This window comes from Palaeococcus ferrophilus DSM 13482, from assembly GCF_000966265.1.
GTDB lineage: Archaea > Methanobacteriota_B > Thermococci > Thermococcales > Thermococcaceae > Palaeococcus > Palaeococcus ferrophilus.
Genome location: NZ_LANF01000011.1, coordinates 52,382 through 106,106, shown reverse-complemented (window position 1 = coordinate 106,106; position 53,725 = coordinate 52,382). Strand labels below are relative to the sequence as shown.

General features: G+C 56.3%; 60 protein-coding genes, 3 tRNA genes and 1 rRNA gene (1 of these 64 only partly in view). 18 read left to right on the top strand and 46 right to left on the bottom strand.

Annotated features, from left to right (window positions below; all coding sequences use genetic code 11):
- The 3 genes in view from PFER_RS05680 to PFER_RS05670 are tightly spaced (each overlapping or abutting the next) and all read right to left on the bottom strand, a layout consistent with a single transcriptional unit that may run on beyond the window.
- On the bottom strand, positions 1 to 101 hold the 5' end (the start) of the coding sequence (locus PFER_RS05680) for an OB-fold nucleic acid binding domain-containing protein (RefSeq protein ID WP_048149721.1). Its footprint begins 709 nt before the window's first position; only the first 101 of its 810 coding nucleotides appear in the window; it begins with the start codon at positions 99 to 101; its stop codon lies beyond the left edge, outside the window.
- Positions 98 to 463 carry a hypothetical protein gene (locus PFER_RS05675; protein ID WP_048149718.1) on the bottom strand — a complete coding sequence of 122 codons (366 nt, stop codon included), beginning with the start codon at positions 461 to 463 and terminating at the stop codon, positions 98 to 100. Before PFER_RS05675 ends, PFER_RS05680 begins: the two co-directional genes overlap by 4 nt.
- Positions 463 to 1,524, bottom strand: coding sequence for an OB-fold nucleic acid binding domain-containing protein (locus PFER_RS05670; RefSeq protein ID WP_048149716.1), 1,062 nt, complete (start codon positions 1,522 to 1,524; stop codon positions 463 to 465). Before PFER_RS05670 ends, PFER_RS05675 begins: the two co-directional genes overlap by 1 nt.
- Positions 1,525 to 1,681: 157 nt before the next feature.
- Here PFER_RS05670 and PFER_RS11830 point away from each other — a divergent pair, with 157 nt between their 5' ends.
- A complete protein-coding gene (locus PFER_RS11830; RefSeq protein ID WP_052696183.1) occupies positions 1,682 to 2,608 on the top strand; it encodes a hypothetical protein in 927 nt (308 codons plus the stop codon).
- Position 2,609: 1 nt separating this feature from the next.
- Here the strand turns inward: PFER_RS11830 and scpB are convergent, their stop codons facing one another.
- The 3 genes from scpB to rrf form a co-directional block, all read right to left on the bottom strand.
- A complete protein-coding gene (gene scpB, locus PFER_RS05660) occupies positions 2,610 to 3,182 on the bottom strand; it encodes an SMC-Scp complex subunit ScpB (RefSeq protein ID WP_048149715.1) in 573 nt (190 codons plus the stop codon).
- Between the two features lie 70 nt (positions 3,183 to 3,252).
- A tRNA-Asp gene (locus PFER_RS05655) sits at positions 3,253 to 3,330 on the bottom strand.
- An 8-nt stretch (positions 3,331 to 3,338) separates the two neighbouring features.
- Positions 3,339 to 3,460, bottom strand: a 5S ribosomal RNA gene (rrf, locus tag PFER_RS05650).
- 88 nt (positions 3,461 to 3,548) lie between these two features.
- Between rrf and PFER_RS05645 the strand changes: the two genes are divergently transcribed.
- Together PFER_RS05645 and PFER_RS05640 are read left to right on the top strand one after the other, a co-directional pair.
- Positions 3,549 to 3,626 (top strand) — tRNA-Lys (locus tag PFER_RS05645).
- A gap of 130 nt (positions 3,627 to 3,756) precedes the next feature.
- Positions 3,757 to 3,832, top strand: a tRNA-Gln gene (locus PFER_RS05640).
- 183 nt (positions 3,833 to 4,015) lie between these two features.
- Here the strand turns inward: PFER_RS05640 and PFER_RS05635 are convergent.
- Genes PFER_RS05635 through PFER_RS05570 form a run of 14 tightly spaced genes read right to left on the bottom strand, consistent with a single transcriptional unit; the run spans position 4,016 to position 12,069 of the window.
- A complete protein-coding gene (locus tag PFER_RS05635; RefSeq protein WP_048150265.1) occupies positions 4,016 to 4,486 on the bottom strand; it encodes a 4Fe-4S dicluster domain-containing protein in 471 nt (156 codons plus the stop codon).
- 3 nt (positions 4,487 to 4,489) lie between these two features.
- Positions 4,490 to 5,455, bottom strand: coding sequence for a respiratory chain complex I subunit 1 family protein (locus PFER_RS05630; RefSeq protein ID WP_048149693.1), 966 nt, complete (start codon positions 5,453 to 5,455; stop codon positions 4,490 to 4,492).
- Positions 5,452 to 6,696, bottom strand: coding sequence for a hydrogenase large subunit (locus PFER_RS05625; protein ID WP_048149689.1), 1,245 nt, complete (start codon positions 6,694 to 6,696; stop codon positions 5,452 to 5,454). The genes PFER_RS05630 and PFER_RS05625 overlap by 4 nt, the downstream gene beginning before the upstream one ends.
- On the bottom strand, positions 6,689 to 7,237 hold the full coding sequence (locus tag PFER_RS05620; protein WP_048150264.1) for an NADH-quinone oxidoreductase subunit C: 549 nt from the start codon (positions 7,235 to 7,237) through the stop codon (positions 6,689 to 6,691). Before PFER_RS05620 ends, PFER_RS05625 begins: the two co-directional genes overlap by 8 nt.
- Before the next feature lie 2 nt (positions 7,238 to 7,239).
- Positions 7,240 to 7,698 carry an NADH-quinone oxidoreductase subunit B family protein gene (locus tag PFER_RS05615; RefSeq protein WP_048149687.1) on the bottom strand — a complete coding sequence of 153 codons (459 nt, stop codon included), beginning with the start codon at positions 7,696 to 7,698 and terminating at the stop codon, positions 7,240 to 7,242.
- Positions 7,699 to 8,037 (bottom strand): hypothetical protein, encoded by a 339-nt coding sequence (locus PFER_RS05610; RefSeq protein ID WP_048149686.1) that lies wholly within the window; start codon positions 8,035 to 8,037, stop codon positions 7,699 to 7,701. It abuts the gene before it with no gap.
- Complete coding sequence (locus PFER_RS05605) at positions 8,034 to 9,581, bottom strand: proton-conducting transporter transmembrane domain-containing protein (protein ID WP_048149684.1); 1,548 nt, start codon at positions 9,579 to 9,581, stop codon at positions 8,034 to 8,036. Before PFER_RS05605 ends, PFER_RS05610 begins: the two co-directional genes overlap by 4 nt.
- Positions 9,578 to 9,940, bottom strand: a complete 363-nt coding sequence (locus PFER_RS05600) for a sodium:proton antiporter (RefSeq protein ID WP_048149680.1) — start codon at positions 9,938 to 9,940, stop codon at positions 9,578 to 9,580. Before PFER_RS05600 ends, PFER_RS05605 begins: the two co-directional genes overlap by 4 nt.
- On the bottom strand, positions 9,937 to 10,401 hold the full coding sequence (locus PFER_RS05595) for an MnhB domain-containing protein (RefSeq protein WP_048149678.1): 465 nt from the start codon (positions 10,399 to 10,401) through the stop codon (positions 9,937 to 9,939). The genes PFER_RS05600 and PFER_RS05595 overlap by 4 nt, the downstream gene beginning before the upstream one ends.
- A complete protein-coding gene (mbhE, locus tag PFER_RS05590) occupies positions 10,398 to 10,670 on the bottom strand; it encodes a hydrogen gas-evolving membrane-bound hydrogenase subunit E (RefSeq protein WP_052696182.1) in 273 nt (90 codons plus the stop codon). The genes PFER_RS05595 and mbhE (PFER_RS05590) overlap by 4 nt, the downstream gene beginning before the upstream one ends.
- Positions 10,667 to 10,930: a hydrogenase subunit MbhD domain-containing protein gene (locus PFER_RS05585; protein WP_048149676.1), complete on the bottom strand. Its 264-nt coding sequence runs from the start codon at positions 10,928 to 10,930 to the stop codon at positions 10,667 to 10,669. Before PFER_RS05585 ends, mbhE (PFER_RS05590) begins: the two co-directional genes overlap by 4 nt.
- Positions 10,920 to 11,276 (bottom strand): monovalent cation/H(+) antiporter subunit G, encoded by a 357-nt coding sequence (gene mnhG, locus PFER_RS05580; RefSeq protein WP_048149673.1) that lies wholly within the window; start codon positions 11,274 to 11,276, stop codon positions 10,920 to 10,922. Before mnhG (PFER_RS05580) ends, PFER_RS05585 begins: the two co-directional genes overlap by 11 nt.
- Positions 11,273 to 11,557 carry a cation:proton antiporter gene (locus PFER_RS05575; protein ID WP_245612459.1) on the bottom strand — a complete coding sequence of 95 codons (285 nt, stop codon included), beginning with the start codon at positions 11,555 to 11,557 and terminating at the stop codon, positions 11,273 to 11,275. Before PFER_RS05575 ends, mnhG (PFER_RS05580) begins: the two co-directional genes overlap by 4 nt.
- A gap of 8 nt (positions 11,558 to 11,565) precedes the next feature.
- Positions 11,566 to 12,069 carry a Na+/H+ antiporter subunit E gene (locus PFER_RS05570; protein ID WP_048149667.1) on the bottom strand — a complete coding sequence of 168 codons (504 nt, stop codon included), beginning with the start codon at positions 12,067 to 12,069 and terminating at the stop codon, positions 11,566 to 11,568.
- A 291-nt stretch (positions 12,070 to 12,360) separates the two neighbouring features.
- On the opposite strand from PFER_RS05570, the gene PFER_RS05565 reads away from it, so the two are divergent.
- Positions 12,361 to 12,864 carry a ferritin-like domain-containing protein gene (locus PFER_RS05565; RefSeq protein ID WP_342666381.1) on the top strand — a complete coding sequence of 168 codons (504 nt, stop codon included), beginning with the start codon at positions 12,361 to 12,363 and terminating at the stop codon, positions 12,862 to 12,864.
- A gap of 23 nt (positions 12,865 to 12,887) precedes the next feature.
- On the opposite strand, the gene PFER_RS05560 is transcribed toward PFER_RS05565, so the two are convergent.
- The 19 genes from PFER_RS05560 to PFER_RS05470 all read right to left on the bottom strand — a co-directional run bounded on the left by PFER_RS05560 (position 12,888) and on the right by PFER_RS05470 (position 28,706).
- The gene (locus PFER_RS05560; RefSeq protein WP_048149661.1) at positions 12,888 to 13,304 is read right to left on the bottom strand and encodes a 4Fe-4S binding protein; all 417 of its coding nucleotides are present in this window, start codon (positions 13,302 to 13,304) and stop codon (positions 12,888 to 12,890) included.
- Positions 13,301 to 14,290, bottom strand: a complete 990-nt coding sequence (locus PFER_RS05555) for a respiratory chain complex I subunit 1 family protein (protein ID WP_048149659.1) — start codon at positions 14,288 to 14,290, stop codon at positions 13,301 to 13,303. Before PFER_RS05555 ends, PFER_RS05560 begins: the two co-directional genes overlap by 4 nt.
- A complete protein-coding gene (locus tag PFER_RS05550; RefSeq protein ID WP_048149654.1) occupies positions 14,287 to 15,582 on the bottom strand; it encodes a hydrogenase large subunit in 1,296 nt (431 codons plus the stop codon). Before PFER_RS05550 ends, PFER_RS05555 begins: the two co-directional genes overlap by 4 nt.
- On the bottom strand, positions 15,579 to 16,106 hold the full coding sequence (locus PFER_RS05545) for an NADH-quinone oxidoreductase subunit C (RefSeq protein WP_048149652.1): 528 nt from the start codon (positions 16,104 to 16,106) through the stop codon (positions 15,579 to 15,581). The genes PFER_RS05550 and PFER_RS05545 overlap by 4 nt, the downstream gene beginning before the upstream one ends.
- Positions 16,103 to 16,621: an NADH-quinone oxidoreductase subunit B family protein gene (locus PFER_RS05540; RefSeq protein WP_048149649.1), complete on the bottom strand. Its 519-nt coding sequence runs from the start codon at positions 16,619 to 16,621 to the stop codon at positions 16,103 to 16,105. Before PFER_RS05540 ends, PFER_RS05545 begins: the two co-directional genes overlap by 4 nt.
- Before the next feature lie 6 nt (positions 16,622 to 16,627).
- On the bottom strand, positions 16,628 to 16,975 hold the full coding sequence (locus tag PFER_RS05535; protein WP_048149647.1) for a hypothetical protein: 348 nt from the start codon (positions 16,973 to 16,975) through the stop codon (positions 16,628 to 16,630).
- Position 16,976: 1 nt separating this feature from the next.
- Positions 16,977 to 18,512, bottom strand: coding sequence for a proton-conducting transporter transmembrane domain-containing protein (locus PFER_RS05530; protein WP_048149645.1), 1,536 nt, complete (start codon positions 18,510 to 18,512; stop codon positions 16,977 to 16,979).
- Complete coding sequence (locus PFER_RS05525) at positions 18,509 to 18,862, bottom strand: NADH-quinone oxidoreductase subunit K (protein ID WP_048149642.1); 354 nt, start codon at positions 18,860 to 18,862, stop codon at positions 18,509 to 18,511. The genes PFER_RS05530 and PFER_RS05525 overlap by 4 nt, the downstream gene beginning before the upstream one ends.
- Positions 18,859 to 19,317 (bottom strand): Na(+)/H(+) antiporter subunit B, encoded by a 459-nt coding sequence (locus PFER_RS05520; protein WP_245612457.1) that lies wholly within the window; start codon positions 19,315 to 19,317, stop codon positions 18,859 to 18,861. Before PFER_RS05520 ends, PFER_RS05525 begins: the two co-directional genes overlap by 4 nt.
- A complete protein-coding gene (mbhE, locus tag PFER_RS05515; RefSeq protein ID WP_048149636.1) occupies positions 19,314 to 19,610 on the bottom strand; it encodes a hydrogen gas-evolving membrane-bound hydrogenase subunit E in 297 nt (98 codons plus the stop codon). Before mbhE (PFER_RS05515) ends, PFER_RS05520 begins: the two co-directional genes overlap by 4 nt.
- Positions 19,607 to 19,873, bottom strand: coding sequence for a DUF4040 domain-containing protein (locus PFER_RS05510; RefSeq protein WP_048149633.1), 267 nt, complete (start codon positions 19,871 to 19,873; stop codon positions 19,607 to 19,609). The genes mbhE (PFER_RS05515) and PFER_RS05510 overlap by 4 nt, the downstream gene beginning before the upstream one ends.
- A complete protein-coding gene (gene mnhG, locus PFER_RS05505) occupies positions 19,870 to 20,232 on the bottom strand; it encodes a monovalent cation/H(+) antiporter subunit G (protein WP_048149631.1) in 363 nt (120 codons plus the stop codon). Before mnhG (PFER_RS05505) ends, PFER_RS05510 begins: the two co-directional genes overlap by 4 nt.
- A complete protein-coding gene (locus PFER_RS05500) occupies positions 20,229 to 20,492 on the bottom strand; it encodes a cation:proton antiporter (RefSeq protein WP_048149629.1) in 264 nt (87 codons plus the stop codon). The genes mnhG (PFER_RS05505) and PFER_RS05500 overlap by 4 nt, the downstream gene beginning before the upstream one ends.
- Complete coding sequence (locus PFER_RS05495; RefSeq protein ID WP_048149627.1) at positions 20,489 to 20,986, bottom strand: monovalent cation/H+ antiporter subunit E; 498 nt, start codon at positions 20,984 to 20,986, stop codon at positions 20,489 to 20,491. Before PFER_RS05495 ends, PFER_RS05500 begins: the two co-directional genes overlap by 4 nt.
- A 157-nt stretch (positions 20,987 to 21,143) precedes the next feature.
- Positions 21,144 to 22,073 (bottom strand): hypothetical protein, encoded by a 930-nt coding sequence (locus PFER_RS05490; RefSeq protein ID WP_048149625.1) that lies wholly within the window; start codon positions 22,071 to 22,073, stop codon positions 21,144 to 21,146.
- Entirely contained in the window at positions 22,070 to 23,326 is a 1,257-nt protein-coding gene (locus PFER_RS05485) for a DUF58 domain-containing protein (RefSeq protein WP_048149623.1), read from the bottom strand. Before PFER_RS05485 ends, PFER_RS05490 begins: the two co-directional genes overlap by 4 nt.
- The gene (locus tag PFER_RS05480) at positions 23,323 to 24,303 is read right to left on the bottom strand and encodes an AAA family ATPase (protein ID WP_048149620.1); all 981 of its coding nucleotides are present in this window, start codon (positions 24,301 to 24,303) and stop codon (positions 23,323 to 23,325) included. Before PFER_RS05480 ends, PFER_RS05485 begins: the two co-directional genes overlap by 4 nt.
- Position 24,304: 1 nt before the next feature.
- Entirely contained in the window at positions 24,305 to 25,306 is a 1,002-nt protein-coding gene (locus PFER_RS05475) for a hypothetical protein (RefSeq protein ID WP_048149617.1), read from the bottom strand.
- Positions 25,290 to 28,706, bottom strand: a complete 3,417-nt coding sequence (locus PFER_RS05470; RefSeq protein WP_048149615.1) for a transglutaminase domain-containing protein — start codon at positions 28,704 to 28,706, stop codon at positions 25,290 to 25,292. Before PFER_RS05470 ends, PFER_RS05475 begins: the two co-directional genes overlap by 17 nt.
- 64 nt (positions 28,707 to 28,770) lie before the next feature.
- Between PFER_RS05470 and PFER_RS05465 the strand changes: the two genes are divergently transcribed.
- From PFER_RS05465 to PFER_RS05455, 3 genes are all read left to right on the top strand, one after another.
- On the top strand, positions 28,771 to 30,138 hold the full coding sequence (locus PFER_RS05465; protein WP_048149612.1) for a TldD/PmbA family protein: 1,368 nt from the start codon (positions 28,771 to 28,773) through the stop codon (positions 30,136 to 30,138).
- Positions 30,135 to 31,433: a TldD/PmbA family protein gene (locus tag PFER_RS05460; RefSeq protein WP_048149609.1), complete on the top strand. Its 1,299-nt coding sequence runs from the start codon at positions 30,135 to 30,137 to the stop codon at positions 31,431 to 31,433. Before PFER_RS05465 ends, PFER_RS05460 begins: the two co-directional genes overlap by 4 nt.
- Before the next feature lie 138 nt (positions 31,434 to 31,571).
- Positions 31,572 to 33,638: an alpha-amylase family glycosyl hydrolase gene (locus PFER_RS05455; RefSeq protein ID WP_048149607.1), complete on the top strand. Its 2,067-nt coding sequence runs from the start codon at positions 31,572 to 31,574 to the stop codon at positions 33,636 to 33,638.
- Here the strand turns inward: PFER_RS05455 and PFER_RS05450 are convergent.
- The 5 genes from PFER_RS05450 to shyB all read right to left on the bottom strand — a co-directional run bounded on the left by PFER_RS05450 (position 33,622) and on the right by shyB (position 38,337).
- On the bottom strand, positions 33,622 to 34,287 hold the full coding sequence (locus tag PFER_RS05450; RefSeq protein WP_048149605.1) for a DUF257 family protein: 666 nt from the start codon (positions 34,285 to 34,287) through the stop codon (positions 33,622 to 33,624). The two genes, PFER_RS05455 and PFER_RS05450, sit on opposite strands and share 17 nt — an antisense overlap.
- Before the next feature lie 192 nt (positions 34,288 to 34,479).
- Entirely contained in the window at positions 34,480 to 35,727 is a 1,248-nt protein-coding gene (shyA, locus tag PFER_RS05445; protein WP_048149604.1) for an NAD(P)-dependent hydrogenase/sulfhydrogenase 2 subunit alpha, read from the bottom strand.
- On the bottom strand, positions 35,724 to 36,464 hold the full coding sequence (shyD, locus tag PFER_RS05440) for an NAD(P)-dependent hydrogenase/sulfhydrogenase 2 subunit delta (protein ID WP_048149602.1): 741 nt from the start codon (positions 36,462 to 36,464) through the stop codon (positions 35,724 to 35,726). Before shyD ends, shyA begins: the two co-directional genes overlap by 4 nt.
- Positions 36,461 to 37,336 (bottom strand): NAD(P)-dependent hydrogenase/sulfhydrogenase 2 subunit gamma, encoded by an 876-nt coding sequence (shyC, locus tag PFER_RS05435; RefSeq protein ID WP_048149600.1) that lies wholly within the window; start codon positions 37,334 to 37,336, stop codon positions 36,461 to 36,463. Before shyC ends, shyD begins: the two co-directional genes overlap by 4 nt.
- Positions 37,333 to 38,337: an NAD(P)-dependent hydrogenase/sulfhydrogenase 2 subunit beta gene (shyB, locus tag PFER_RS05430; RefSeq protein ID WP_048149597.1), complete on the bottom strand. Its 1,005-nt coding sequence runs from the start codon at positions 38,335 to 38,337 to the stop codon at positions 37,333 to 37,335. The genes shyC and shyB overlap by 4 nt, the downstream gene beginning before the upstream one ends.
- A gap of 165 nt (positions 38,338 to 38,502) precedes the next feature.
- On the opposite strand from shyB, the gene nuoE reads away from it, so the two are divergent.
- Genes nuoE through PFER_RS05415 form a run of 3 tightly spaced genes read left to right on the top strand, consistent with a single transcriptional unit; the run spans position 38,503 to position 43,623 of the window.
- On the top strand, positions 38,503 to 38,967 hold the full coding sequence (nuoE, locus tag PFER_RS05425; protein ID WP_048149595.1) for an NADH-quinone oxidoreductase subunit NuoE: 465 nt from the start codon (positions 38,503 to 38,505) through the stop codon (positions 38,965 to 38,967).
- Positions 38,960 to 40,762, top strand: a complete 1,803-nt coding sequence (nuoF, locus tag PFER_RS05420) for an NADH-quinone oxidoreductase subunit NuoF (protein ID WP_048149592.1) — start codon at positions 38,960 to 38,962, stop codon at positions 40,760 to 40,762. The genes nuoE and nuoF overlap by 8 nt, the downstream gene beginning before the upstream one ends.
- Entirely contained in the window at positions 40,762 to 43,623 is a 2,862-nt protein-coding gene (locus PFER_RS05415; protein WP_048149590.1) for an NAD(P)-binding protein, read from the top strand. Before nuoF ends, PFER_RS05415 begins: the two co-directional genes overlap by 1 nt.
- A 37-nt stretch (positions 43,624 to 43,660) precedes the next feature.
- Here the strand turns inward: PFER_RS05415 and PFER_RS05410 are convergent, their stop codons facing one another.
- A complete protein-coding gene (locus PFER_RS05410; RefSeq protein WP_048149589.1) occupies positions 43,661 to 44,839 on the bottom strand; it encodes an aminotransferase class V-fold PLP-dependent enzyme in 1,179 nt (392 codons plus the stop codon).
- A gap of 94 nt (positions 44,840 to 44,933) precedes the next feature.
- On the opposite strand from PFER_RS05410, the gene PFER_RS05405 reads away from it, so the two are divergent.
- The 4 genes from PFER_RS05405 to PFER_RS05390 all read left to right on the top strand — a co-directional run bounded on the left by PFER_RS05405 (position 44,934) and on the right by PFER_RS05390 (position 48,199).
- Complete coding sequence (locus tag PFER_RS05405; RefSeq protein ID WP_048149588.1) at positions 44,934 to 46,118, top strand: MFS transporter; 1,185 nt, start codon at positions 44,934 to 44,936, stop codon at positions 46,116 to 46,118.
- A 76-nt stretch (positions 46,119 to 46,194) separates the two neighbouring features.
- On the top strand, positions 46,195 to 46,737 hold the full coding sequence (locus PFER_RS05400) for a 50S ribosomal protein L16 (protein ID WP_048149587.1): 543 nt from the start codon (positions 46,195 to 46,197) through the stop codon (positions 46,735 to 46,737).
- 65 nt (positions 46,738 to 46,802) lie between these two features.
- On the top strand, positions 46,803 to 47,702 hold the full coding sequence (locus PFER_RS05395) for a 2-phosphoglycerate kinase (RefSeq protein ID WP_048149586.1): 900 nt from the start codon (positions 46,803 to 46,805) through the stop codon (positions 47,700 to 47,702).
- The gene (locus PFER_RS05390; RefSeq protein ID WP_048149583.1) at positions 47,699 to 48,199 is read left to right on the top strand and encodes an HIT family protein; all 501 of its coding nucleotides are present in this window, start codon (positions 47,699 to 47,701) and stop codon (positions 48,197 to 48,199) included. Before PFER_RS05395 ends, PFER_RS05390 begins: the two co-directional genes overlap by 4 nt.
- An 11-nt stretch (positions 48,200 to 48,210) precedes the next feature.
- Here the strand turns inward: PFER_RS05390 and thyX are convergent, their stop codons facing one another.
- Positions 48,211 to 48,942 carry an FAD-dependent thymidylate synthase gene (thyX, locus tag PFER_RS05385; RefSeq protein ID WP_048149581.1) on the bottom strand — a complete coding sequence of 244 codons (732 nt, stop codon included), beginning with the start codon at positions 48,940 to 48,942 and terminating at the stop codon, positions 48,211 to 48,213.
- Between the two features lie 180 nt (positions 48,943 to 49,122).
- Between thyX and argF the strand changes: the two genes are divergently transcribed.
- From argF to PFER_RS05365, 4 genes are all read left to right on the top strand, one after another.
- Positions 49,123 to 50,070, top strand: a complete 948-nt coding sequence (gene argF, locus PFER_RS05380) for an ornithine carbamoyltransferase (RefSeq protein WP_048149579.1) — start codon at positions 49,123 to 49,125, stop codon at positions 50,068 to 50,070.
- A 118-nt stretch (positions 50,071 to 50,188) separates the two neighbouring features.
- On the top strand, positions 50,189 to 50,818 hold the full coding sequence (locus PFER_RS05375; RefSeq protein WP_048149578.1) for an IS607 family transposase: 630 nt from the start codon (positions 50,189 to 50,191) through the stop codon (positions 50,816 to 50,818).
- Positions 50,811 to 52,064 carry an RNA-guided endonuclease TnpB family protein gene (locus PFER_RS05370; protein ID WP_048149577.1) on the top strand — a complete coding sequence of 418 codons (1,254 nt, stop codon included), beginning with the start codon at positions 50,811 to 50,813 and terminating at the stop codon, positions 52,062 to 52,064. The genes PFER_RS05375 and PFER_RS05370 overlap by 8 nt, the downstream gene beginning before the upstream one ends.
- A gap of 79 nt (positions 52,065 to 52,143) precedes the next feature.
- On the top strand, positions 52,144 to 53,487 hold the full coding sequence (locus PFER_RS05365) for an ATP-binding protein (RefSeq protein WP_048149576.1): 1,344 nt from the start codon (positions 52,144 to 52,146) through the stop codon (positions 53,485 to 53,487).
- The last annotated feature ends 238 nt before the right edge of the window (positions 53,488 to 53,725 follow it).

Genomic DNA, 53,725 nt, shown 5'->3' with positions numbered 1-53,725 from the left:
GTTATGAGGTAGTTGGGCTCGAAGTCGCCCTCCCCTTTGATGTAGTATCCCTCGAGCACGTCCTTAATGTAGAGCCGGGTAGCGGGTAAGCGCTTCTTCATTCTGACCACCACACGAGAGCGTTTTCAAGCCTGGGGAGGAGCTCGCGTTCAAGCTCCTGAACCTCCTCGAGGTACTCGAGGTGGGCGTCGCTGAAGTCCTGAACCGCCTCCGCGTAGATGTGTGTCTCCTCGTTCCTGATGATCCTCCCTATCACCCTCACTATCTGGCCTGGCCTTGGAAGAACGTTCTCCTCGCTCTCAATTATGGCCACCCCGGTTCCATCGTCTATCGTGAAGATGTAGTCCAGCTTGTCAACCTTCACGACCTTACCGATGAGGGCCACCCTCGTGTCCTCCTCCGTGATCTCCCCGATTTTCCTCTCGACCGCGGGTCTTCTCCTTCTCACGGTTACGGTCTCCATCACAATCCCTCCATTGATTCGCGGAGGGCCTTCCTCGCCCTCTCAATCTCCCTCACGTAGTCAACCTCGTCCCATGATGAAGCTTTGAGGAGCAGCCCTAGGAAGCGGTCCTCTATGACGTTGCCCCTCAGGATTATCTCCTTGCCTATTACGGGGTAGACCTCCTCCTCGGCCACCTTCTTGCCGGCTTCCCTCGCTGTTAGTCCGGAGTTTATTGCCTCGCGAACCCTCTCCTTGATGGTCTCGGCGTCAATGCCTATGAGCTCCACAGCCTGGTCTCCAAAGAGCGTTGAGCGGATGTAGCCGGTTCCATCATCTATGCCGAAGTCGAGGATTACCATGGTCTTCGGCTCCACCACACCGTGCTCGGGGCATATCCACGTATCGGTGGATGAGTCGTAGTCCACCTTCCTCCTGCACTGGGGGCACGCGTCGTACACCGCCACGCGGTAGAGCTTTGCAATAGTCCCCCTGACCTCGACGAACCTGTCGCCGTCCATGAGCTCCCCTATCGGCTTCCTCGTGTAGGAGTAGCTCCTAACGCTCGAGAGCTCCGGAAGCTCCGCCACCCTCGGGTCGTCGGGGTTCACTATGAGCCTGCTCCTGAAGTTTACGTGCAGTTCAATGCCGTTGGGGCCTTCTCTCACCTGGGGGTCGATTATCTTGACCGCGTCCCCCACGCTGACCTCGTTTATGTACTTGTCAACCTGTGCATCCCAGAGAACCACCCTCGCCTTTCCCGTGCCGTCGTGGATTATGAGGCTCGCGACCTTCCCCTGGCTTCCGTCCCTCTTCGTGTAAACCCTCGGAGAGAACTTTCTCGTAACGCGTCCAACGATGTTGACATCCCTCATACCGGGGGCAAGCTCCCCTATGCTCATGAGCGCTCCGCCCTCACCCATAGAAATCCCGAGCTCCTCGGCAAGCATCAAAGCGGCCGCGTGGTCAGAAATGCCGTGTTCCTCCATGAGTTCGCGGATTTTAGCATTTATTTCCCGTGGGCTGAGCTTTTTGCTCCGCCGGATTCTTTCGAGGATCTCATCTTTTGTAAGCACACCCATAACCACTCACCTTAATAGTAATAGCCCCGGGAGGTATTTTAAGGTTTTGGCGTGGACTCGGAGAACGGATGGCGAATGATGATGAGTCTCCCGGGGAGAATCGGGAGCGATGAACATAAATAGCATGTGTTGGCGGATATGTTTTAGAGGGGTTCGGATGAGAAAGGGAGTACCCTTTGCCATACTCTTCGTGATTTTTTTCGCACTCGTTTTTTACAGCGTTCATGATGCCAGAAACACTCGGGACTGCCCCTTCATCGAGTCCGCTGGAGAGGTGAACGGGAGCGCTGTTGCGGTCTTCGGCAACGTGACCATCATAAAACCGCCCCACGAGGAGGGCTTTGTGGTGAGGAACGACAACGTTTCCTATTTCGTGGATGCATCCCAAGCATACTTCTTCCCGTGGGGGTTTGTCGTTTCCGAGGTTGGGCAGGGTATGAAGGTTCCGAAGTACGTGCTGAAGTACGGAGATGACCCGATAATAGGCCAGGCTCTCAAGAATGTCTCCGTCGAGAGCGCCCTTCACCGGGGTGAGGTGCAGCGTATCGTGGCCTGCGACTACTCCGGAAGACTGCTGTGGGAGAGCCTCCAGCCCCTATCGTACCTCTGGGAGATGAGAAGGGAAGGGAAAATCCTTCCTTTCGAACGTGGCGAGGGTTCCTTCGATGTTCTGATGGATGAGGGTGGAGGTTACCTCTTCGTGGCCCGCTTTTTTGGGAAACCGCGGTACCGTTTTGGCACCGATTTCCTCCACATCTACGGAAGGGAGGGGCTTGTTAGGGAGGTAGAACTCGGCGATTTCGCTGAACCGCCGGCGCACGTGTTTTTCGCCTCAAACGGGAGCTATTCTCTCTTCGGCTTTGAGATCCTTGAGGGGGATGGAACTCCCGCTGGTGGAAGGGTCTTCGTCTTCAGGGGCGCGGATGTAGTTTTCAACAGAACGTTCCTAAGGCCCGAGGAGTGCATGTGCCACGTCATCCACGGCTGGGGAGAGGTTACCGCGGAGGGCTGTGCAACCTTTGGGCTCCTTGAAGGGGTAGGGGAATACTGCAACGGGACGTTCAGGTACTCGGAGGGAGGTTAGCTCACTCTTCCGGTTCCCTCTTCTTCTCCTTCTCGAGCTTCTCGATTAAGTCCTCGTACTCGGCGTGTATAACCTTTTTGAAGGCCTCCTTTATCAGTATCGGGTCGTTCTCGGGGAAGCCGTAGAGCTCCGCGAACTTCGGAGTTGTCCCGAGGATTTTGGTCCTCTCGTAGGGCTCCGCGTAGATTAGACCCATTCCAAGGAGGTGCTTCACGTGCTCGTAGGCCTGGCTCCCGCGGAGCTTTATGATTTTGCTCTGCTCTACCGGCTGGAGGTAGGCTATGAGTGCTAGCGTCTTCAACTCACCCGTCCTGAGGTCGGGTCTCGGCATCAGGTGCATTACCCTCTGGGAATACTCCTGCTTGAGCTGGAGAACGTATTTATCTCCAAGAACGCGTACTATTTCGATGGCGCTCTTCCTCTCCGCGTATTCAGCGGCAACAAGTTCTATGAGCTTCTCAAGGTAATCCAGGGATTTTATTCCAAGCGCCTTAGAAAGCTCCTTGACGCTTAACGGCCTTCCTGCAACGAAAAGAGCCGCCTCAACAAGTGCTTTGTCCTCGATGAGTCCCATTACAACCACCACAATGAATTTGTAATGCCCTTTTTATATGGTTTGCCCCGAGAAGAGGTTTTAGAAATTCTGGCGCCCGGGTCGGGATTTGAACCCGAGTCACGGGAGTGACAGTCCCGTATGATGGGCCTGGCTACACCACCCGGGCATGTGAGTGGCCGGCGGCGTCCCCGGGTTCCCGCCCCCTCTCGGAGGGCAGTACAACCGGGATCGCTGGCGGGCTTAACTTCCGGGGTCGAAACGAGTCCGGGTGTGACCCCGCCGCTATGACCGCCGTGCCAACCACTACTCACCATCAACCATTTATAAACTTTACGGTCGGGGACCCAGTAAAGCTTATAAAACCCACCCGGTATCCCTAAACGGGGGCCGGTAGCTCAGCCTGGTTAGAGCACCGGGCTTTTAACCCGGTGGTCCCGGGTTCGAATCCCGGCCGGCCCGCCACAAAACTCCGCCTTCTCGGGTTTTCATCGAAGGGGTATGTCCCTTGAGGGGCATGATGTGCTAAACCCCTGCCTGGGCTCCCTTGAGGGTAAAATTTATAAACCCCCGGCGGTATCAAATCATCGGGCACAGCCCCGTGGTGTAGCGGCCAAGCATCGGGGACTCTGGATCCCTGGACCGGGGTTCGAATCCCCGCGGGGCTACCATATTCCCTGGGCTCCAGAACGCGAAACGGCCGCTCTCAACTCCTTTCTCGACTTTTAAGGCGCCATAACTATAAGCCGGTGTGGGTTTCTCGAAAAAAACTCGGAGATATTTTCAAACTCGGGAAAATGCATGTACGCCCCGTATCTAGGAAAAAGCGACGTCAATAAATTAGAGAGGGAACACTAGGTCCCCTTCGCTTTGCGGGCCTCCCTTGCCTCGGGCGGCTCCTCTATAAGGCTGTCGTCGTACTTGTCGTAGTTCGCTAAAAGGAACTCGTCGCTTAGTGTGAGTGCCTTAACGGCCTTCTCCTCGCCCGGAAACTTCTTTCCGGGGCAGACATCAACGCAGAGAGCGCAGTACATGCAGCGCGAGGCGTAGTAGCGCACCTTTTTGAGTTCCGGAAGCCATTCTATTGCATCTGCCGGGCAGACGGTTATGCACAGCCTGCAGCCTATGCACCTCTCGGAGTCGTACTTTATCTTGCCCCTGAAGTTCTCAGGAATCGGCACGGGCGGGTTTATCTTAGCCTCGCCCTTTTGCACCTTCTCTATGAGCGAGGTCACGTTTGATGGGGCGTGCTTGACCGGGAAGGGGTTGGTGAACGGCTTCTCAAGGAGCTGTTTTATCATGAGGAACATAGCTTTGGTCGGCATCATTCACACCCCCATCCACACGAGTATCAGTCCCACGAGGGCCACTATGTTGACGTAGACCCAGAATATCTTGGAGGCCTGCTCTATTCTGAAACGTCCGAAGGAAGTCCTGACGAGGGTAACCACCGCGAGGTATATCACGAGCACCTTGAAGAGGAACCAGAGGGCCTCGACGGTGTAGTACGCCGCTCCGCTAAGCCCGAGATTTACGATACTTGAGAGAGTGAACGGGAAGAACAGCACCACCTCCAGAGATGCCATCGCGAAGCCCCTGACGGCATCCGAGAGGTAGAACAGGGCCAGGTTCCTGCCGCTGTATTCTGCCAGCATGCCTTCTGCTATCTCCGTCTCAGCCTCTGCTATGTCGAAGGGGAGCTTGGCAAGTTCCGCTGGAGTCACGACGAGGAGCGCTATGAATAGGAGGAGCACCCCGAGGGCCGCGAGCGGGCCCACCGTCGTCCAGACCGGCGTTGAGGCTATCGCTCCAAGGGAGAAGCTCTTGTAAATCATGGCGAAGCCCACTATCACCGCCGCCAGCGGCATCTCGTAGCTCATCATGAGCACCATTTCCCTCTGTGCCCCCACGGAGGAGAAGGGGCTGCCGGAGGCGAAACCTCCCACCGCCATTGAGAGTCCCTGGAGCGTCAGGAGGTAGAGGATTATTATGAGGTCCCCGTAGCCCTCGAGCGGTGCATTTAAGACTCCAAAGGGGATGTATAGGAGTAGCGTAAGTGAGGAGGCGAACGCTATCAGCGGCATGGCGTTGTATATCCAGCCAACGGCGTTCTCTGGCTGTACTGTCTCCTTGAGGAGCAGCTTGCCCACGTCCCAGAAGGGCTGCCTTATCGGAGGCCCTATCCTCGATGTCATTCTCGCTGAAACGCGCCTGTCTATACCCTTGTACACTAATCCGAGGAAGAGGCCGATGAGTGGGAGTGCTATACCCGATACGATAGGCTCGTAGCTCATTCTTTCACCCCCAAATCGCGCTTAATCCTCTCCGTTTTTTCAACCGCCTTTCTGTGGAGTTCCGAGGGGTCTATGACCGTTCCATCTTCCCTCCTCACGAGTGCGAGCCTGTCGTTGCAGCACATGCACGGGTCTATGTAGGCAACCACAACCGGTATGTCCGCCACCTCCGCACCGAGGAGGAGCGGTCCCCAGCTGTTGATGTTGTTGTAGCTCGGCGCGATGACCTTCCAGACGAGGGGGCCGTCCCTCTTCTCCCCGAACTTGATGTAGTGGATGACCTCACCGCGCGGTGCCTCGTGCGCCCCTATCACCTCCCCCTCGCTCCTTCTTATCTTTGAGAGAAGCGCCACGTAGTTCGGTATGGCCAGGAGCTTGCCCTCCGGCATTTCCTTGAGGCAGTACTCGATTATGTCGAGGCTCTGGTCTATCTCGTAGAGCCTCACCATGGTAATGTCGTATGCATCTCCCCTCGCCTCTCCAGCTATGTCCTGAGGAACGACAGCCCTCACCCCTATGTCCGCGTATGCATCGTAGGGCATGTCCTGCCTCACGTCCATTCTTATGCCTGCTGCCCTTGCTACGGGGCCGCACACGTTGAGCTTGAGCGCGAGCTCCTTCGAGAGCTGGGCAACGCCGCGCGTCCTCGCTTTGTAGGCCGGGTCCGAGAGGAAGACCTCCTTCATGTGCTCGTTGAACTTGCGGTAGTAGTCTATCATATCCAGGAGCGCCTTCTTGTGGCTCTCCTTTATGTCCCTTCTCACCCCTCCTATCATGTACATGGCGTAGTTTACCCTGTTACCCGTTATGAGCTCGAGGACGTCGAGGACTTTCTCCCTCCCCTTCCACGTCCAGAAGAGGAGCGGGTCGAAGCCTATCTCGTGGGCGACGACACCCAGCCAGAGTATGTGGGAGTGTATCCTCTCGAGCTCGGCTATTATCGTCCTGATGTACTGGGCCCTCGGCGGGGCCTCCATTCCGAGCGCCTTCTCGGCAGTTATCACAAAGGCGTAGGGGTGCGAAATCGAGCAGATCCCGCATATCCTCTCCGAGAGGTAGAGGGTCTGGATGGCGTTCCTCTTCATGCCCATGTACTCTATTCCCCTGTGGGCGAAGCCCCTCTTGACGTCAACCTCGACTATCTTCTCGCCCTGAACCTTCGCCTCCACCCTTATTGGCTCCTTTAGAGCTGGATGGATTGGCCCAACTGGGACGTAGTAATAGTTTTTGCCCTCACTCATCTTTACCACCCCTGACCTCGTCAACGCTCCTGTGGGTGTATTTCACCATGTCCTCAACGCCGTGCTCGTCCCTCCTCCAGGGGTACTTGCCCTCGGGCCAGTCGTCCGGCAGGAAGAGGTGCCTCTTGTTCTTCAGTCCCTCGAACTCCACTCCCAGCATCTCCCGGATTTCGCGCTCGTTCGTCTCCGCCCCCATCATGAGGTCCGTTATCGTCGGGAGGACGAGGTTATCCTTGGGCAGATCGAACTTGAGAACAACGCTGATTTCTCCCCACGGGTGGGCGTGGAAGACCCCGAAGGAGTATATCATCTTCACAACGTCTCCTCCCCTGTCCTCACCGGTTATGAAGTGCAGGTGCGGGTAGTCTATGGCGAATACCTCCTCAACGGCCTTCCTGAAAGCTTCGGGCTTTATCGTGAGCCAAACCTCCCGGTAGGAGCGCTTCTTCTTCACACCCATCGTGTACTCCCTTATCTCGTGCTCCAATATCGCCTCACCGAGGGCCTCCTGAAGCTTTCCGAGGACTTCCTCCGCGCTCATCGTCACTCCTCCCCACCCCCGTGCTTCTTTTCGAGTTCTTTCTCCAGCTTCTCAAGCTTGAGCCACGCCTTCACAACGCCGTCTATTATCGCCTCTGGCCTCGGCGGGCAGCCCGGGATGTAAACGTCCACGGGGATTATCTCGTCTATGGGCCCGGCTATGTTGTAGGAGTCGTAGAACGTTCCCCCGCTAGTTCCGCAGCTCCCAACAACGACCACCGCCTTTGGATCAGGCATCTGCTCGTATATCCTCCTCAGTTTGTCCGCGAAGTCCCTCGGAATGGCCCCAGTAACGAGGAGCACATCCGCGTGCCTCGGAGAACCGACGAGCTTGATTCCAAAGCGTTCTGCATCGTACCTGGGCGTGAGCACGGCGACTATCTCAATGTCGCAGGCGTTGCAGCTCCCACCGGATGCATGGAAAACCCAAAGGGAGCGCTTAAAGCTGTTTAATTTTCCCATTCACAATCCCCCCAGGAATATGAGGATTATAACCGCTCCAACCCCTATGTACCAGTAGATGTAGTCCCTCAGGTCGCCGGTGTGCATCCTCATGAGCACCGCGTAGTAGCCTTTCAGAGCCTCTAGGAAGCCCCAGTAGATGTCACTCGCCCTGACCCTGATCTCCTCCACGTCCGGTTCTTCGTTTCCGCTGAGGTAGGGCTTTGCCTGCTCGCCCCTCTTGTGAGCTGGGTTCCCGCGTCCGTAGATTACGTACCCCACGAGGGCGAATAGCACGAGGAAGGCCACCCACAGCAGTGGGTTCCAGTAGCCCGAGGGTGTGTTGAGTGTGAAGTTCATGGTAACCACCCCGTGTAGGCGGTAAAGCGATAGAGCGCATCCACCGCCGGATAGACCAGCTTATCGAGAACCACGTTCGGGAACAGACCGAAGAGGAGACACAGCGCCGCCAGGATTAACATAGCCACCACCATCGGCTTTGGAACCTCCTTGGCCTCCCTGTACTCCTTGACCTCCGGTCCGAGGAAAGCGGATGCAAACACCTTGACGAAGGAAGCCAGCGTCAGTATGCTCGTCACCATCGCGAAGACCGCTAAAAGCGGGTGGAGTTGGTAGGATGTCTCGTAGATTAGCAGCTTGCTTGCAAATCCGTTGAAGGGTGGCAGACCTGATATCGCGGCCGCTCCAAAGATGAAGGCTATCGTGGTGTAGGGCATTCTCCTTGCCAGGCCGCCCATTTTGTCGAGGTCCCTCGTCCCGGTTACGTAGAAGAGCGCTCCCGCCGTCATGAGGAGCAGACCTTTGTAGATAATGTGGTTCATTATGTGGAATATTCCACCGGCCATCGCGGCCCTTCCAAAGGCCTCGAACCTGCTCGGGTCGTGGAGGACGGTGAGACCAACCCCAACGCCGAGGAGCATGTAACCGGTCTGGGAGATGGCGTGGTAGCTCATGAGCCTCTTCACGTCGTGCTGCACCAGCGCCATGGTGACGCCTATGAACATCGTCAGAACGCCGAGTATGCTCATGACCCAGCCGACCCTCTCAAGCGTCCAGGAGATGTTTGCGAAGAGCGTGAAGCTCACCCTGAAGAGAGCGTAGAGGCTCGCGTAGGTGGATACCAGCAGGGGCGGGTTTATGCCCGCTGGAACCTCGCTGTAGGCATCGGGAACCCAGTAGTGCATCGGAACCGCACCGCACTTGACCGCGAAGGACGTAAAGAGCAGTCCAAAGGCTATCATGTCCACCGTGTTGAACTGCACGTGCCTCGCCAGATAGGCTATGTTGAGGTGGTCGTACTGTGTGTACAGGATGCCTATGGAAAAGAGCACCATGAGGGAGGCAACTGCACTCACGAGGAGGTACTTTATTCCCGCTTCGCTGGCCTCTCCGCGGTAGTTGCGGAATCCGACCAGTGCAGAGCCGGCTATTCCCGCTATCTCAAGGAACACGAAGAGGTTAAAGAGGTCTCCGGTGAGCACCATGCCGAGTATGCCTACCTCCAGGAGGAGCATCAGCGCGTAGTACTTCTCAAGGCCGCTCTCCTTCTCCACGTGGCTGTAGGAGTAGAGCGCCCCGATAAAGGTCATCAGCGTTGCTGATATCGCCATGAAGACGCCCATGGCATCAACCTCAAAGATTATCCTGATGGGCACTTTGTAGCCGGATGGAAGGGTTAAGCCAGCTTTCTCCGCACCGAAGACGTAGAGGATTGGCCCCGAGGAGAGCACTTCCCTCGTGAGGAGCAGTGCGAGGCCAACGGTGGTGAGTGCCACGAGGGTTGCCCATACCGCGGCCGCTTTCGGCTTCTTCTTGAGCAGTGGTGTTGTGAAGGCCCCGAAGAGGGGGACGGCTATCATCAAAGCCGGTAAGTGCTCCATCATGCTCTCAGCCTCCTTATCTTGGTGACGTCGAGGGTTCCGTAGTGGCGGTAGATGTTCACCGCGAAGGCCAGCATGAGGGCCGAGACCGCGACGCCTATGACGATGCTGGTGAGCGTTAGGGCCTGTGGCGTTGGTAGAACCATGTTGTTCAAGGCCTCGTTGGGGGCCATGGTGTATATCGGGGCGTAGGCGCCTTTCACATACCCGCTCGCCACGAGGAATAGGTTGACGGCACCTTCGAGGATTTCAACGCCTATGACTATCTTTATGAGGTTCCTCTTGAAGCCCAGCGTGTAGAAGCCGAGTATGAGGAGACCTGCCACGACTATGAACGGGAAGTTGACCCAGAGGACGTTCATTTCTCCTCCCCCCTGTAGAGCAGGAAGAACATGAGAACTATGCTGGTCAGTCCAGCCAGAACCTTGGTTCCCACGGCTATGTTCATGTAGGAGAGGGTTCCACCGGTGTTGAGGTAGCCGGGGTTGATGCCTATTGGAGTCCTTCCACCGAAGATGGGGAACCCGCTGTTGGCTACCACGTTCTTGAAGAATGTGTAGCCCATGAAGCCGAGGGAAGCAACCCCAAGGAAGCCGAGTGCTCCAAGGCTCTCGAGGGGACCAAGCGGTACTTTATCGAACAGTCTCTTAACGTCTTCCCTGTTGTTGGCTACTATCAAAAGTGCAAGCCCGCTCGCGAAAACCGCTCCTCCCTGGAAGCCCCCTCCAGGGGTCAGGTGTCCGTGGAGGATGATGTACGCTCCGAACGTCAGTATGAGCGGAGCGAGGATTTTTGTGGTGACCTTTATGATTGGGGTTGTCATGAGCTCACCCCCTTCCTGCGGAGGGCCATCAGGACGCCCGAGACGGCCGTGAAGAGAACCGTTGCCTCGCCGAGGGTATCGAAACCCCTGTAGTCGAAGACTATGCTCGTCACAACGTTGTTGGCAGAGGCTTCCTCCTGCGCGTGCTGGATGAAGTAGGTGTCCATCTCGCTGTGGGGTGGACTTCCGAAGGGGCGCAGGCTTACCGCAACCGCGAGGAGGATTATGGCGAACGTTACAAAGGCGAATAGGGCAAGTCCCTTCCTCATTCTATCACCTCCTCGTCGGTCGTGTTCTTTATCGCCAGCAGGTACATTGCAGTCGTCAGACACGCCCCAACGCCGGCTTCGGCTATTGCAACGTCCGGTGCCTGGAGTACGTAGAACTCAAGGGAGAGTATTAGGCTGAAGACCGCCATCGCAAGCACGGCCGCAATGAGGTTCTTGAAGCGAATTGCGGCAGCCGCACTCACCACGAGTCCTATTGCCACGAAGACCTGGATTATTCCGAAAAAGCTTTCAAAGTTCATAGTATCCCTCCAGCTCATCTATAACAGCCCCGTAGGGCCTTATGTCGGATTTCCTTGCGGCCCTACCTATGGCGTGCGCCCCAACGGGATTCGTGAGCACGAGGAAGATGACTACGAGGGCGGAGTGAATCGCTAGGACTATCCATCTTATGTTTCCGTCGAGCCTCCAGTTGTAGATTGAGTATGTTATCGCCGCAAGCACGATGAATATCGTCCCGAAGGTGGTGCACTTGGTTGAGGCGTGGATTCTCGTGTAAACGTCGGGGAAGCGGAGGATTCCCACGCTGGCGAGGAGGTTGAAGAACACTCCAATAGCCAGGAAAATTCCGAGCAGCCATTCAATCATGCGCCTCCCTCCTCGCACTCGCACGCTACACCAACCCTCTTCTTCACAAGGTAGCGGGCTATGTAGAGCGTCGCTATGTAGCTGAGAACCGCGTAGACCAGGGCCACGTCAATGAAAACGACCTGCTTGGTTATGACGCCGTAGAGAACCATTGCCCCGGCGGTTGTAGTGGTCATGGCATCGAGCGCGACCACCCTGTCCGGTATGGTTGGGCCTACCAGCATCCTTATCAGCGTCAGGGTCGCCGATAGCATCAGCAATACCATGGTCCACATGAACATGCTATCCATCATTCCCCAATCCTCCTTGCCCATTTTGGAAGGTATCCACACAGTTCTTCGGGCGTGGGCTTCTCCTTGCCCTCGGGCACGTTTATCCAGTGCACGTAGAGGCTGCCCTCGTCGTCTATCTCGAGGGTGAACGTTCCCGGAGTGAGGGTTATCGAGTTGGCCAGAAGAACCCTGCTCTCGTCCCTCGTGAGTTCTGGCGAGATTTTCACGATTCCAGGCCGTATCTTGCCCGTAATGACACGGTATGCCACGTCAAAGTTGGCCCTGGCCATGGCGAAGAAGAACGGCCCTATGGCATAAATGATGAACAGCAGCCATCTCTTTGGATTGAAGAAGTATTCGAGGCGCTCATCCATTATGTTTCTCGTTGCATAGCCTATTACGGTGGCAATGACCACTCCTGCCACCAGCTCTCCGGGACTCCATGCCACGAGCGAACCGGAGCCTGCGGTCAGGATGAGGTACACCAGCAGCGACCATACGAAAGATGTGGTAAACCCCATTTTCCCACCCCAACTTTTGGTTTTGAACCCGCAGAGGGCCTGTTATCTCTAAATCTCAATTTAAGCTTGAGTAAAAACTTATAAATGCCTTTCCTAAACAAAAGGTTTAAAACTTTAAATTTGACAAATAGCAAACAATTGCTGGTTTACGTATATCTACAGAACCATTCACCGTGGTATTTTAGGTGACGTGGGTGACCCACATGGAAATTTAATGTAATTTTGTATGCATGAATGCATTAATCTTAGCAGGCCAAAGCTTATTTACCCGTTCCGGTTAATCTCAAAGGGATGGATATGTACGATGTGGAAGATGTCGTCAGGGCCCTTTCAAAACTGAGTTACGAGGAGGCTCTGGCCTACTGGATAGAGGGGGAGAGGGAGGAGGCGAAGTTCTACCGCGAGCTGGCCAGGCGCACCAGGGATCTAAAACTGGGTGAAGAACTCGCTGAGACCTTTGAACGGCTTTCACGGGATTCCCTTGAGCACGCTACTGAACTGGGAATCCACTATGAGAGGAAGTACGGAAAGAAGCCGAAGGTGGATATACCACCCATCGAGGTTCTCCCCGTCATCAACGAGTTTGAGAGGGCCGATCAGCTTGAGGAAGTCCTCAGGGTAGCTATGGAGAGCGAACTCATTGCCCATGAGTCCTATAGACTGCTGGCGGAGAGGGTTGAGGACGAGAACCTGAGAAGATTATACTCGAGGCTCGCAGAGGTTGAGAGAAAACATTACGAGGCGTTGAAGAGGGAGTACGAGAAGCTGAAACGTGGAGGATATAATGGGGGGTGAATCCCCCATCGAGGTAGAGTAAATCATTCCTTCTTTGCGGCTTCCTTGGCCCTCTTCTCTTCCTCGAGCTTCCTCTTGAGCTCCGCAATCTCTTCCCCCTTGAGCCAGCGGAGGTTGTCGTCGTACTTGTCGGTTGTAGCTAATAGGAACTCGTCGCTCATCCAGAGGGCGTTGACGGGGCATACGTCCACACACTGCTGGCAGAAGACGCACCTTCCGAGCCAGAAGGTGACCTTCTTCACCTCGGGGACGTACTCTATCACCCCAGCGGGGCAGACCATAACGCAGAGTCTGCAGCCGACGCACTTCTCGACGTCGTAGTTGAGCTTGCCCCTGAAGCCCTCGGGAACCGGCACCGGCTCGCTCTCCGGGAACGGGTTGGTCGCGGGCTTTTTGAAGAGGTTTCCTAGAACTGTTGAGAGCGTCGGTGGAACCTTCATACTATCACCCCCAGCGCGTCTATCGCAAGAAGAATCGCCCCAACGATGCTCGCCGGCAGGAGCCTCGTCCAGAACATGCCCACCGCCTGCGTTATCCTGAGCCTTCCCGTTACAGCCCTGAAGACGCTCATGCTCACGAAGAGCACGACGAAGACCTTGAGGGTGTGGAAGAGCAGCTCAATCGCCATGGCGGGAAGTCCCGTGAGTCCGAGATACTGAGAGATCCCCCACGGGAAGAAGACCACCACGACGAGGCTCGCGCTGACGAAGGCCTTTATGGCGTTGGCGAGCTCGAAAAGTGCCAGATGTCTCCCGCTGTACTCCGCCATCGTTCCCTCCGCTAGCTCGGTCTCCGCCTCGGGGATGTCGAAGAAGCCCACCTCTATCTCGCTCGCGAGCCACGCCATGAAGACGAAGAGGAGTATGAGCGTCCCTATTAGGCTCAGGGGTGTTCCCAGCTCCCAGATGTTGTGCTCGTAGAACGTCCCCATGCTGAAGGGCTTCGTAACGCCGAGCTCCTTGAGGCGCCAGAGGATTGTGAAGAGGCCCAGCATCATGGGAGCTTCCCTTGAGGCTAGGATTATCATCTCCCTCTGCGCTCCGAGCTGGGCGTAGGGCGAACCTGAGCTCACCGCACCTAGAACCCTCAGGAAGCCTATCGTGGTCAGGAGGTAGACGAAGAGGATGACGTCACCCTTGGTGCCGAAGAGCGGTTCGAAGCCGAGCGGGGTGTAGGCCAGGAGGGTTATTGAAGCGGCCAGCGCGAAAACTGGAGAGAGCTCGAAGAGCCTGTTGGCATCTCTGGGAATTATTGACTCCTTGCTCACCAGCTTGAGGAAGTCGTAGAAGGGCTGGAACAGCGGGGGACCAACGCGGCGCTGCATCCTCGCCACGAGCTTCCTGTCTATTCCGCCCCAGAGCAGGGAGGCAAATGAGACGTAGGCGTAAACTCCGAGGAATCCCAGAGTGGCGTAGATGACGTTCACAGCGCACCACCCCTCGGGCAGCCAACTCCAACAACCTCTGGCTTTGCCTTCACCTCTGGGTTGAGCTCCCTCGTCTTCTCTATCGAGAGCCTGAGAAGGTCCTTCTCCGTGAGGATTCTCCTCTCTCCGGTGTTTGCATCTATCACCGCAACCCTGTCCGTACAGCTCAGGCACGGGTCTATCGAAGCTATCGCCACGGGAACGTCCGCAACCTGCTCGCCCACGAGGGCCCTCGCTATGGCGAAGAGGTTCGGGAAGGTTGGTTCTCTCATCTTCCACCTCGCGGGAACGTCCTTGCCCTTCTGCCCTTTGACATAGTGAATCAGCTCACCTCTAGGTGCTTCGTACCTTCCTATTCCCTCCCCATCGGCCTTTTTGAGCTGGAAGAGGAGGGCGTTGTCCTTCGGGACGGCCTTTATCTTTCCTTCGGGCATCTGATCTATGGCCCTCTCTATAAGTTCGAGGCTCTGCCAGAGCTCACCTACCCTGACCACCATCCTGTCGAAGACGTCCCCCTTGATTACTCCAGTGAACTCCTTGGGCGTTATCGGCTTTATCCCGAGGTCTGGATAAACACCTAGCTTCTCGTTGTAGCGGACGTCCTTCTTTACGCCGCTTCCCCTGGCCGTTGGCCCCTGGGCGCTGTAGTCTATGGCTATCCTCTTTGGAATAACGCCCGCGTCCCTCAAGCGAGCTTCAACCGTCGGGTCGTAGAGGAATATCTCCTCTATCTTGGGCATGACCTCGCTGCGGTAGTACTCTACCATCTCCTTTATCGCCCTGATGTGCTTCTCTTCGAGGTCTCTTCTGACTCCGCCTATCATGTTGACGGCGTAGTTAACGCGGTTGCCGCCTATCGCCTCCAGGATGTCCATGACCCTCTCCCTGGCGAGCCAGCTGAGGTGCAGGACTGTATCGTAGCCTATTGCATGGCCGACGACACCGAGGTTGAGCAGGTGGGAGTGAATCCTCTCAAGCTCGCCCACTATCACACGTATGTACTCGGCCCTCTCAGGGACGACTATGCCCGCCATCTCCTCGACGGCCCTTGAGTATGTGTGGTTGTGGGAGAACGAGCAGATTCCGCACATTCTCTCGGCCAAATAGAGTATCTGGATGTAGTTTCTCCTGAGGGCTATCCACTCTATTCCCCTCAGGTTGTAGCCGAGCTTGACGTCAACGTTTATTATCCTCTCACCGTCGAGCGTGATGATGAACTTCTCGGGCTCCTCAAGGGCCGGGTGTATCGGCCCAACGGGTATCTTAACCCAGTACTCAAGCCTCTCGTTCATTTAGCCCCCTCCTTTTTTATTTTGTACGGGTGCCCCGCGTTTTTCACCATCTCAGGCTTGATTCCCGTCTCGTCGAGCCTGAGCGGGTAAACTCCTTCGGGCCAGTCGTCGGGCAGGAAGAGTCTCCTCGGGTCGGGGATGCCCTCGAAGAACAGGCCGTAGAACTCCTGAACCTCCCTCTCGTAGGGAAGCGCACTCGGGAAGACGTCCGTCACCGTGGGCAGCTTCGGGTCTTCCTTGGGAACGCTCGTGCCTATGATGAGGGATATGCTCTCCCCTTCCTCCCAGAAGAGCTCCATATGGTACTTTGCCTCCAGCGTTTCACCGGCGTCCCTTGCGATTATGATGGAGAACTGTGCCTTAGGGTCCAGTTCCCTGACGAACTTCATGGCGTCGTGGAACTTCTCCCTCTCAACGGTCGCCCACACCCTTCTCCTCGGGTGGGGCTCTTTGTTCTCGCTGACTCTTACCTCCGCCTCAGGGAACCTCTCACCGAAAACCTTCATAAACTCGTCAACGTTCATTCTCCCTCACCTTCGATTTTTGAGATTAACTTTTGGAGTGCCAGCACAACGCCGTGGAGTATCGCCTCGGGCCTCGGCGGGCAGCCGGGGACGAAGACGTCCACGGGTATGTGCTTGTCCAGGGGTGCGTTCGTGAACGGGCTCTCGAAGAACACGCTTCCCCCTGTGGGACACGCGCCTATGGCCACGACTACCTTCGGGTCTGGGGTCTGCTCGTAGACGAGTTTGACCCTCTCGAGGCTCTGGTTGGTGACCGGCCCGGTGACGAGGAGCACATCGGCGTGTCTCGGTGTTCCGACCAGCTTCACCCCGAACCTCTCAGCGTCGTAGCGCGGCGTCAGTGCCGCTATTATCTCAATGTCGCACCCGTTGCAGGAACCGCTGTTCACATGGAAGACCCACGGTGATCTCCCTATGTACCTGCAGAGCCTTGATATCTCCCTCTCCAGCCTCTCGCGCTGGGAAGTATCTTCGTTGTTCGCGTGAACATCTTGGGCGTGAACTTTAATCGCCATACACCATCACCCCCAGATTAACAGAGCACCAAGCACGAGGGCCGTCGTTATCAGAAGATAGCTCACGTAGTCGCTCAACAGCCCCGTGTGCTCCCTTCTGAAGGCTATGAACATCCTGTTGATGCCCCTGATGAGGCCCCACATGACGTGTCTTCCAGTGACGTAGCCCTGGAAGTGCTCGAACTGTGGGATTACCTCGTCCTGATCCTCACCGCTGAGGAATATCTTCGTACCATCGCCACTCCTTCTCGTCCCGGTGCTTGAGCGCTCGGCCCACTTGTAGATGATGTAGGAGATGACGAGGCCTATGATGAAAACGTAAACGAAGTAGAGTGCATCCCAGTATCCGAACATCTCACGCACCTCCCAGCACCGCGGTTATGTAACCCTTTATGTTGGCGAGCATGGAAGCCGCTGGAACCATGACCTTCTCGCTGATTGCCCATGGGAAGAGCCCCATGACGATTATGGCCACCACCAGTATGAACATCGGGACGAGCATAGCATTTCCCGGTTCCTTCGCTCCCATCACCCGCTCACTCGGCCGCCCCAGGAAGGTGTAGAGCACCCTGATGTATGCCGCCGTACAGAAGGCCGTTCCTATGATTGCTATCGCGGCCAGGAACGGGTTGAAGAGTGCCGAACTCTCGTAGATGAGCCACTTGCCCGCGAAGCCGTTGAGCGGCGGAAGACCTATTATTGCGGCCGATCCGACTATGAGGGCGGCGGTGGTCTTCGGCATCGTCCTGGCGAGTCCACTTAGTTCGTTGAGGTTCTTGCTGCCAACCTGATGGAGGATTGCCCCCGCCACCATGAAGAGGAGGGCTTTCATGAGTGCGTGGTTGACTATGTGGTATATCGCCCCCGCAGTGGCAACCCTCCCAACGTCCGTCCCGTAGGCTGCCAGGCCGATTCCAAAGCCGAGGAGGATGTAGCCGACCTGACCCACGGAGGAGAAGGCGAAGAGCCTCTTCATGTCCGTCTGCACTATGGCCATCGCGTTGCCGACTATGAGGGTGAGGCACGCGAAGAGTATTATGACCCACCCGAGGGTCTTGAGATTCACCCCTAAGCCGAAGACGCTGAAGGCTATCCTCGCCATGACGTAGAGGCCGCCGGCTTTTATGACGAGACCCGAGAGCATCGCACTGATAGAGCTCGGTGCCGCGGGGTGGGCATCCGCGAGCCACATGTGGACCGGAACCGCGCCGCTCTTGAAGAGGAGGCCACCCATAAGGAGGGCGAGCGCTATTTTTGCCGTCAGCGTGAAGTTCTCTCCCATGAGCTTCGCCAGATATGCCATCGTGAGGGTCCCATATTCGCCGTAGAGAAGTGCTATGCCGAGAAGGATGAAGCTGCTGGCGAGGGACCCAACGAACATGTACTTTATGCCAGCCTCGATGCCCTCCCAGGTGTCGTTCCTGAAAGCCACCAACGCGTAGCTAGCTATGCTCATTATCTCGAGGAAGACGTAGAAGTTGAAGAGATCCCCGGTCATCACTATGCCGAGCATTCCGAGTTCGAGGATAAGTGCCAGGGTATAGTACTTCTCGAGCCCGGTGTCGTGGCTCATGTACTCGAGAGAGTACACTATTGCCAGGAATGCCACGAAGGCTATTGTGAAGGCCATTATCCCACTGAGGAGGTCGAGCTCCCACACTATCCTTATAGGGAAGCCTCCCTCTCCGAGGGGGCTCCTGGCTCCGAGCGTGTAAACGAGCACCTTCCCAGTGCTCCAGAGGTCGTAGAGCACCTTACCCGCCACGCCGAGCGTTGCGCCGCTTACGAGGACGGCCCACGCTTCCCTTGCCCTCCTTCCTGCGAGGCCCACTATCGGCGTTGCGAAGGCACCGAGGAGCGGAATGATTATCATGAACGGCAGGACGTTCATCCTCTCAACCTCCTCAGCTTGTTAACGTCGAGGCTTCCGTAGTGGCGGTAGGCGTTTATCGTCAGAGCCACCGCGAGGGAGAGCACACACACGCCTATGACTATGCTGGTTAGGACAAGCGCCTGTGGAAGGGGCCCCACCATGGCGCCACCTTCGTAGCCGGTGTATATCGGCGCCGTTGGGAGTAAATTCCCCTCGATCCTGTAGCCAAAGCTCACGAGGAGCAGGTGTATGCCCGAATCAATGACGTTGAGGGCCAGGACCAGTTTGAGGAGGTTCCTCTTGTAGAGGAAGGCATAGACCCCCATGAATATGAGCAGGAACGCGGTGATGAACTGAAATGGTATCACTCCTTCCACCTCCTGTACATGGCTATTGCCACCATCGCGCTCATCAGGCCCGTGAAGACCTTTAATCCAACGGCGAGGTTCATTATGGGCAGGTAGCCCGCTGAAAGCAGTGTCCCCGGTTCTCCGTTGAATGGTCCGTTGTGCCAGAGCGTGTTGTAGAAGAACGCCACGCCGAGACCAAGCATCGCCATTCCGAGGAAGACGAGGCCTCCCAATCCTTCGAGGGCGGAGTAGAGGTGGTGGTCGTACTTCTTCTTCATCTCGCCGAGCCCGAAGGCGAGAAGGAAGAGTATTCCCGCTCCCGCTATCGTCGCTCCCCCTTGGAATCCGCCACCGGGGGTGAGGTGACCGTGGGAAACCACGTAGGCCCCGAAGATGCCTATGAGTGGAATAGTTGCCCTAGCCGTTGTTTTGACTATGACCCCCATGTCACTATGCAGCGAACGCTGGTTCATTCCTCATCCCTCCTCCAGGGCCTCAGAAGGGCGACCGCCCCGGCTATTGCCGTGAAGAGAACCGTGGCCTCTCCAATCGTATCGTAACCCCTGTAATCGAACACTATGTCCGTGACTATGTTCGTTCCCCCGACATCCTCAAGGCCGTGCTCGATGTAGTACTGGTCCGTGTAGCGGTGCTTCTCCCACTCTTCGCCACCGAGGCCGAACTTCAGGCCGTGCTGAGGGTTCGCAACGACGAGGAGGGTTCCGAATATGAAGAGCAACGCCAGCGCTCCAAAAGTCCTTTTCATGGTCCCTCACGCTCCCATCTCTCCGTTTTTGCTATCCCATAAACTACAACCGCCGTAACGACTCCGGCTCCGACTGCTGCTTCCGCTATCGCAACATCGGGTGCGTGGAGCATGTAGAACTCGAGGCTGAGCAGGAGGCTCATCGCCGCGGAGGCTATGACAGCGCTCAGAAGATCCCTCATCGTTATCGTGAGGTAGGCCGCTATGAGAACTCCCATGAGTATGCCGAACTGGAGGAGCGCGTCAACGCTCAAAACGTTCATTCCTCTCCCCCCTTCCTCATTTGATACGCATCAATGACGGCCCTGGCAGGCTTGTAGCCGCTCAGGTGTGCAGCCTTTGCTATGGCGTGCGCTCCAACCGGATTCGTAAGGAGGAGTGCCACCAGGGCCACAAGGCTGTGGAGGGCCATCCCGAGGTACTTGGGGTCGCCTGTGAGGTGGAGCCTGTAGGCGGCGTGGACAACCACCGCTAAGACCGCGAAGATTGTCCCGAAGGTGGTGCATTTCGTTGCCCCGTGAAGGCGAGTGTACACGTCGGGGAAGCGGTGGAGCGAGAAGCTACCCAGCAGGTTGAAGACCATGTTTATCGCGAGGAACGCGTAGATGACGTACTCGATCATCTCAATCCCCCCTGGAGGTACTTCGCTATCGCGAGGGTCCCTATGTAGCTGAGAAGCGCGTAGACGATGGCTATGTCAATGTAAATCGTCCTGTCGTAGGCCGCGCCAAGAAGAACCATGCCGGCAACTACGAGCGTGTTGAGTGTATCCACTCCCACCACCCTGTCGGGAACGCTCGGGCCGAAGAACACCCTGAGCAGTGCAAGGAACGCTCCAATCATAACGACGAGGGCCGAGTAGAAGAAAACCCCCTCTATCATGCTCCCAGCCTCCTTGCCCACTTTTCAAAGGAGCCTGCTATGACTTCGGAGCTCTTGGGCTCTTTTTCGGTCACGTTTATCCAGTGAACGTAGAGGGCCTTTTCCTCGGGGCACGCGTCAACCGTCAGCGTTCCAGGGGTGAGGGTTATGGAGTTGCTGAGTATGGTGTACTGGGCGTCGTTCTCAAGCTCAACGGGTACCCTCACAATCCCGGGCTTTATCTTGCCCGTTATGACGCGGTAGGCCACGTCGAGGTTGGCCTTGGTCATCCCCCAGAAGAGCACCGGGAGATAGCCTATGAAACCGAGCCACTTCACCGGGTTAAGGAACCTCGACGCTCTTTCCCCTATGACGTCCTTTGTGCTGAATGCCACGATGGCCGAGAAAATCACTCCTGCGACGAGCTCTTCGCCGCTCCAGAGCATCCCCTTGCTTCCAGCCGTAAGCACCAGCCAGAGCACCAATGACCACATGAATACAATAATGAAACTCATTGTTCCTCCCTCCATTTTTTCGTCATAAAATAAACACGCCCCATTTTTTCATAATCTCCAATAATAACTCTGTTTTTTGCTTTTAAAGCGTTTTTAAAAACGAAATTACAAAAGTAAACGTTGTTAACCTTTCTTTATGCACCAAAGGTTTACAACCTTAGAATTCAAGGGGTCTCTCGTTGGAGTAGAGCAGGAAGAGCACATTCCCCTCGGGGCTCTCTTTAACCTTCTTAAGCCTTATACTGCGGTTTTCTTCACCCATATAAACGAGCCGAACGGCATTTGGTGCCCTCTCAACCTCTCGTTCTAGCAGAAGCTCCCTCTCCTGTGTCTTCCCCTCGCTCCTCACCTCCACTACGACGTCCTCCTCCCCGCTTACGGAGACATCGTACCTCTCACCAAGGGGCAGGCGAAGTTTGATGACGAGCTTGACCTTTTTGGGACGGGAGCGGGGGAACACGCCCAAGGCTATGACCATGCCCAGAGCGAGGAGCGTTAGGGGTATCACCATGTGGGGCTCGCCCAGGTGCATCGTCGCGCCCTCCGCGTAGTCCCGTAGAGCGAATGCCAGTGCGAATGCCAGTGCTATGAAGAGGGTTACATTGAGAAGGGCCGCGTAGAGGATATCTCCTCCCATACCCCACCTTTCGAGGAGCTCGTCTTTCTTTGAGAGGGAATCGAGGTAGTCTCCAGCTATAGCGGCCGCCAGGTACAGGGAAAGGTAGAAGAGGCCCCGGTCCACCGTGAGCGTCCCCGCTTCCCTCAGTGGCTTTGTGAACGTGTAGAGGCTTGGGAAGGCTATCCACATTAGGGGGGAGTTCGCTATTATGAATACTGCCAGGTACATGACGGATAGCAGTGAGACCACCTTTCCGAGGGAGGAACCGTTTATCAGGCCTCCAAAAACGCCGAGAGCAAGAATAAGCAGGAGAAAGTCGTAAGTGTCTAGGGGGATGCGGAGCAGCTTAAGCCCCTGCCCGATCAGGGGAGCAATCAGGGGTATGCTCGCAAGCGCCTCCGCGGTTAGGATAACCAGGGGAAGGGCTATGATGAATTTGATGAGTGTAAAAATTCCTCGCGGCCTCATCTTATCAGCCTCACCGTTTTCGTTAGGATTGTGGAGACGTCCTCCTTTCCGGGATCCCAGGGCATGATGTAGGCCGCACCCGCGAGCTCGTGGTGTATGGCCCTCTTCTCAAGCCGCACAAGCTTTTCAGGGCCGCCACCGAGGAGCGAGTACGTGGAGATGTCGAAGACAAGGAAGGGCAGCCTGGCGCTCTTATAAATCGCCCTGAGCTTTTTAACGGTGCCTTTGACCTCCCCCGCGTTCCTCTCGAGCAGGTTGGAGACGTAGACCACGAGGGGCGTGTAGCTGAGGAGTATCCTCTTCGTCTTTCCTATCGCCTCCTCGAGGCTCTCCTCCCCCGCCCTGAAGTTCTCCAGCTCGAGGAGCGTCTTGACGATTTCATAGAGCTGCTTTGAGCCCGTGGCGGGGGGGAGCAGCGTATCAAGCCCGATTACGTAGAGCCCTATGTTGTAGCCCCTCCTCGTGAAGTAGTAGGACAGGGAGGAAACCAGCTGGATCGCATATTCAAAGGGGTTTTCCACGCTCGTCCCCACGTTCATAACGTCCCTCGCGTCAACGTAGAACATGACTGTCTTCTTTCCCTCCCTCTCGAACTCGTTCACCATGGCCTTGCCCTTCCGGGCGCTCGCCTTCCAGTTGACGAACTTTAGGGGGTCTCCGGGCCTGTACTCCCTTATCTCCCTGAAGTCCGTGGAGAGGGAACCCCTCACCGAAAGGCTCGTGGTGGGTATTGGAATTGGGGACTTCGTCGTCGGCGTCCTCACCCTCCTCGGCGACGTCACGAGGGGCATCACCGTGAGCTCTTTACTCCCTCCATAGACGCCCCATCTGCTCGGCTTCAGGCCGAGGAGGTGATGTCCGCTGAACTCCACTCCGGGAAGCTCGTAGCGCCCCCTTCTGGAGGCCTTAACGCGGAAGGACAGCTCAACCTCAACTGGCCTGAACCCCTTGAAGAAGGCCCCGACGTTGCTTCCCTCCACGAGGACGAACTCCTCCGGCAGGTTTTGCCTGAGGAGGAACACCCCTATACCCGAGGCAACCCTAGCCCTCACCTTAACCTCAACCTCCTCCCCCACCCTCACGCTCCCCTTGCCGAGAACCCTCTCGACACTGACGTTTCCCGGCGCATCGAGGAGGATTCCGAGTGCAACCACGCCAAGCGGGATTATAGCTAGATAGCCCAGCTCAGGGATCATGAAGACGATTCCAACCACGAGGAACCAGAGGGCCCAGGAGAGGAGTTTCTGAATCATGCTTCCTCACGCTTGAACTCCTTTGGGACGGGGACCTTTTTGAGGGCGTTCTCAACTATTTTCTCCCCGCTTATTCCCTCAAAGGCGTACTCAGCTTTTATTACCATCCTGTGGGCGAGCGCTTCTACAGCTATTTCCTTGACATCGTCGGGAATCACGAAATCGCGACCGTCCATGAATGCAAGGGCCTTGGAGAGTTTGAGGAGTGCAAGCGCTCCCCTCGGACTCGGGCCCGCCTCAACCCTCTCATCTTTCCTGGCCTCCCTCACTATGGCCGCTATGTACTTGAGCACCTCCTCGTGGATGAAGACGCCGTGCTCCACCTCTCTCTGCATCCTGATCAGCGTGTCCTTTGAGACCACGGGTTTTATGTCCTCCGTGGGGTCGTCCTTGCCCCACTCGAGTCTCGCCCTGAGTATGTTCACCTCGTCTTCGAGCGTTTTTGGATAACCGGTGCTGAGGCGGAGGAGGAAGCGGTCGAGTTGGGCCTCGGGGAGGGGGTAAGTGCCCTCGTACTCTATGGGGTTCTGCGTGGCTATCACGAAGAATGGCTCTTCGAGCCTTATGGTTTCTCCCTCTATGGTTACCTGGCGTTCCTCCATGGCTTCAAGGAGTGCACTCTGCGTCTTTGGGGGGGCGCGGTTGATCTCATCCGCAAGTAGAACGTTCGTGAATATCGGCCCTTTAACCAGTTCGAAGATCCCCCTTTCGGGCTTCCACACTTTGGTTCCCGTGATGTCCGCTGGAAGTAAGTCGGGTGTGAACTGTATTCTGGAGTAGCTGAGCCCGAGAACCTTCCCGAACGTCTTTGCCAGCAGTGTTTTCCCGAGTCCGGGGTGATCCTCGAAGAGGACGTTCCCGTTCACGAGCACAGCAGCGAGGGTCTTTCTAACCACTTCCTCGTTCCCTATGAAAACGGACGAGACCTCCTTAACTATGCGCCCACAGAGTTCCTTACCCCATTCCACTTCAACCACCTCATTCGAGCTTTCTCAGAGCCTCCTCAACAAGCTTCACCCTCTTCTCAAGCATTGCCTTCTCGTGCCTCCTCTTCAGCCAGCCCGGCGTGAAGGGGGATATGGGTTCTTCCCCGTACTCGGCTATTGGCTCTATGAGCTCGAGCACCGCCTCTCTACCCATGACCCTCCCCCCGTAGAGCGTGAGGAACGTCAGGAGGGGAGCTTTCTTTTTTCTCACAACGAAGTCTTCTATTGCCTTTTTGGCCGTTTCAAACTCTTCATCTGCCCTTATCTGGACGGAGCTCTCGTGCTTCCTCCACTCCCCCACAAGGTAGTTCTCGAGGTTCTCCTTTGAGAAGTTGGCGTAGAGGGCAAGCGCCGCGAGGATCACCGCGAGGGCGAGCAGCCCCCAGTCAACGTAGAACACCAGCTCCGGGAAGTTCTCCTTCGCGTAGGGCCTCACGTCGAGGTAGAGGCCTACCGTTCCCGCCACGAGGGCTATCGCCACGAGGTTCCTCTCTACGAAGTGGCCGGGGATGATTCCCTCGTGCTCGAGTGTGACCGCTGTATACGCCACGAGAACGGCTATTCCGGCGTAGATGAAGGCGTCGGCGAATAGGGCCAGCTGCTCGACGGTTGAGAGGGCGTAGAGGGCTGTGAACACTCCAACCCCCCTCACCACGAATGAGGCCCTTAGGGGCAGCTTCGGGGCGAGGGAGGCAACCCAAACGCCGAGGGCGAGGAAGGCGAGGGGGTCGTGGAGGCTGAAGGGGAGAACCTCTTCGGGGAGGAGGTAGGTGAAGAGCACCACCCCCAGCCCCTTGACCGGACCGCTTACCCTCTTCGTCTCTTCAAACCCTTCCATTACCGCCCCTGCAAAGAGCGCCCCGAGGAAAGCCTCCATTGAAAGGAGGAACGGTTTCACATAGGCCTCCGTGAGGGAGTAGCCGGAGAGCAGGTAGACCACTCCCATGAGCAGCGGGTACGTTATGAAAGTCCCAACGTCAATCTTCCTCTCCATAGGGATCACCCACAACTTCCGAAAGCGCCCTGTAGAACCTCAGGAAGTCCTCCCAGCCGAAGGGGTAGATGCTGTACCTGGCCACCTCGAACAGCCATGTGAGCTCCTTAAGCGCCCCGGGGTCATACCCCTTCTCCTCGAAAAAGCGCCTCACTTCCTCCGGTGTCCTGTCCTCTGTGTTAATCCCCATCTCCTCCGCCTTCTTCAGGAGCTTCCCGTAGAGGCGGATTACCTCCTCACGGTAGTCAACCACGTGGACTCTGGCCTTTCCTCTCTTCCTGCCCACCGCCTCGACCACGTGCGTTCCCTTAATGAGGGAGAGGGTGAACTCCCTTCCGCGGCCGATAAGCTCCCCGTCCACGTAGAGCTCCGCTTCCTCTTCAAGGGAGACCTTTATCCCATCGCCCACACCGTAAACGGGTGGCTCCCTGTCGAAGGCTATCCTCAGGGGCTCGGGTAGAAACTCCATCACGAGCTTTTCCAGCTCGTCCCTTCTCCTGTAGGCTATAAGCGCTGCTGGCACGAGGAGGGCGGAGAGTATGTAGGGCAGGTAGTCCAGGTAGGAGTACACCCTGAGCTCGAAGGCCACCTCGGAAGGCATGTAATACTCCTCTCCCCTGAAGACGGCCACTCCGTCGTATGTTCCCCTCCTAATTCCCTTCACCGTTATTACAACGCTCCCGTTGGCGTCCGTTGTGGCCTTATACGTCCTATCTATGGTGACCTCGACAGTCCTTCCAGGGAGGGGGTTCCCCATGGCGTCCGTAAGTTTTACCGTGACGTTCTCTTCTCCTCCAGCTTTGATCTTCGGTGCCTCGACCTCGAGCTTCGTGGGGGAGACCACTTTGACCTTCCCCTCCCAGAGGGGGAGCGTTTCATAGGAGAGGATGAGCGTGTAACCCCCGGGTTTCGTGGTGTTTACCTTAAATGTGAAGTTCCCGTCCTTCAGCGTCGCGTTGAAGCTCTCAAAGGCGGAGGAGAGGAACACCATGCCCTCCTCCACTCCAAGGACCTTTCCCGTTATCCTGACCTTCTCGCCCACCTCCCAGGTTTCGGGCGCGTTAACGATGACGTCCACGGCCCTGAAGCTCCACTCCGCTGAGGTTGCATCGTGGTACTCGTCTCCTCCATATTCCAGTCTCACCGTGTGCTCTCCGGGGCTTACCGTAACTCTCCCCTCAAAGGTGCCGTTTTCGTGGGTTTCGATGAACTCCTGAAGGTTTCCGTCGAGGAAAAGGCTTACGCTACCCTTTATTCCCTTCCCGTACTTTTCCTTGAGGGTTCCGAGGATTCTGACTTCGCCGGCGCGCGTTAGGTTGAACGTCTCCACCTCGAACTCGCTCTCGGCCTTTATCTTCACCACCGGGTCGCTGTTGGAGGGAAGGTAGTAGCCGTTGCCCGGATAGTGGAGGACGATGTGGTACTCCCCAACGTCGAGCTCCGCCGGGATGAAGACTTCCATCTCCACCTCTCCCTTTTCCCAGTAGGAGAGTCCCTTCCTTGGTAAAGGCACGCCCTCCTCTTCCTTCGTCCTGTTCAGCGTCAGGTAAATCCCGTCCACCCCTGCCGATCCGTAGGGGAGTGGCCTTCCAAAGTCGTCCGTGAGCCTGAACTTCACCCACATCCACTCCCCGAGCCTTGCCTCGCTCTGGAAGTCGGTTATCTCCACCCTCGTGGGGGCGACCACCCTGACGGGCACCTGGAGCGTGTAGGTTTTGCCTCCTCCATTCCCCACTATGGATATTACGTAGCTGCCGGGTTCGGCATCTTCGGGGACGTAGAATTTCAGAGTGCTCTCGAAGGGGGGAACTCCGGCTTTCCTCGAGAGGCTCCAGTTGAAGGGGAGGGAGGGTTTAAGGGTCACCACCCTTCTAAAGCCGCCGCTTGGGATTACCCTGAGCCTCACCTCAACCCATCTCCCCCTCGTAGTCGTGACGTTGGAGGGAGTGGCGGTTATGCTGAATCTCTCCTCCTCCACGATTATCCTCAGGGTTTCGGTTGTCAGGGTGTTCCCACCCAGAGAGGCCGTTACCACAGAGGTGTAGTTTCCGGGGGAGTCAAAGGCCCCTATCCTCGTGCTTTCCGTGACGTTGGTCCCGTGGAGGATGAGCGCGTCCCCGTAGGGGGGTGAGAAGCTCACGAGAAAGTCGGCCTGAACAGTTGAGTCCTCCCTTATGAGCGTGACGTTGACCTTTCCCTCCTCCCCGACCTTCAGGTGGAGGGGGTTGGGCTCCACTATGAGGCGGTAGGGCTGGGGCATCATCCCGCGGAGCTGTTCGGCGGTGATGATGCTCTCCTCCACAGCCCTCTCGCGCACCCTCACGCGCTCCTCCGGTACTCCTGTGGCGTCAAACACCACCCATCCGAGTCCCTCGAAATAGACCTCCGCCCACGCGTGGGCCTGGTTGAGTTTGACAACCTGCTCGTAGGGCGTGGCGTCAATGTAGAAACCCGTTACGAGCCTTGCTGAGAGGCCGTTGAGCCTCGCGAGTATTACGAAGGCGGAGTTGAAGTCCAGGCAGACGCCCCTCTTCGAGTGGAAGAGGAACCACTCAAGCGGGTCAACGTCCTCGGGGGCAGGAGGGGCCCTCAGGTCGTAGACGTAGTTGTTCCGTAGATAGTTCTCTATCGCCTCCGCCTTCTCGTAGTCGCTCATGCCATCGTTCACGAGGGATTTAGCAAATTCTCTAACCCTTTCGCTCACCTCCGGCACCTGGAGGTACTCCTCCATGGGTGGCGACCTTAAAGAGAATGTAGCCCCTTTCGAGGGGATGTAGTGCACGGTCGTGAAGCTGTACTCAGGGACTTCATTGATGGCCCGGAAAAGGTTTGAGGAGGGCGAATAAAGCGCCTCCGTGGAGACGTCCGTGGTGTAGAGGGCCGTGAAGAGGTTCCCCTCAATCGGCTCGACGGGCTTCACCGTTATCTCGTCCCTGACCGTGGTGGCATCAACCCAATCCGCCACCTCCGGGAGCTCCGGAGTGGTGTGGGAGAAGTCCTCTGGTGCCCCCTTCCACACGCCGTTTTCGTAGGTGGTGTAGACGTTCTGGCGCAGGTAGTTCGTGTGAGCCGCTCCCGAGACCACCATAACCGGCCTGGCCTCACTCCCGAGGAGGGAGTACAGGTTCTGGCGTACGTCCACCTCATTGGGGGTCTTCATCTTGGGCGTATTGGGCGTAGCGTTCCCCCCGCCTGGAGGGGTCATGTTCATGCCCCTGAGAAACTCGTTCAGGCCCTCCGGCGGCTCCCTGTTCAGAAGGAGCTCTTCAATGCTCTGGGGCCTTCCCTCCTCAAGGGATTCCTTGAGAAACGCCTTCGAGAAGGAGGTAAGTGAGAGTATCAGGATGAGCGATAGGGCGAGGGTTAGAACGGAAGAGAGGTACCGGCGCATGGCCATCATCCAAAAATTTTCTCCCTCGAAAGTTTTAAAACTTACTCAACGGCCTCATTCACAGGTGAGGGTTTTGGAGTACGAAGCCATTGTGAGAAAGGCCGAGGAGCTTGCGAGAAGGCACGGGATTGATTATTACGAGGTTAGAATCGTCAGAACGACCGCTCTGGGGATTCACATGCAGAACTCCGAGCTTGAGGAGCTCTCCGCCAACACCGAGGTTGGAATAGGCGTGAGGGCCTTCAAGGGTTCCTGGGGCTTCTCAAGCGCTAACGACCTCTCGAGGGCTGAAAAGGCCATTGAGACGGCCATGAAAATAGCCCGCCTCTCGGGCGGCTCTTCCAGGGTATACGAGGGCGACCCCGTTAAGGACAGGGCGGTTATCCCCATGGGGAGACCCTTTGATGACGTTTCCCTCGAGGAGAAGCTTGAGCTGGTTCGAGAGATAGACGGCCACCTTATGGGGGAGGGCATCTCCAACAGGAGCGTCTCCTACGGGGAGGGCGTTAAGAGGCAGTTCTACTTCAACTCCGTGGGGAGCGAGGTTGAAACGGTCGTGCCGAGGGCGAGGCTCTTCTTCAGCGCCACTGCCAAGGAGAACGCGGAGATGCAGTCCTACTGGAAGATATTCGGGGGCACGGGAGGATGGGAGATAATCGAGCGCGTTAACGTGGAGGAGTGGGCCTCCTTCGTTAAGGAGAAGGCTCTATCGCTCCTCAGGGCTTCCCCGCCGCCATCGGGTGAGTTTGAGGTTATAGCCGACCCGGAACTTGCCGGCGTTTTTATCCACGAGGCCATAGGGCATGCGGCTGAAGCTGACGCGGTCAAAACGGGCGAGAGCATACTCGCCGGGAGGCTCGGTGAGAGGATAGGCGTGGAGGGGCTCACCGTTGTGGACGACCCCACGCTCCCGGGCAGGTTTGGATCCTACGTCTACGACGACGAGGGGATAAAGGCTAGGCGCGTTGAGATAATAAAGGATGGTGTGCTTCTCAACTACCTCAACGACAGGGAGACGAGCGCGGTTTTGAACCTCGAGCCGAACGGCCACGGAAGGGCCCAGAGCTACGCTCACCAGCCCCTCGTGAGGATGAGCAACACCTTCATAGAGCCCGGGGACTGGAGCTTTGAGGAGATGGTGGCGGAGGTTAGGAGGGGCCTCTACATGGTGGGCGACAAGGGGGGTGAGGTTGACATAGCCAACGGCACCTTCACCTTCGGGGCCAAGGAGGGCTACCTCATAGAGAACGGCGAGATAAAGGCCCATCTCCGGGACGTGGCCCTCTCGGGCAAGATACTTGACGTCCTGAGGGAAATCCGCGCCATAGGGAAGGACCTGCGGGTTGATTTCCCCGGCTACTGCGGCAAGGGCCAGTGGGTGCCCGTTGATGACGGTGGGCCGCATATACTCACGAGGGCCCTCGTGGGGGGATTGAAATGATAGACGAGCTCATAGGAATCCTCGAGAGGGAAAACGTTGAGTGGGAGCTCTACTGGGAGAAAGGGAGGGGAAGTTCTTTTAAAATAGAGCGCGGAGAACTTGAGAGGGCCCAGCGTAAGTTTCACTCTGGGGTAGGCCTCAGAATCGGCGTGGACGGGAAGCAGGGCTTTTCCTACATCACGGGCCTTACCCACGATAGGGGGACCCTCGAGAAGTTCGTTAAGCATACCATAAAGCTCGCGAAGGTTGGTGGGGTTCCGTTCCTGGGCTTTCCCGACCGGAAGCCCGTTCCCAGGGTAAAGGACCTCTACGACCCCAAGATAGAGAACATGGGCTTTGAGGAGGCCCTTAACGATGCCCTCGAGCTCCTCGGGAGTGAGAGGGCCGAGATGGAGCGCCTCGGGAGCGAGTACCTTTTTTCCGCCTCCCTCGCCTTCGGAGTGGCTCACGACGGTGTGGCCAACTCCAACGGTATCTTTATGGAGAGTGAGGCCACGGCCATGACGGTATCCACCTACGTGGTGAGGAGAGGGGATAAAACGGGGACCGGGAGCCACTACCTTACTTTCAGGACGCTCCCCAAACTCGAGGATGCCTTTGAGGAGGGTATCTCGAAGGCCCTCGAGGAGGCCGAACTGAGCTACATGGCGAGGCCCCTTGAGAGCTATGGTGGGGAGCTCCTCCTTGAACCCCACGCCCTCTCCGCGGTGATAGGTATTCTCGTCGAGAACCTCAACGCGGAGAACGTCCACCACGGACGCTCCCGCTTTAGGGAGCCGGGCGAGGAGGTTGGGGGCGGTTTAACCCTCGTGGACGATGCGACCCTTCCAGGAGGGATGGGGAGCTATCCTTTCGACGGGGAGGGCAACCCCGGGAGGAGAACGCCCCTCGTTGAGGACGGCCAGCTTAAGAGCTTCCTCTTTGACGAGTACTACGCGAGGCTCTTTGGGGTGGAGAGCACGGGGAACGCGGTCAGGGACTTCAGGACAAAGCCCCACATCGGGACGAGCAACATTATCGTGGAGCCGGGGAAGGAAAGCCTTGAGGACTTCGAGGGAGTCATCATAAAGCGGGTCTTCGGGGAGCACACCGCCAACCCCGTGAGCGGCGACTTCTCCCTAACCGTCGGACTGGGCTACGTGGTGAGGAATGGGGAGGTAGTGCCCTTCAAGGACAACATGTTTACCGGAAACGTCTTCGAGCTGCTGAAGAAGGTAAGGGCCGTTGGCGATAAAACGGAGCGCATAGGAACTTTCATAGCGCCTAGGGTTCTCACGGAGGGCAGGGTGGTTTGAGGGGATTTGCTCTTCACCCCTCACACTTGCCTATTTGGATTTTTGTGCTCCGCTTCACGAAGGGGCCCCGCTCCGGCGAGGTACGCCTTCCGGCGCAAGACTTATAATTTCTCCTCCTTATTCACTCGCGGTGATACAATGCGTAGAGTAGCGGTACTGCTCATACTTTTACTCCTCCTCCCCGGGGTCTCGGCGTATCAAATCCCCGAGAAGGGGGTTATCTACCAGATAATGGTTGACCGCTTCTACGACGGCAACTCAAGCAACAACGCCCCCCTCTACGACCCGGACCACAGGAACTACCGCCTCTACTGGGGCGGGGACCTCGAGGGAATAACGGAAAAGCTCGACTACCTCCAGAGCCTCGGCGTGACGGTGCTGTGGCTTTCCCCTCTCAACGACAACGTGGACACTATGGTCTTCGCGAGCGCCCCCTACCACGGCTACTGGACGAAAGACTACAAGCGGATAGAGGAACACTTCGGGGACTGGGAAGCGTTTAGAAGACTCGTCGAGGAGGCAAAAAAGCGCGGGATTTGCATCGTGGTTGACTACGTCCCCAACCACTCCAACCCGGCCACGGATGGCGAGTTTGGAGCCCTCTACGACAACGGCACCTTCATCACCAACTACTACGCGGACAGAAAGAACGCCACCGTGAACCCTTACACGGGGAGCATTGAGAACGTCTACCGCCACAACGGCAACATCAAGAACTACTACGGCTGGGAGATGAAATCGAAAAACCTCTACGGTCTGGCCGACTTCAACCACCTCAACCCGTGGGTTGATTCTTACCTCAAGGAGGGCGCGGAGCTCTTCGTTAACAGCGGCGCCTGCGGCTTCCGCCTCGATGCCGTGAAGCACATGGACCTCGGCTGGCTCGTGGGCTTCTACACACACTTCGATGAGCCCCTCTTCACCTTCGGCGAGTACTACAAGCTCGATACGAGCAGGGACGACGATATGGGGTGGCTCTACCTCTACTCCGACTACGCACCGGTGATCAACATCCCGATAAGGGGAGCAATAGTGGACACCTTCGCCAAAGCTGGGAGCATGAAGCGTCTAGCTGAGACGCTTGAGGGGTATTTCTCGGGCTTCGTCTATCCGGCCAAGCAAATCAACTTCCTCGACAGCCACGACCTCGTGCGCTTCCTCAACGAGAACCCCGACAGGGAGAGGTACCACATGGCACTCGCCCTCACACTCACGCTCCCGGGGGTTCCGGTTGTTTACTACGGGGACGAGAGCTACCTGGTCAGCCACGACGGCAATGGGGACCCCTACAACAGGCCCATGATGGTCTTCGACAACGCCACGGAGGCATCGAGGATAATAAGAACCCTCGCGGAGCTTAGGAAGAACAACGACGGCCTTGCCTACGGGAACCTGAGCACCCTCTATGCAGACTACGATACGTGGGCCTTCGAGAGGGCCTTCGGCGGGGAGAGGGTTCTCGTGGTGGTGAACAAGCTCGACTCAAGGGAGCTCTCCCTGAACCTGGGCTGGCCCGATGGCACCTACAGGGACGTCCTCTACGGCGTGGAGATGGAGGTTAAGGGCGGAAAGGCAGTTATAAGCGCCCCCGCCCACAGGGTTCTCGTCTTCCCCTACGGTGGGGAGCAGAAGAAGCCCCTCCTTGGCTCGCTCACCCCCTACACCGCCCGGCCCGGGATGAGGGTTATCGTAGGGGGAGCCCTTGAGGGGGACGAGGACTTCTTCGTGGGCGGAAAGAAGGCGAAGGTGGTCGAGCGCGGCGAGGGCTATGCGGTGATAGCGGTTCCGGAGCTGAAAACGCCCAAGGCGTGGATTGACGTGTGGGCGAAGGGGAAGGAGGAGAGCAACCACCTCAAACTGCACTATTTGAGCGGAAAAGTCAGGGCCTCGCTCCTCGTGGTGAACGCGAGCCTCGTCAATGGGGGTGAGCTCTGGATAAAGGGCGACATTCCGGAGCTGGCGGAGCCAATGCCCCTGTTCCGGAACGGGGAGTACTACTTCCAGATAGTGCCCCTGCCGGAGGGGAGAACCTTCTCCGTTGAGCTCTACGGAGATGACCTTGAGCCCCTCAACGTGACGCTCTACGGGAGAACCAACGCCACCGTGCTCCTAACCACCGAAAAGCCGGAAGAAAAGGGGACGTGCGGACCGGCGCTGATACTCTTGGTAGCCCTGCTCGCCCTGCTCTTCAGAGGAGCTCGGTGAGCGATACCTCAATTTCCTTTCCGAGGGCTTCAACGTTCGTGCCCTTTACTATTCTTCCAATTCCTCTGTCCTTCTGAGGTCTCGTAACGATAACCGTCGTGGCTATCCTCTCGAGCTCGGGAAGGGGGTTGAAGGGGACCCTTTCGGCAATATCCACGTCCACGAAATAGAATGCCTTTCTCCCGTGATTCCCGACGAAGGTCTGGATGGAGGAGATTATGCTGTAGAAGTCGGCCCTGTTCTCTGTGAAGGCGAAGAGTCTTTCAAGCCCGATAACGGCGTTGATTGCATTTTTAACCCCTGACAATACCTCCCTCGAGAGCTGTTCATACCTCCTCAGATAGAGGGAGGGCTCTCCTTCGAGGGGGATTCTCCCAACGACGTTCCCGACGTTTATCTTTCCGCCCGTTTTGACAACCATCGCCCCGTCAAAGGCACCTTCCACACCAAAAAGCTTCAGGTGTTCGTTTACAACGTGGAGGATGTCGAGGTTGTCATCAATGACGAGGGGGAGCCCTCTCTCATCGGCGTAGTGCTTCAGGAGAAGGAGGAGGAAGTCAAGGATGTAGCTCGGAGATTGGTATTCAACGAGGACGGTCTCACCAAACTTCATGGAGTCAAGGAGGGTGTACACTTCCTGAAGTGACATTGTTGCCACCGCCTTTTGCTTTATACCAAAACCTGCTCACGAGTTTACAAATACTTTTCGGTTCCTTCGGTCCATCATCTCGTGGTCTGGCGGGAGTGGTTCATGGGTGCTCTCTGGGAAAAGGTTGCCCCGGAACGTTGGAACATACCCTCTCCTCACAAAAGTTAGGCTGAAATGAAGAAAAAAGAAAACTCAAAGCCTCACGAGGTGGACGGAGCAGGAGATGCACGGGTCGAAGGCCCTCACCGTCTCCTCCAGCCTCTGCACCATCTCCGCCTCCTCGACTTCACCGTAGAGGGCTCTGGCTTCCTTCAGCAGGCTGGCCTCAATCATGGCGTGGTTCAGTGCTGTGGGAGTTATGATGTTCGAGTAGGCTATCTTCCCGCTCGAATCGGTGCGGTAGTGGTGTATCAGGACTCCCCTCGGTGCCTCGACGTAGCCAATTCCCTCTCCTTCCTTCGGCTCCACGGGGACGTTCTCGCCTGAGATGCCCTTATCGAGGAGTGTTTTCGCTATCTCGTTGGCCCTTTCGAGGGAGTACACAAGCTCTATCGCCTGCGCGAGGTTGTTGTAGCTCACATGGCCGCTCTCAAGTTTCTCCCTATGCTCTTCCAGCAGGCGCTTCGCCTCGGGCGTTAACTGCTCGCCCTTTAGCAGGAGCCTCGGCAAGGCCCCGACGAAAAAGCTCTCCCCGTTATAGCGGCTCTGCTTGGCGAAACTGTATGCGAGGGAGTGCTCCTCTATTCTCTCAGTGTAGTGGAAGCTCTCTTTATCCTCGGCGATTAGCTCCTCCCCCCACAGGTAGCCGTCGGTGGCGACGAGGTGTTTAGCTTTCTCGCCGTAGGGTTCAAGTCCGGCGAAGAGCCTCACCGCCCTCTTGGCGAGCCTCAGAAATGCCTTGCTCTCCCGCTCCATTGCCTCGAGCTCTTCGGTGGTGGGGTAACGTCCAAATCCGCCTGGCTTGACGTTTATGCCGTGAATCTCCCTTCCACCGATGAGCTCCCTTATCCTGTTGCCGAAGGCCTTGAGCGCGAGCCCCTCCTTCACGAGCTCGCCGTGCTTCGTCGCCATCCTTATGGCGTCGGGGTAGCCGAAAACATCCGGTGCGACCAGTAGGTAGAGGTGCAGTGCGTGGCTCTCGAGGAACTCCCCTATGAGGCCGAGCTCCCTGAGGAGGGTTATCTCCTCCGGAACCTCCACGCCGAAGGCCCTCTCTATCCCCATGACAGAGGCGACGCTGTGGGCGAGATAGCATATCGCGCATATCCTCGCCTCAAGGTCGGGCACGTCGTAGTAGTGCCTTCCCAGGGTCAGGAGCTCGAAGAAGCGCGGGCCCTCGACGATTTTGAGCCTCACGTCCTTGACCTCGCCGTCCTCGATGAGTATCTCAGCCTTCCCGTTGCCCTCAACGCGCGCAAACTCCCTCAGTTCGATTATCACGGCTCCCACCTCGCGAAGGTCTTGAACTTCCTTACTATGTAGTCGTCATCGTAGCCCTTGCCCTTTAGTATCTCGTACTCGCTCGCGGGGTTTACCTCGCCGGGCAGAGGGCCCCTGCACCCTATGCACCCGAGACCGGAGCGTACGCAGACGGCGTTGCAGCCGCCGAGGGTTATCGGCCCGAGGCAGGGAAGGTTCCTCTTCACGAGAACGCATTCGTACTCGTTGAGTTTGCACTCGACGCATACCGGGTAGTCCGGACGAACCGGGTCTATGCCCTTCGCTATGTTCATGAGTGCCTGGTACAGCTCTTCCTTGTCATAGGGACAGCCGGGGATTGCCAAATCAACGGCCACGTACTCAACGGCCGGCTTTGACTCCAGAGCCTTCATAGGGTTCCCCCGCGTGCCGTAAACCCTTTCGAGCTTCTCCCGAATCTTTCCCTCCACACTCGCCTGGACGTCCCCGTGTGTGGCGCACGTCCCAAGCGCAATCAGGTACTCGGAGTGGTTCCTGGCATTCTTTAGAAGCTCCAGGTCGCGGTGGCTCGAGACCGTGCCCGTGACTATGGCGACATCGTAGTGGTTGCCGTCGTGCACGCTCGAAGCCATGTGGAACTCACCTATCTCGTAGTACTCCAGGAGGTCGAAGAGCCTCTCGTAGAGGAAGAGTATGTTGAGCGCGCAGCCGCCGCAGTCCGTAAGCTCAAAAACACCGAGTTTGAGCTTTCCCATCATATCAACCCCCTTGTTGAGAGGGCGTCCCAGTACGTGAAGACCGGGCCGTCCTTGCAGACGTACTTGATTGACGTGCTCGTCCCGACGATGCAGTGGCCGCACTTGCCGATTCCGCAGCGCATGCGCCTCTCGAGGGTCATGTATATCCTCCCTGGGGAGAGTTTCCTGTCCAGGAGCTCCCTTATCACAAAGCGGTACATCACCGGAGGCCCGCAGATGAGGGCGTATGTGTTGTTCACGTCGAACTCCTCCCCGCGGAAGAGGTCCGTCACAACCCCCCGACAGACCCTGTCCGAGAAGCCCTTCTCAAGGTAGACGCACGAGGGGCTCTCGACCTCGTAGGCGAGCTTTACGTTGCAGTTCATGGCATCACCGTGCTTCAGGAGATGGACTATTTCATCCCTGAAGAGCAGGTCTTCGTAGGCCTTCGTTCCGTAGAAGAGCCAGATGTGCTCGTACTTTCCTGAATCTATCGCGTACCAGAGGACAGACCTCAAAGGCGCCATCCCGAGACCGCCGGCCACGAGAACGAGGTTAGAGCTCTCCATTTTCTCCATGGGGAAGCCGTTGCCGTAGGGGCCACGGATGCCGACTACCTCGCCTTCCTTCATCCTGTGGATGAACTTCGTCATCCTGCCGACCTTCCTTATGCAGAGCTGGATGTAGCCCCTCCTTGTGGGAGAGGAGCAGAGGCTTATCGGGAACTCGCCGAAGCCCCTGACGTCCACTATCACGAACTGGCCCGGCCTGAAGTCGAACTTTTCTCCTGCCTCAGGGTCAACAAAGCGGAGCGTGAAGAGCTTCTCCCTCGGTGTCAGATCCTTGACCTCAAGAATCCTCGCGTCGTAAGAGAGGTACGGATTCCCGGTCATTGCAGTGACCCCCTTACCTCGTCGAGAACCTTAACGTGCTCTATCTTAGCGGGACAGAACTCGTCGCAGCGGCCGCAACCGACGCAGTTAAAGCCGGCCGAGGGGTCGAAGTAGCTCTTGCAGTAGTAGCGGTGCCTGAAGCGATCCAAACGCGTCGGCCTGAAGTTGTGGCCGCCTGCAACGAGACCATGGCTCTCCATGAAGCAGGAATCATAGCGCCTCTCCCTCACGGCCTCATATGCGTTCGTCCACTTATCGCAAACTTCGTAACAGCGGCAGGTTGGGCATACCATATTGCAGTTGCCGCAGGCGAGGCATATGTCCGCGTACTTTTTCCACACGGGGCTGTTGTAGGCTAAGTCGAGCATGTCGGCAAGGCCTTCCTTGCTGAGCTTTCTCTTGAAAGAGGCCGCGCGCCTCTCTTCAAAGGCCCTGAAGTTCGCGAGGTCTTCCTCTGTAACGCTCTCAAACAGTTCCTCGTTCTCCCAAGCAACCTCATGCCCCCTCACGCTCCCGACGCGGACGAGCCATCCATCCGGCAGCTCGTGGAGGAAGAGGTCAAAGCCGTCCATGGCGAAGTCCGTTCCCAGGCTCCGGCAGAAGCAGTACTCATCTGGAATGCAGCTTATCCCGACTATGAAAGCCTTTTCGCGCCTCGCTTTGTAATAGGGGTCTGCGGGCTCCTCGAGATACACTTTGTCGAGTATCTTAAGCCCGTGGATGTCGCAGGAGTGGAGGCCGAAGAGGACGAACATCTCCTCCTTGGCACCGTCTTCCCATCTGCCGTTCTTGAGGTGGAGAATGCTCTCCCTGGGCCTTACAAAGAACTTCTTCGGCGGGAGCATGGTTCTGTTGTAGTCAAGGGCCATGTCCCCAGCCGTCTGAACCTCCTGGAAAGAATAGACCTTTCCCTTTTTCACCGGGGCGTACACCCTCCCCAGACTCTTCAGCGAGTTGAAGAACTCCTCAAAATTTTCGGAAGGCAATTTTATATATCTCAAAGGCACCACCGCCATACGGGGATTGTCAATTTTAAGTTTGTAAAGAAACGATTTAAGAATTTTTCAAACAAACGGTTGCCAACCAATTGTTTCAAACATGTGCTTTAGTGCACTTTTATAAACATTAAAGTCGAAATTTTTTCGAAAAAGGTGCAGGTGAGTGTTATGGAAGCAAACCTCGATTACATACGCTCTTATCCTCCCGAGCCGAGCTCTCTCATCCCCCTTCTCCAGAGGACGCAGGAGCGCTTCGGCTACCTTCCGCGGGAGGCCATGGAGGAGATAGCGAACTACCTCGGGCTTCCGCTGAGCAGGGTTTACGGTGTCGCTACGTTCTACGCCCAGTTCCGCTTCGAGCCGCTCGGGAAGTACGTTGTGAAGATATGCCACGGCACCGCCTGCCACGTCAACGGCGCGGTCAACATAGCGCAGGCTATAACGGAGGAGCTTGGCATAGAGGAGGGTCAGACGACGGAAGATGGGCTGGTAACGCTCGAGCGCGTCGCCTGTCTGGGCTGCTGCAGCCTCGCTCCCGTCATCATGATCAACGAGAAGGTCTTCGGCAAGCTCACTCCCGAGAAGGTGAGGAAGCTCATCAGGAAGCTCAGGGAGGGGAAGCTCGATGTCTGAGGTCAAGGCCATAGCAGTGGGTATGAACTCCTGCGGTATAGCGGCAGGTGCCAAGGAGACCTACGAGGCGATAAAGCAGGAGCTTGAGGAGCGCGGTATAGATGTTCCCCTCAAGATAGTCGGCTGCGTCGGCATGTGCTACCGCGAGCCCCTCGTGGACATAATCACCGAGAATGAGATTATCACCTACGGCCACGTCGACCCCAAGAAAGTCCCGAAGATCATAGAGGAGCACGTCCTCAACGGGAAGCCGGTGGAGGAGTGGGTAGTCAAGCGCGACTGGTGGGAGAACGGCGAGAGAAAGACATGGGACGTTGATGGTTACTTCGCCAAGCAGAAGAAGATAGTCCTCGAAAACTCCGGCTACATAGACCCCGAGAACATAGACGAGTACATCCAAGCGGGCGGCTACGAGGCCCTCAAAAAGGCCCTTAAGATGGATCCGGAGGAGATAATAGAGGTCATCACAAAATCCGGTCTCCGCGGTCGCGGGGGTGCCGGGTTCCCCACGGGGCTGAAGTGGAAGTTCACCCGCCAAGCGAAGGGGGACGAGAAGTACATAGTCTGCAATGCCGACGAGGGCGACCCAGGAGCCTTCATGGACAGGAACGTCCTTGAGGGCGACCCTCACCGCGTAATCGAGGGTATGATAATCGGTGCCTACGCAATCGGGGCAACGAAGGGCTTCATATACGTGAGAGCGGAGTACCCGCTGGCCATAAGAAGGCTAAAGATAGCTCTCCAGCAGGCTAGGGAGAGGGGCTTTCTGGGGGAGAACATCCTCGGGAGCGGCTTCTCCTTCGACATCGTCATCAAGGAAGGGGCTGGAGCCTTCGTCTGCGGTGAGGAGACTGCACTCATAGCCTCCATTGAAGGTAAGCGTGGCATGCCGAGGCCGAGACCCCCATACCCTGCCCAGAAGGGCCTCTTCGGAAAGCCCACCAACATAAACAACGTGGAGACCTGGGCGAACGTGCCCTGGATAATAAGGCACGGCCCGGAGGCCTACGCCTCACTTGGAACGGAGAAGAGCAAGGGGACGAAAGTCTTCGCGCTATCGGGCAAGATAAAGCACGGCGGCAACGTGGAGGTTCCTATGGGAATCACACTTAGGGAGATACTCTACGAGATAGGCGGCGGGACGAAGACTGGCAAGGGGATCAAGGCGGTTCAGCTTGGTGGCCCCTCGGGCGGCTGCATTCCGGAAGAGCTCTTTGACACTCCCGTTGACTACGAGAGCGTGAACGCGACAGGGGCCATAATGGGCAGCGGCGGAATGGTCGTCATGGACGAGGACACCTGTATGGTTGACGTTGCCAGGTTCTTCCTCGACTTCACGGTTAAGGAGTCCTGCGGCAAGTGCACCTTCTGTCGTCTCGGCACCAAGAGGATGTGGGAGATACTTGACAAGTTCACGAAGGGAGAGGCGACCGAGGAGGACCTTGAAAAGCTTGAGAGGCTCGCCTATCAGGTCAAGGCCGGCTCGCTCTGCGGTCTCGGGCAAACGGCTCCAAATCCGGTTCTAACGACGCTCCGCTACTTTAGGGAAGAATACATCGAGCACATAAACGGTCGCTGTCCGGCGAAGGTCTGCAAGCCGCTCATAAGGTACGTCATAATCACCGACAAGTGTACCGGCTGTACCGCCTGCGCGATATTCTGCCCAGTCAAAGCTATCAGCGGCGAGAGGCTCAAGCCCCACGTCATCGACCAGGAGGCATGCATCAAGTGTGGTACCTGCTACGAGGTGTGTCGGTTCAACGCCATAGAGATTCTCACCGGGAGGGATGAGTGATGGTCAGGATTATCCTCAACGGTAAGGAAACGGAGGTTCCGGAGGGGAGGCCCCTCATAGAGTTCCTGCGCGAGATTACCCACGTCCCGGGCTTCTGCTATACCGAAGAGCTTGAGCCCTACGGCTCCTGCAGGCTCTGCCTCGTGAGCACTCCGAGGGGCGTTACAACATCGTGCACCCTCAAGCCCATTGAAGGCCTTAGCGTTGAAACGCTCACGAACGAAGTTGTCTCGATGAGGAAGACCGCTCTGGAGTTGATTCTCTCAGACCACTACGGCGACTGTATAGGGCCCTGCCAGGACGGCTGTCCCGCCCACAGCGACGTCCAGGGGTATTTAGCGCTCATAGCGATGGGCAAGTACCACGAGGCCGTGAAGCTGATGAAGGAGAAGTACATTCTCCCGGCTGTCCTCGGGAGGGTCTGCCCGGCCTTCTGTGAGGAGGCCTGCAGGAGGAACCTCGTTGAGGAGCCCCTGGCGATAAGACAGCTCAAACGCTTCGCGGCCGACTACGACCTCGAGCACGGCCCGTGGATGCCTGAGATTCCACCCTCAACCGGGAAGCGCGTTGCCGTCGTCGGCGGTGGGCCAGCTGGCCTTGCATGTGCCTACTACCTACGCACGATGGGGCACGAGGTGACGATAATCGAGGCGATGCCTAAGCTCGGCGGAATGATGCGCTACGGCATTCCTCCTTACAGGCTCCCAAGGGACGTCCTTGACAAGGACATCGCGACCGTCATCGACACGGGCATTGAGGTGAAGACCAACACTGCCCTCGGGAGGGACGTTACCCTTGAGGAGCTAAAGGAGGCGTACGATGCAGTCTTCCTCGGCGTCGGTGCCTGGAGGAGCAGGAAGCTGGGCATCCCGGGTGAGGAGCTTGAGGGGGTGATGCACGGAATAGAGTTCCTGCGGAGGGTCAACACCGGCGAGGAAGTGAAGCTCGGCGAGCGCGTTATCGTCGTCGGCGGTGGGAACACCGCCATGGACGTTGCGAGAACGGCTTTAAGGCTTGGAGCTAAGGTTACCGTTGTCTACCGCCGCTCCAAGGCAGAGATGCCGGCCAACGAGCGCGAGGTCGAGGAGGCAATCGAGGAGGGCGTCGAGTTCCTCTTCCTCACGAACCCGGTCAAGATACTCGGAGACGGCAGGGTCGAGGAAGTCGAGCTGATAAAGATGCGCCTCGGCGAGCCGGACGCCAGCGGCAGGAGGAGGCCGATACCGGTAGAGGGTTCCGAGTTCCGCGTTAGGGCCGACAACGTCATCCTCGCGATAGGCCAGTACTGCGACGAGGGGTTTCTCAAGGGCCTCGGCATAGAGGCGAAGCGCGGAAAGGCCCTCGTGGACGATGTAACTCTCCAGACGAGCATTCCGGGTGTCTTCGCGGGTGGTGACCTGGTCCTCGGTCCCTCGACGGTCATAGAGAGCATCGCCACCGGGAGAAGGGCGGCGATAATGATAGACTTGTATCTTAAAGGCAAGCTTGAGAAGGCCAAGGAAGTTCTGCTTGAGCCCGAGAAGCACATCGAGAAAGTTCTGGCCGACGATGACCTTTACCGTGTGCTCTTCGACCTCAGGCCCTACAACCACTGGAAGAAGGTCACGGAGAAGGACTACGAGGGCGTTGAGAGAAAGCCGCGGGCGAAGGTGGAACTCCTCGATCCCGAAATCAGGAAGGGGAACTTTGAGGAGGTCGAGCCTTCCCTGACGGAGGAGCAGGTGCTCGAAGAGGCCAAGCGTTGTATGAGCTGTGGCTGTATGGAGGTCTTCCGCTGTAAGCTGAGGGAGTACGCCACGCTCTACAACGCGGGGCAGGAGGCCTTTGAGGGAGAGCAAAACAGGTTCGAGCTCGACGAGAGCCACCCGTTCGTCACCCTCGACAACAACAAGTGTGTCCTCTGCGGCCAGTGCGTAAGGTTTACCCACGATGTTGCCGGTGAGGGGGTGCTCGACTACCTCTTCCGCGGCTTCAAGACGAGGGTTTCGCCGCCCCTCGGCGAGACGCTGGGGGACGCTAAAGGAGTCTTCATCGGCGAGACCATAGACGTCTGTCCCGTTGGGGCCATAACCGAGAAGCTTCCCTTCGTCAAGCCCGGCCCGTGGAAGACCACCCCCGTCAAAACGGTCTGCAACGGCTGTTCCTTCGCCTGCGAGATGAACATAGAGGTCTACGACGGAATGCTCGTGAGGGCGTCGAGCGTCGAGGAGAGCTGGAACAGGTACCTATGCGACACCTGCCGCTTCGCCAGACCCTGGGCCGAGGATTTAGTCCAGCCGCTCCTCAACGGAAAGCCCGTGAGCTGGGAAGAAGCGAAGAGGTTCATAGCCGAGAAGGGCTACGCGCTCATCCTCACGCCAGAACTGACCAACGAGGAGATAGCCTTCTTTAAGGAGTTCGCCGAAAAGCACGGCATCCCGATAGGCTCAACGGTTGAGGGCAGGCTTTCAACGGCTACTCTTGAGGATATCAAAAAGGCAAAGCGCGTCCTCCTTAAGGCCGACCCCGAGAAGTACCCTCTCCTCAAAATACTCCTGAGGGGTAAGGAGGTGGTCGAGGAGGACTATGATATAGCGCTACTCGAGGGACCTGCGGAGCCCCTCGAAGTGCCGACGCTGATACTCCATGAGGGAGTTAACGCAGCAGGACTCATCAGGGCGGGAATAACGGGAATTCCAGATAGTGAAGCCTACGTCGTGGTAGGGAGGACGGGGAGGAAGCTTGAGGGGGACGTGTTAGTTCTTCCGGCTGGCCTCTGGGCGGCCAAGGAGGGCACCGTTACGAACGCCTTCGGGATGGAGCTGAAGGTAGGAAAGGCGGTTGAAGAGGGAAAAGGAGCCGCTGGGCTCTTCTCCTCTTAACCCTTCTTCCCCCATTATGAGAAAATAAAAACGTGGTTTAATCGGCCATGCTTGCAAAAAGCTCCTCAAGGAAGGTCTCAACGTCCTCCATTGTGTTGTAGAGGTGCGGCGAGGCCCTTATCCCGTAGTGACCGAGAACCCCGCGGTGGCTGACGGCTATCCCTTTATCCTTGAGCATCCTTTGGATTTCCTCTTCCCTCTCGTAGCTCAGGCCGGTTTTTATCGTCACTATCGCCGAGCCCTCTGCGAACACGTCGAGGCCCGCGCTGATCGCCTCGTCCCTTATCCTTCCCGCCAGCTTAAGGTTGTGCCGTTCTATCTCCTCTATCCCGATCTCGTTTATCAGCCTCAGCGAGGCCCTGAAGGCCGCCGCTACCAGGTAGGGCGGCCCGCCGCCGAAGTCGAGCTTTTTGGCACCATTGACGGGTTTCAGCACTCCCCACGGATCCTTCTCCGGCAGCCTCCACCACGTGCCCCACTCCCCGGTGGGAGGCTCATTGTTGAGGAGCCCGGTCAGGGGCTTCATCTCCTCCAAGAGTTCGTCGAAGACGTAGATTACCCCCGCCCCGGTGTCAGGGCTTAGGAGCCACTTCTCGCCGCCGGCCGCCAGGGCATCGACCCCCTCCTTCTCGGGGTAGAGGCGGAGTGAGCCGAGGTGCTGGACGGCGTCAACTATGAGATAGGCACCGTGCTCGTGGGCGGCCCTTGAAATCTCCTTGAGGTTCATCCTCTCGCCCGTGGCCCAGTTCACGCTGCTCAGGATGACCGCGAAGGTGTCATCGTCTATGGCCCTCTCCACGTCCTCCAGCGGGTGTACGCCGTTTCTGTTCTCCACCACCCTCAACTCAAGTCCGAACCTTCTGGAGTAGCTCTTCAGGAGGGCAGGTAGCGTTGGGAACTCCGTGTCGAGTGAAACCACGTTCTGGCCCTTCCTTGGTTCGAGGGATACGAGAATCCTCCTCAATCCCTCGGTCGTCTGAACGGAAAGGCCGACGTTCTCCGTTTTGACGTTCATCAGCTCCGCAGCCTCTCTGAGGGCTGGTTCGAGGAAGGCCGGGTCCATATAGTCAACGGAGTTTACGTTCCCCTCGAAGTCGAGTACGTCCGTTAGGAGTTTGTTCACCTCGTGGAGAACCGTTGAAGGCATGAGCCCCATGCTTGCGGTGTTGAGATAGGCTTTAAACTTCCCCAGTGCCGGAAACAGGCTTCTCCTCATGGGGATCCCCTTTCCCCTTCGGTTGATATGGTTAAATGCTTTTGGGCACCACCAACCCTTTTAAAGCCCGGTCCCTACAGTTTTGGGGGATCGAATGGAGAGAAGACGACTTTTGGGAATAGCACTTCTCGTGCTCTCAGCATTCACAGGCACGCTCGCCTTCCGCCTCGCCACTCCAGCGGTGGCCTTCTACACGCGAGACGTTCTAAGGGCCAGCATGCTCTCCCTATCCGTGGTTTCAACATCTTTTGTCCTCGCGAGGGCGTTATCTTCCCTTTTTGGTGGCTTAATCCTTGAGAGAGGTAAGAAGCTCGTTTACATAGGTTCTTTAGCGATGATGGGCAACGCAATAGCTGTCCAGCTGTATCCACTCACCTCAAGCTGGCCGCAGGTGGTGGGGATAAAACTCCTCAACGGCTTCTTAAACGGCCTTAGCTGGCCGATGGCTCAGTTCGTGATAGCGGTGGTAACTCCAAAGGAAATAAGGGCGAGGGTTACCTCCGTCTACTTCCTCTTTGGCAGCATAGCTTCTCTCCTCGGCAACTACGCCTACGCTTTCACAGTTCGATGGGGGCTCTCTGGCCAGATGTGGCTCGCTTCGGCCTTCTTCCTCCTCACGGGCCTCATAATGCTGGCGAGCTACGTTTTGCTCGATGGCTGGATAGTCCCGAGGAGAAAGAAAACCCCTGGCGGGGAGAGACCCTCCCTCGACCCCAGAAGGGTTCTTGTCATAGCCTCGCTCATGGCTGCCATAGTTGCCTTCACCTCCGGCGAGATAACGTATGTGTACGTCTCGGAGGCGCTGGGACTGGACAGGGCTACCACCGCAACGCTCCTTGGGTGGACGGGCTTTCTCGCGGCCATGCTGAGCTACGGTGTTTCGTGGCTTGCCGATGTGAGAAGCGAGAGGATGATGGTCGTGCTTACGTCGCTCATGGCGGCGCTCTCACCGCTGTTCGCTTCCATAAAAACGGCCCCAACGGTTTTCCTTGGAATATTTCTCGCGCTCTTCGCCTTCCAGAGTTTTAGGCCGATTTCGAGAAAGGTGCTCTCAACCTACCACCGCTCCTCCCTCGCCATAGGCGGCATCAACGCTCTCCAGAACCTCTCCACCTTCGCGGGAGGGATGCTTTTTGGGTTCGCCTACTCCTTCGGGCAGGTGAGGTTCGGGCTGACGTTCAACTCGGGCCTGCTATCTTTCCTCCCCATCTCCCTGCTCCTGATGCTCTCGGCGTTTGGGCTAAAAAAACGCGATACCCCAACTTTCCGTAACCGTTAAAAATGGCTTTCCAAAACTTTTATAAGCACGGGGAATCTGTTAGGCAATAGGTTCATGCTCATCTGGAGGTGAGAGTATGGGATTGAGACCAGCTAAGATTGATAGAAAAGTCAAAAAGCCCGCTTACACTAGGAGAGAGTACATAAGGGGTGCCCCCGGCCCGAGGATCACCATCTTCGATATGGGAAACCTCTCAGCGGAGTTTGAGTACGAGGTCAGCCTTCACATGGAACACCCCGTTCAGATCAGGCAGAACGCCCTCGAGGCCATAAGGCAGCAGCTCAACCGTTACCTCAGCAGGAACATCGGTAGGAGCAACTTCCACTTCAAGATAAGGGTCTACCCCTTCCAGGTGCTCCGTGAGAACCCGATGGCCACCGGAAGGAAGGCCGACCGTTACGGAAACGGTATGAGGAGGCCCTTCGGAAAGCCGATAGGCCTTGCCGCAAGGCTCAAGAAGGATCAGAAGCTCCTCACCGTTTGGGTCAACAGGAACCACCTCAAGTTCGCCCTCGAGGCCATGAGGAGGGCCAACATGAAGGTGCCCGCCAAGGCCTACGTCAGGATATACGACAAAGAGGGCAACGATGTGACCACCAAGGTTCTCTCGAGCCTCTGAGGTTCTTCCTTTTCCCTTTCCACAAAGTTTATCTTTTGCTGTTGTGATTCTTCTCCGGTGATCACATGATAATAGTGAGGGATGGGAAGATTAGACTCCCATTCTCCCGCGGTATTCTCACGCGCTCGATAACCTCCGCTGGCGTTGACGTTGGGGTGGCCTACGCCCTCTCCACGGAAGTCATGAAGGAGTTTGAGACGGAGGGAAGGAAGGAGGTAACCACGGAGGAGATACGTGAGAGAACGTACAATAAGCTCCGTGAGCACGGTTACAAGCGCGAGGCGAGACGCTACATCTTCTGGAGCGAGGTTAGGAGAAGGGGCATCCCCATGGTTCTTCTTCTCGGCGGTGCCACGGGCGTTGGGAAGTCCACGATAGCGACGGAGTTGGCCTTCCGCCTCGGCCTGAGGAGCATAATAGGGACGGACACTATAAGGGAGGTCATGAGGAAGATGGTGAGTGAGGAGCTCCTCCCGAGCATACACAGCTCATCGTTCCTGGCGTGGAAGGCACTGAAGGCTCCCCTGAAGGGTATCTCTCCGGTCATATACGGCTTTGAGAGGCAGACAAGCCACGTGAGCGTGGGGATACGTGCCCTTCTGGAGAGGGCGCACAGGGAGGGTTTCAACACAATAATAGAGGGTATACACGTGGTTCCTGGCTACTTCCAGATGGGCTCGATGGACTTCATGTACGTCATCACGGTTCCCGGGAAGGAGGCCCTCTCCGCGAGGTTCTACGCGAGGGAGCGCTACAGCAAGAGGCCCGCCGAGTACTACATCCAGCACATCGAGGCCATAATGGAGATACAGGACTTCGTGGTGGAGCGGGCGAGGGAGTACTCCGTGCCGGTCATAGAGAACCTCGAGGTTGAGACCACAGTAAACTTAATAATGGAAGACCTGATGAAGAGACTTACGGACGTACTTAAGGAAGAGGGAATTGATCTGGAGGGACAGGGATGAAGAGAATCTGGGCGCCGTGGCGCATTGAATATATCCGCTCACCCAAGCACGACGGCTGCATATTCTGCGACTTCCCGAAGGAGGATCGCGATAGGGATAGGCTCATACTCTACCGCGGAAAACACAGCTTCATAATCATGAACAACTACCCCTACAACCCCGGCCACGTGATGATAGCTCCATACAGGCACGTGGGAAGGTGGGAAGACCTGACCGATGAGGAGCTTTTGGAGATAATGAAGCTCTCCCAGCTCATGGTGAAGGCGCTCAAGAGGGCGATGAACCCGGACGGATTCAACATGGGCGTGAACCTTGGGAGGGTTGCGGGGGCGGGAATAGACGACCACGTCCACCTTCACATCGTCCCGCGCTGGAACGGGGACACCAACTTCATGCCGGTGATAGCGGACACCAAGGTCATCCCCGAGTCCCTCGAGGAGGCCTACGACGAGCTTAAGAAGGTAATATATGGAATCTTAAAAGAAGAGGACTTTTGAGCCTTGTCTTTTTATTCCCCCAGTTTCTTCCACTTCTCCCTCGTCTTCTTCCAGCAGCCAGGGGGCATGAGCTCCCCCTCGGGGCAGTAGCCCATCTGGATACAGCGCGGCCCGAGCTTCGCCCACTTTATTATCGGCCTCAGGTCATCGTTCTTCGCTATCTCCTCGAGCATCTTCCAGGCTATCTCCCTAATCTCCCATTGGGCCCTTTCGCACGCCCTCAGTCCCAAAAAGTGCTTCAGCTCGCGGAGGTTCATGGTGACGACTATCTTGGTTCTAACGCTCTGGGGCAGGATGAAGCGTGCGTCCTCCTGGTGCTGGCCTCTCTCAACGGTCTTTTTGTATAGCTCAATGGACTTCTTCATGAGCTCCTTCCACTCCTCAAGAAGCTCGGGATCGTTCTTTATCCCTTCTGGGATGACGAAGGTCTCCTCAACATCTTTGGGATTCAATATAATGTAGCGCTGTGACTGTTGGGTATAACTTGCTAACCTATGACGAACAAGTTGGTGCGAGCAAACACGAGAACAGCCCTCAATGGCGAAGGTTAGCGTCGCGTGCTCAAGAATACTCTCATGACCGTAGCCGAGAACCCTCGGAAGGTGCATTTCGACGTCGTTCTTATCCATCCGTTCGAAGGCTTCGGTCTCCCATCCTTCCCAGTAGCTTATAAGCGCCGCCCACGTGACGGTTTCGAGCGGTCTCCTCGTGTAGTTGATGAGCCTCACGTTTATTCCATCCATGCGAACCCCCGGAGGAAGATGCGGTGGAAACTTATTAGCTTTGTTGTAAACCCTTTCGCAGGATTAGCTTTATGTTTGGAAAGTTGAATGCGGGATACATTCGAAAAAATTCGCCATTTCATGTTTTATGCCGGCGAAATGGTTATTAAAACCTATGGCAAGCTTTAGACGGTGATGCGCATGGTGGTTAGCCTTGCAGGAAGGGACGTTCTCTGCCTCCAGGACTTCACGAGGGAGGAGCTTGAGACGATTCTCAAGACTGCCGAGATGATGAAGATTTGGAACAAGATAGGCAAGCCGCACCGCGTTCTCGAGGGTAAGACCCTCGCCATGATATTCCAGAAGCCCTCGACCAGAACCAGGATAAGCTTTGAGGTCGGCATCTATCAGCTCGGCGGCTACGGCCTCTACCTCAACGCCCAGGACCTCCAGCTCAGGCGCGGCGAGACCATAGCCGACACTGCCCGCGTTCTCAGCAGGTACGTTGACGGAATAATGGCAAGGGTTTACGCCCACAAGGACGTTGAGGACCTCGCCAAGTACGCGAGCGTTCCGGTCATAAACGGCCTCTCCGACTTCTCACACCCGTGCCAGGCCTTAGCTGACTACCAGACGATACTCGAAAAGAAGGGCCGGATTCAGGGCGTTAAGGTCGTCTACGTCGGTGATGGAAACAACGTGGCTCATTCGCTCATGATAGCCGGAACCAAGCTCGGTGCGAACGTCGTCGTTGCAACGCCAGAGGGCTACGAGCCAGACCCGAAGGTGGTCAAGTGGGCCGAGCAGAACGCGGCCGAGAGCGGTGGAAGCTTTGAGCTCCTCCACGACCCGGTCAAGGCCGTAACCGGTGCGGACGTCATCTACACCGACGTCTGGGCGAGCATGGGGCAGGAAGCCGAGGCCGAGGAGAGGAGAAAGATATTCATGCCCTTCCAGGTCAACAAAGACCTCGTCAAGCACGCCAAGCAGGACTACATCTTCATGCACTGCCTCCCTGCCCACAGGGGCGAGGAGGTTACGGATGACGTCGTTGATTCCCCGAACAGCGTCGTCTTTGATGAGGCAGAAAACAGGCTCCACGCCCAGAAGGCCGTCATGGCCCTCGTCATGGGCGGGATTAAGGTCTGAGGTTTCTTCCCTTTTTACACTTTTTTGAGCCGTGGGTATGGCTATCATCTCAAACGCCTTGTTTAACTGTTCCTCTTAACGGAAAACTTTAAATATTTTTGTGATTAATTGTGAGTGTATGGTAGTGAAAGAGAAGCTCTACACGGTTAAACAAGCGAGCGAAATTCTCGGCGTCCACCCAAAAACAATCCAGAAATGGGACAAAGAGGGAAAAATCAAAACCATTAGGACACCCGGCGGAAGACGAAGAATACCAGAAAGCGAAATAAAAAGGCTTCTCGGCATAAGCGAGGAAAACGGACTAATCATTGGCTACGCAAGAGTCTCAAGCCACACCCAAAAAGACGACTTGGAAAGACAGGTTGAAGCCATCGAGCAATACGCAAAAGAACGTGGTTGGCAGGTCAAAATCCTCAAAGACATCGGCTCAGGATTGAACGAGAACAGAAAGAACTACCGCAAACTCCTCGAACTCGTCGCAAAGGGAGAAGTCTCAAAAGTCATCGTCACTTATCCCGACAGGCTCACCCGCTTTGGTTTCAAAACTATCGAATTCTTCTTCAAGGAGAACGGTGCAGAGATAATCATTATCAACGACAAAGAAAAATCCCCACGAGAGGAACTCATTGAAGACTTAATAACCATAATATCGCACTTCGCTGGAAAGCTCTACGGAATGCGCTCCCACAAATACAAAAAGCTCAAGGAAGGCGTGAAAAAACTCATAGAGGAGGTCGAGAATGACTAAAGTCGTTCTCACATACAGAATGCCCCACAACTGGAACATTGATTTGTTCCTCAAAGAATACCAAAGACTACTCCAGAGGGCAATTGATGAAATATGGGATAACACAACTTGGAGAGAGAAGAAGGTCAAGCACAGGTATTCTGTCGGAAGAAAAAATTACAGCTACTATGAGACAACCCGCATAATCCCTTATTTTCCACAAACAAACGAGTTCAAGCGGGAACTGAGGAACGAACTCCTTCGAGAGTGGCCTTTCGCCAAGCACTACGTTGATTCTGCAATAAAGACCGCTTATTCAGTCCTCAAAAGCTGGAGACAGAACTACCTCAAGGGAAAAAGAAAAAGAGCGAAGCCAATCGTTAAGCGGAAGTTCGCGAGGGTTAAAACAACACTAATGAAAGTCGAAGGTTCGAAGATAAGAGTAACCATCAAGCCGAGAGAAGAATACCTTGAGCTGGACTTCTCAAAGGAGTGGTTCTATGAGAGAATCAAGGACTGGAAGGTTGGAGAGCTGATAATCAGAGAGCAAGACGTTCTGCTAACCTTCTCAAAGGAAGTCGAGTTCTCTGGAAGAATCAAAATCGGCATTGACAGCAACCTGACGAGCCTCGACATCTTTCACCCTGAAAAAGGCTGGATTAGAGTGGACTTGAGCGAGCTACACAGGATTGCCGAGACCTACGACAGAATTATTGATATGCTAAAGAGCGTTCAGCGGAAAGCCCCGAAGAGGATTGGAATTCTCCTTAAGAAATACTGGATGAGGAGAAGGAACAGGATTGAGGATTATTTGAACAAGCTTGCAGTCCAGCTTTCGGGGGAGTTTCCAGATACGGTTTTCGTCTTCGAGGATTTGGACAAGTTCAAAATGCTCCAGAACGGTTCGAGGAAGTTTAATAGAAGGCTCTCCCGTGCCACTTGGAAGAAAATTGTTGGAAAGCTTTCTTATCGTGTTCCGATTGAGTTTGTTAATCCCGCTTTCACTTCGTCCACCTGCCCGGTGTGTGGGAGTAGGTTGGAGTCCCGAAACGGGCTGGTGGAGTGTGCTAACTGTGGGTTTAAGGCAGATAGGCAGTTTGTTGGTGCGTTCAACGTTTTGGTGCGGGGACTTGGGGTCGCCCTAAGCGGGGTTGAGCGTGATGATTTGCTCTCCGATGAACCCGGAGGAGAGTTGAACGTGATGAAGCCCAAGTCCGTCGTGAAGGTTGACTTAAATGGGAAGAGGTTCACTCACGTTCCTCCCTAAAAACTCACGACGGACAGACCCCGATTTAAAGAGAAAGGCTTTAATATGATAATCGAAATTATCATAATGGTGATTATCATTGTCTCGCTTTGTGAACAGGCGAGAGGAACTGAAGTCCCTTAAAAAGCACCTTGAGGGGAAGGGCTTTGAGCTGATCGTCATCTACGGGCGGAGAAGGGTCGGGAAAACGAGACTTGTGCTTGAGGCAGTTAAGGGAACCTCCCACGTATACTATCTTGCAGTCGAGGGGGAGAACCTGAGGCACTTTAGGGAGACCGCGGAGAGAACATTTCCAGAGGTCAGGTACGCCCGTGAGGACTGGGAGGGAACCCTTCACGCCCTTAAGGGAAAGGTTATAGTTATAGACGAGTTCCCCAACCTCATAAAGGAGAACCCGGGAATTCTCTCTCTGTTCCAGAGGATAATTGATACCGACCTCTCGAATTCGGGGACCAAGCTCGTTCTCCTCGGTTCCTCGGTGAGCATGATCACGGAGAAGGTTCTCAGCTACAAAAGCCCCCTCTACGGCAGGAGAACCGGATCTCTCAAGCTTAGACCTATGAGTTTCTTCTCTCTGAGGGAGTTCTTTCCTAACGCCGCCTGGAAGGAGCTGGTAGAGGTCCACGGCCTCACCGACGGGATACCTTTCTACATAAACCGGGTCAGGCTGCCCTTCTGGGGATGGCTGGAAGAGGAACTTTCAAACCCGGTCAGTTTTTTCCGGGACGAAGTGGACTTTCTCCTTCGCTACGAGTTCACGGAAGTGAGCACTTACAAAAGAATCCTTGAGGCGATAGCAAACGGGAAAACAACACCGAAGGAGATCAGGGACTTTGCGAGGATGAGGCACTCCGACCTGAGTCCATACCTCCGGAACCTCATGGAGACAGGTTTCGTTGTGCGGGAGGTTCCTATAACTGAAAGGGAGAGCTCAAAGAAAGGAAGGTACTATTTAGCCGACAACTTCCTGGCTTTCTGGTTCCGCTTTATCTATCCCAACCTCTCCCCCATTGAGGAGGGAACCTTTGATGTGGAGACGATCAGGAGGGATTACCCCCACTATCTCGGCCCTGTGTTCGAGAAGATCGCCAGGGAGTTCCTCATAAAGTTGAATAAACGCGAGAAGCTCCCGTTTAAGTTCACCAGGATTGGAAGGTGGTGGCACAAAAACGAGGAGATTGACCTCGTCGCTCTCAACGAGCGTGAAAAGAAGGCGCTCTTCGTCGAGGCCAAGTGGAAGGATTTGAGCGAGAGGGAAGCGACGAGGATTTTGAAGGACGTGGAGAGGAAGGCAAAACTCGTTAGACTGGACGGGTGGGAAAAGTATTATGGACTGATCGCTAAAAACATCGAGGGAAAGGAAGAGCTCAGGGAGGAGGGCTGGTTAGTTTGGGACTTGGGGGACTTCCCTCACTACCGTTGACCGCGTAAACCCCGAAATTTTACGCTATCGTTAACCTCTTTGTTTTTACGGTCTTAACAGTGACTCTTTGGAAACCTGCGAGGGGAGAGGAGAAAAGCTTATTTCCCTTGATGCTGAAGAATGGAGGGTGATGTGATGCTCTTGGTGATGGATTCTCTCCCCTTCACACACCACATATTCTGCAAGTAATTTTCCTTTCGATAATGCCGGCCCTGTGGATTGCACATGAGAGCAAGAC

Excerpts from the sequence above, each read along its gene's own strand:
- PFER_RS05675 (WP_048149718.1), bottom strand. The coding sequence starts at position 463 with ATGGAGACCGTAACCGTGAGAAGGAGAAGACCCGCGGTCGAGAGGAAA.
- PFER_RS05670 (WP_048149716.1), bottom strand. The coding sequence starts at position 1,524 with ATGGGTGTGCTTACAAAAGATGAGATCCTCGAAAGAATCCGGCGGAGC.
- PFER_RS11830 (WP_052696183.1), top strand. The coding sequence starts at position 1,682 with ATGAGAAAGGGAGTACCCTTTGCCATACTCTTCGTGATTTTTTTCGCA.
- scpB (WP_048149715.1), bottom strand. The coding sequence starts at position 3,182 with ATGGGACTCATCGAGGACAAAGCACTTGTTGAGGCGGCTCTTTTCGTT.
- PFER_RS05635 (WP_048150265.1), bottom strand. The coding sequence starts at position 4,486 with ATGCCGACCAAAGCTATGTTCCTCATGATAAAACAGCTCCTTGAGAAG.
- PFER_RS05630 (WP_048149693.1), bottom strand. The coding sequence starts at position 5,455 with ATGAGCTACGAGCCTATCGTATCGGGTATAGCACTCCCACTCATCGGC.
- PFER_RS05625 (WP_048149689.1), bottom strand. The coding sequence starts at position 6,696 with ATGAGTGAGGGCAAAAACTATTACTACGTCCCAGTTGGGCCAATCCAT.
- PFER_RS05620 (WP_048150264.1), bottom strand. The coding sequence starts at position 7,237 with ATGAGCGCGGAGGAAGTCCTCGGAAAGCTTCAGGAGGCCCTCGGTGAG.
- PFER_RS05615 (WP_048149687.1), bottom strand. The coding sequence starts at position 7,698 with ATGGGAAAATTAAACAGCTTTAAGCGCTCCCTTTGGGTTTTCCATGCA.
- PFER_RS05610 (WP_048149686.1), bottom strand. The coding sequence starts at position 8,037 with ATGAACTTCACACTCAACACACCCTCGGGCTACTGGAACCCACTGCTG.
- PFER_RS05605 (WP_048149684.1), bottom strand. The coding sequence starts at position 9,581 with ATGATGGAGCACTTACCGGCTTTGATGATAGCCGTCCCCCTCTTCGGG.
- PFER_RS05600 (WP_048149680.1), bottom strand. The coding sequence starts at position 9,940 with ATGAACGTCCTCTGGGTCAACTTCCCGTTCATAGTCGTGGCAGGTCTC.
- PFER_RS05595 (WP_048149678.1), bottom strand. The coding sequence starts at position 10,401 with ATGACAACCCCAATCATAAAGGTCACCACAAAAATCCTCGCTCCGCTC.
- mbhE (WP_052696182.1), bottom strand. The coding sequence starts at position 10,670 with ATGAGGAAGGGACTTGCCCTATTCGCCTTTGTAACGTTCGCCATAATC.
- PFER_RS05585 (WP_048149676.1), bottom strand. The coding sequence starts at position 10,930 with ATGAACTTTGAAAGCTTTTTCGGAATAATCCAGGTCTTCGTGGCAATA.
- mnhG (WP_048149673.1), bottom strand. The coding sequence starts at position 11,276 with ATGATTGAATGGCTGCTCGGAATTTTCCTGGCTATTGGAGTGTTCTTC.
- PFER_RS05575 (WP_245612459.1), bottom strand. The coding sequence starts at position 11,557 with ATGTTCATGTGGACCATGGTATTGCTGATGCTATCGGCGACCCTGACG.
- PFER_RS05570 (WP_048149667.1), bottom strand. The coding sequence starts at position 12,069 with ATGGGGTTTACCACATCTTTCGTATGGTCGCTGCTGGTGTACCTCATC.
- PFER_RS05565 (WP_342666381.1), top strand. The coding sequence starts at position 12,361 with ATGGATATGTACGATGTGGAAGATGTCGTCAGGGCCCTTTCAAAACTG.
- PFER_RS05560 (WP_048149661.1), bottom strand. The coding sequence starts at position 13,304 with ATGAAGGTTCCACCGACGCTCTCAACAGTTCTAGGAAACCTCTTCAAA.
- PFER_RS05550 (WP_048149654.1), bottom strand. The coding sequence starts at position 15,582 with ATGAACGAGAGGCTTGAGTACTGGGTTAAGATACCCGTTGGGCCGATA.
- PFER_RS05545 (WP_048149652.1), bottom strand. The coding sequence starts at position 16,106 with ATGAACGTTGACGAGTTTATGAAGGTTTTCGGTGAGAGGTTCCCTGAG.
- PFER_RS05540 (WP_048149649.1), bottom strand. The coding sequence starts at position 16,621 with ATGGCGATTAAAGTTCACGCCCAAGATGTTCACGCGAACAACGAAGAT.
- PFER_RS05535 (WP_048149647.1), bottom strand. The coding sequence starts at position 16,975 with ATGTTCGGATACTGGGATGCACTCTACTTCGTTTACGTTTTCATCATA.
- PFER_RS05530 (WP_048149645.1), bottom strand. The coding sequence starts at position 18,512 with ATGAACGTCCTGCCGTTCATGATAATCATTCCGCTCCTCGGTGCCTTC.
- PFER_RS05520 (WP_245612457.1), bottom strand. The coding sequence starts at position 19,317 with ATGAACCAGCGTTCGCTGCATAGTGACATGGGGGTCATAGTCAAAACA.
- mbhE (WP_048149636.1), bottom strand. The coding sequence starts at position 19,610 with ATGAAAAGGACTTTTGGAGCGCTGGCGTTGCTCTTCATATTCGGAACC.
- PFER_RS05510 (WP_048149633.1), bottom strand. The coding sequence starts at position 19,873 with ATGAACGTTTTGAGCGTTGACGCGCTCCTCCAGTTCGGCATACTCATG.
- mnhG (WP_048149631.1), bottom strand. The coding sequence starts at position 20,232 with ATGATCGAGTACGTCATCTACGCGTTCCTCGCGATAAACATGGTCTTC.
- PFER_RS05500 (WP_048149629.1), bottom strand. The coding sequence starts at position 20,492 with ATGATAGAGGGGGTTTTCTTCTACTCGGCCCTCGTCGTTATGATTGGA.
- PFER_RS05495 (WP_048149627.1), bottom strand. The coding sequence starts at position 20,986 with ATGAGTTTCATTATTGTATTCATGTGGTCATTGGTGCTCTGGCTGGTG.
- PFER_RS05490 (WP_048149625.1), bottom strand. The coding sequence starts at position 22,073 with ATGAGGCCGCGAGGAATTTTTACACTCATCAAATTCATCATAGCCCTT.
- PFER_RS05485 (WP_048149623.1), bottom strand. The coding sequence starts at position 23,326 with ATGATTCAGAAACTCCTCTCCTGGGCCCTCTGGTTCCTCGTGGTTGGA.
- PFER_RS05475 (WP_048149617.1), bottom strand. The coding sequence starts at position 25,306 with ATGGAGAGGAAGATTGACGTTGGGACTTTCATAACGTACCCGCTGCTC.
- PFER_RS05470 (WP_048149615.1), bottom strand. The coding sequence starts at position 28,706 with ATGATGGCCATGCGCCGGTACCTCTCTTCCGTTCTAACCCTCGCCCTA.
- PFER_RS05460 (WP_048149609.1), top strand. The coding sequence starts at position 30,135 with ATGATAGACGAGCTCATAGGAATCCTCGAGAGGGAAAACGTTGAGTGG.
- PFER_RS05455 (WP_048149607.1), top strand. The coding sequence starts at position 31,572 with ATGCGTAGAGTAGCGGTACTGCTCATACTTTTACTCCTCCTCCCCGGG.
- PFER_RS05450 (WP_048149605.1), bottom strand. The coding sequence starts at position 34,287 with ATGTCACTTCAGGAAGTGTACACCCTCCTTGACTCCATGAAGTTTGGT.
- shyD (WP_048149602.1), bottom strand. The coding sequence starts at position 36,464 with ATGATGGGAAAGCTCAAACTCGGTGTTTTTGAGCTTACGGACTGCGGC.
- shyC (WP_048149600.1), bottom strand. The coding sequence starts at position 37,336 with ATGACCGGGAATCCGTACCTCTCTTACGACGCGAGGATTCTTGAGGTC.
- nuoE (WP_048149595.1), top strand. The coding sequence starts at position 38,503 with ATGGAAGCAAACCTCGATTACATACGCTCTTATCCTCCCGAGCCGAGC.
- nuoF (WP_048149592.1), top strand. The coding sequence starts at position 38,960 with ATGTCTGAGGTCAAGGCCATAGCAGTGGGTATGAACTCCTGCGGTATA.
- PFER_RS05415 (WP_048149590.1), top strand. The coding sequence starts at position 40,762 with ATGGTCAGGATTATCCTCAACGGTAAGGAAACGGAGGTTCCGGAGGGG.
- PFER_RS05410 (WP_048149589.1), bottom strand. The coding sequence starts at position 44,839 with ATGAGGAGAAGCCTGTTTCCGGCACTGGGGAAGTTTAAAGCCTATCTC.
- PFER_RS05405 (WP_048149588.1), top strand. The coding sequence starts at position 44,934 with ATGGAGAGAAGACGACTTTTGGGAATAGCACTTCTCGTGCTCTCAGCA.
- PFER_RS05400 (WP_048149587.1), top strand. The coding sequence starts at position 46,195 with ATGGGATTGAGACCAGCTAAGATTGATAGAAAAGTCAAAAAGCCCGCT.
- PFER_RS05395 (WP_048149586.1), top strand. The coding sequence starts at position 46,803 with ATGATAATAGTGAGGGATGGGAAGATTAGACTCCCATTCTCCCGCGGT.
- PFER_RS05390 (WP_048149583.1), top strand. The coding sequence starts at position 47,699 with ATGAAGAGAATCTGGGCGCCGTGGCGCATTGAATATATCCGCTCACCC.
- thyX (WP_048149581.1), bottom strand. The coding sequence starts at position 48,942 with ATGGATGGAATAAACGTGAGGCTCATCAACTACACGAGGAGACCGCTC.
- argF (WP_048149579.1), top strand. The coding sequence starts at position 49,123 with ATGGTGGTTAGCCTTGCAGGAAGGGACGTTCTCTGCCTCCAGGACTTC.
- PFER_RS05375 (WP_048149578.1), top strand. The coding sequence starts at position 50,189 with ATGGTAGTGAAAGAGAAGCTCTACACGGTTAAACAAGCGAGCGAAATT.
- PFER_RS05370 (WP_048149577.1), top strand. The coding sequence starts at position 50,811 with ATGACTAAAGTCGTTCTCACATACAGAATGCCCCACAACTGGAACATT.